We start from the raw sequence: 57671 nt of genomic DNA on the forward strand, positions 1-57671 counted from the left end.
TGAATGCGGCCATTGAAGCGGAAAAGGCCGGGGAATACGGCCGGGGGTTCACGGTGGTGGCACGGGAGATCCGCAGACTCGCGGACCAGACAGCGGTCGCGACGTTGGATATTGATCAGATGGTCCAGGAAATGCAGTCTGCCGTGTCCGCAGGAGTCATGGAAATGGACGCGTTCATAACAGAAGTTCAGCGCAGCGCTGAAAACGTTGGTAAAATCAGTATGCAATTATCCCGAATTATAGAACAGGTTCAGGGCCTGTCTCCCAGTTTTGAAGGTGTGAACGAGTCCATGCAGTTCCAATCTGAAAAAGCCCAGCAGATTAACAATTCCATGATGAATCTGAGCGAAGAGATGCAACAGACCGTGGATTCCCTTCGTGAATCCTTTCTTGCCATTGAACAGCTGAATGACGCTGCAAAAGGGCTGCAGGACGAAGTGTCACGATTCAGGGTAATGTGAAATGAAAAGCTGACAACTGGTAACAAAATATGCGAATAGCGATAGTAAATGACCTGGCCACGGTGAGAGAAGGTCTGCGGCAAATCATACTCAGTGTTCCGGGCCATGAAATCGCCTGGGTGGCCTGTGACGGTGAGGAAGCTGTGAACAAAAACACCGCGGATACACCGGATCTGATTCTGATGGATCTGATGATGCCGGTCATGGACGGGGTGGAGGCCACCCGCCGGATCATGAGCGAATCTCCGTGTCCGATCCTGGTGGTAACGGCCACTGTGGGAAACAACGCCGCAAGGGTCTTTGAGGCGATGGGTCACGGTGCCCTGGATGCGGTCACGATTCCGATGATGGGAAACGGTGCCGAAGCAGAGCGCAGCAGATATGTGTTGTTGAGAAAAATTCATATCATAGCAAAACTGGGCAGAGGATCTTCTGATGCCGTGAGGCATGTCTGTCCGGTCGTGCCGGAATCTGTTCCTTCCTTAATTGTCATGGGCGCTTCCACAGGCGGGCCAAAGGCTCTGGCAGAAGTGATTTCCAGGCTTCCGGAGAATTTTGAGGCAGCAGTTGTCATTGTCCAGCATGTGGATGAAAAATTTTCCGCAGGATTTGCAAACTGGCTGGATGCTCAGACCCCCTTGCAGGTAAAACTTGCACCTGAGGGGGGACGGCCAAAATCAAATACAATCTATGTGGCAGGAACCAATGACCATTTGATTATCACCGCCAGTCTGACATTTTCTTATACCTCGGAAGCTGGCGACACGCCTTTCCGGCCCTCGGTAAACGTTTTTTTCAAAAGCGTGGCCAGACACTGGCCGGATTATTATATTAAAACAGGATGTGTCGCTGTGCTGCTTACCGGGATGGGCCGGGACGGAGCCGAGGGACTGGCGGCTTTGCGCGGGGCAGGCTGGCATACGATTGCTCAGGACGAAGCGAGCAGTATTGTCTATGGGATGCCCAAGGCAGCCAAGGAACTGGACGCTGCGGTTGAAATCCTCCCTGTCAAGGAAATTGCCCCGGCCATCCTTTCCCGTTTTCAGTCTCTGGCCTCTCGTGTCCGGGCTGCTGATCAGGAACAAGAAAAAAATGCGGAATTTGGAACACGGAATGGAGAATAAAAGCTTCAAAACCTCTCCCCGACCTGAATCGGGGATTACTCTGACCCACCACCGGATCACAGTTCTGCTGGTTGATGATCAGGCAATGATTGGCGAGGCAGTACGCCGCATGTTGGTGACTGAGGAAGATATTGATTTTTATTACTGCCGGGATGCAGGAAAAGCGATCAAAATGGCCAATGAAATTTCACCGACTGTGATCCTTCAGGATCTGGTCATGCCTGAAATTGACGGCCTGACTCTGGTCCGGTATTTTCGCGCCAATGAAGGCACCCGGGATGTGCCGCTGATTGTTTTGTCAAGCAAGGAAGAACCCCGCACCAAGGCCGAGGCTTTTGCCCTGGGGGCCAATGATTATATGGTGAAACTGCCGGACAGACTCGAAGTCATTGCCCGGATCCGCTATCATTCCAAAGGGTATATTAACCTGCTGGAAAGGAATGAGGCATACAATGCGCTGCTGGAAAGCCAGAAAAAACTCGAGGTTCGGAACCAGTTTATCCGGGATACCTTCGGACGCTATCTTTCTGATGATATTGTTGACAGCATCCTCGAAAGCCCCGAGGGAATGAAACTGGGAGGCGAGAAACGAAGAATCACAATTATGATGACTGATCTCCGGGGATTTACCGCCATAAGTGAGCGTCTTCCCCCTGAAAACGTTGTAAGCATTATCAATAATTATCTTGAAGTTATGACGGAGATCATCCTGAAGTACCAGGGCACCATTGACGAGTTTATCGGTGATTCCATTCTGGTCATTTTCGGAGCGCCTATTCTCCGCGAGGATGATGCCATACGGGCAGTGGCCTGTGCGGTGGAAATGCAGATGAGGATGGACGAGGTCAATCAGCGGAACCGGGAAGCGAAATTTCCGGACGTGTCCCAGGGAATCGGGATAAATACAGGGGGGCTGGTGGTGGGCAATATTGGTTCGGAAAAACGGTCCAAATACGGCGTGGTCGGACGCAATGTGAACCTTGCTGCCCGTATTGAGTCTTTCACGGTGGGGGGGCAGATATTAATTTCAGAAAGCACTCTGAAAGACTGCGGTCAGATTGTGAGAATAGATGATCAGATGGAAGTCATGCCCAAAGGATTCAAAGACCCGGTCAAGATTTATGAAATCGGGGGCATAGCAGGGGATTACGATCTTTTTCTTCCCGAAAAACAGGAAATAAAATTACTGGATCTGCGGCAGCCCCTGCCTATTCTTTTTATGAAACTTACTGAAAAATACGCGAATAAGAATGTGTTTCAGGGCACGGTGTTCCGACTGGGGAACGAAGCAGCAGAAATCCGGACCGATGAGCCGATAAAACGGCTGACCAATCTTAAAATCTCGTTGTTTGATGATGAGGGATATGAGATTACAACCGAATTATACGCCAAAGTTACCAGAAATCTTTCCGATTCTCCCCCTGTGTCGAGGATTTGTTTCACTTCTGTTCCGCCGGAAGCCAGGGCTTTTTTCAAATACAGGTATAATTTTTAAGATGTGTGGTGTGCGGTGTGCGGTGTGCGGTGTTCGGGAGGGCTAAAAACACTGATCGCCAAACACAGAGCACTAAGGGGCGTATTTACGATTTTGGGAAATGAGCCGCCGAGGAGTGCTGAAATGAAGTTTTCGCATGGCCTCACGCCCGCGGCCCTCTGAAAAAAATGTGCTAAAATTTCATTTCAGCACCCCTCCCTTAACTCATGAATACGTCCGGCACTAAGGATATTCAATATGAAGATCAAGTTCATAGGAGTCGGTTCAGCTTTTACCACTTCGGACTATTATCAGTCCAATATGCTGATCACTGCGGGAAATGGCAAAAAACTGCTTCTTGATTGCGGAACTGATGTAAGATTCGCTCTGGGTGAATGTAAATGGCCAGACAACAGACAGTTCTCCAATACATCTTCACAGGAAGAGGCTCCGGATGAAAATATTGACGCAATCTATATCTCTCATCTGCATTCTGACCATATCGGCGGCATGGAATGGATGGCGTTTAAGACCTATTTTTGTCTGAATCCGAAAAGAAAAAAGCTTTTCATGGAAGAAAATCTCATGCATGATTTGTGGGATTTTTCCTTAAAAGGCGGTCTCGGATGTATCGAAGGAAAATGTATGCATCTGACCGATTATTTCGACTGCCGCCCCCTCGCGGGTAATGGCTTTTTTCACTGGGAAGGCATTCATTTTTCGCTCATAAAAATGCCGCATGTGATCACTGGCTACAAGGATATCCATAGTTACGGTCTTCTGATGGAGGAGGATGGAAACGTGGTGTTTATTACCACGGATACCCAGTTTGAGCCGGCGATTGTCAGCAGGGTCGGACAAAAGGCCGATATTATTTTTCACGACTGTGAAACCACTCCTTTTAAAACCATTGTGCATACCCACTACGATGACTTATGCACCCTGCCCCTTGAACTGAGGCAGAAAATATGGCTTTATCATTACCAACCCTGTCCTAACCGTCAGGCAAAGGCTGACGGATTCAGGGGGTTTGTGACAAAAGGACAGGAATTTGATTTTGTATGAAAAAGGTGTCAGGTGTCATGAAAAATTACAAATTTTTCATGCTTCGTTTTGATTTGTGATTTTTGATTTGCGATAATTCCAAAAGAATGGCCGCCGCGGCTCCGGTTTATCTGACTGACCGTTTTACATGGCTTCCGGAAGATATTATCGGGGAACTGTCCGGCATAAAAAACGAAACGGAAAGAAAACGTCCGAAGCCTTTTGGAAAAAGAGTTTTGAAACAATTGTAAGTGAAATGTCTGACGAGGCGGAGAAGAAGGCCCCTTAGAGGAAAAAGGAATGGGCGGGACCTGCTGACGGAGACAGAAAGCAGATAAGATATCCGGGTAGTAACGACCACATTTCATCACGCTGAATCGTCATCGCCCCTTTTTCTTTTTCGTCAGCATCCACATTTTTTCCAAAGACTTATATTTTTCATTGACATAGCTCTGAAGCCATCTCTGAGACACGCCGACAACGCGGCTAGATGCCGGCAAGCGAAAGTCTTTCCAAAAGAAGTTTGTCTATAAGCTCCTTTTTTTCAACGGAAATTTTTTCTTTGGCCGGATTCTCGACAAAATGCCTTCGGCAATCTTTGCACATATATCTCGGTTTGCCATAGGAGGTGTTTCCGTTTCTCACGATGTTTTCGGAGTTGCATCGAAAACAGATTATTTCATTCATAATTATTTCTCCATTTTTTATTTTTTTATACCATAACTCTCTTATTTTAAAAGTCAATCATCACTACTATATTTACCAGATTTTCTTTCAAGTTCCGGGTTTCAAGTTTCATTCCTTTTCCTGAATCAGCCTGATTAACGTCTGCACATCAGCAGTGGGTCTGCTGCATGAAAAATTTGTGCATACATAAGCTGTGGCTTTTCCATCCGGAGATTGCAAATCAGATGTAAAACCGGCAAGTTCTGCTAATTTTTCAGCGGTTTTTTCTGATTTGAGCAAGACCACCTGATCTGGTGCAAAATTATGATTTAAAGCGGACAGCATTTCCTTTGTGTCCGGCGCATCTGATTCGCCCACGATCACCACCTCTTTGGCCCGGCTCAGAGTGAAATTCACTCCCATAAGAAAATGGGTATATGCGGAAGGATAAGCTGAAATTGTTCCTGAAAAGGCCCGGGCAAGCTCAGACGCCTTGTTTTCCCATTTTGTGTCTCCGGTCAGCCTGGCCAGACGGAGCAGATTAAAAAAAGAAACAGAGTTTGCCGATGGAATTGCCCCGTCATACAGTTCTTTAGGACGGACAGGCAAGTCTCTGTCTCCCTCTGCTGTGAGGAAAAAACCGCCCTTATCCCTGTCCCAGTAATCACTGAGCATTTGTTCCTGCAAAAGAGCAGCCTGTCTGAGATCATCCGGATCAAAAACAGCCTCGTAGAGTTCCAAAAGTCCTGTGATCAGAAATGCGTAATCATTGGCATGAGCGTCAATCCCGGCCTCACCGTTCCGAAAACGGTGCAACAGATTCCCCTGCTCATCTTTCATTTTTGTAAATATAAACCGGGCTGCCTTTTGTGCGGCCCGGGCATATTCGGGCTTGTCCAGAATCTTCGCCCCCGTTGCCATGGCTGCAATCATCAGGCCGTTCCAGTCTGTGAGAACCTTGTCGTCCCTGAGCGGATGAATCCGATTTTCTCTGTAATCAAAAAGTTTCGTTCTGGCTTTTTCCCAGCGTGCTTTCAGATCATTTTCATCCATGCCCAGGTTTTCAGCCCACTCAGACAAAGAGCGGTTCCGATGAGGGATATTTGTTCCGGTTTTACGCGCCGAAGCTTCTTCGAAAAAATTTCCTTCTTTGTTCAGTCTGAAAATTTTTCCCCACAAATCCCCTTCTTCCTTGCCCAGTATTTGCTGAAATTCTTCGACGGTCCAGACATAAAACTTACCTTCCTCTCCCTCGCTGTCAGCATCTTCGGCCGCAAAAAAAGCACCCTCGTCAGACGTCATGTCCCTAAGCACATAAGCGAAAATATCCTCTGCTGTTTTTGCGTAAAAAGGTTCTTTGGTAATCTGGAAGGTTTCCAAATAGGCCATGGCAAGCAATGCCTGATCATACAGCATTTTCTCAAAATGCGGCACCAACCATTGGTTATCCGTGGAATAGCGGTGAAAACCGAATCCCACATGATCCCAGATTCCGCCCATGCGCATGGCTGTCAGTGTTTTTCTTACCATATATAACGGCTTGGAATCACCTGTCCTATGGTAATAGCGCAACAAAAAGAGCAGTCTGTGGGGGGTGGGGAATTTCGGGGCAGGTTCAAACCCGCCGAACCGGGGATCAAAGCTTTGTTTAATCTCAGTATAAGCACGGTTAATGGCTGATGCGTTCAGATCTCCGGAAGAAGAAAATGCAAAAGATTTATCCAGATGTTCAGTAATACTCACCGCGGATTCCAGAATTTTGCCCTGCTGGTCTGTCCACAGGCTTCTGACCTGTTGGCAGATATCAATCAGACCTGCCCGCCCAAAGCGGCTGCGTTTGGGAAGATAGGTGGCTGCAAAAAAGGGTTTTTTATCCGGGGTCATAAAAATAGTCAGGGGCCATCCTCCGCTTTTGTTGAGCATCTGACACACTGCCATATAGACGGCATCAATATCAGGCCGTTCCTCCCGGTCCACCTTGATACAAATAAAGGTGTCATTGAGATATTCGGCTGCTTCCTTATCTTCAAAAGATTCCTTTTCCATGACATGGCACCAGTGGCAGGTGGCATAGCCAATGGAAAGGAATACAGGCTTGTTTTCTTTTTCAGCTCGGGCAAATGCCTCTTCAGACCACGGATACCAGTTCACCGGATTGTGCGCATGCTGAAGAAGATAGGGACTTTTTTCATTGATAAGATGATTGGGAGTCATGGTGTCCTCCTTTCCCTTTGCAGGGCAACAGATGAAAAGAAGAATAATAATGATTATAAAGGTGAGACCGGACGCTTCGCGTCCGGGACCACAGCCGGAATCAGAATGCGAAGCGTCCGGCGCGCCGCATTCCCCACTCGAAGCGTGGAAACGATTTTTTCCAGATACGGGCTATGGAACGTATATGAAATTAAAATAGGTACGAAGCGAGACTTTGCAAGAATAAAAAGGACAGGGAACTCAGATAAAAGAGGGAATTTAAGTCTCAGCAGATCGAAAATTTTCAGGAAAAGCCCTGAAAGGGCAATTTATTACAGTCCGGGGTGAAGCCCATAAGCATAAAGCTAAGTTTTGCCGGACGGGGTTTGCAACTCCGTCCGGCATATATTTTCCCGATCACTGCTGGTGAATGTTTCAGACAGGGTTGCAAACCCTGTCCGGCATTCTTAGTCTGATGCGTATGGGGTGAAACTCCGGTCGAAATATAACATAACCGCACACAGTCCCGAAGAGATACATTCTGACACACACCTTCAGGGTCGGACGATTTTTTCCACACGCGGATCCGGGAGGTTGTCCCGGACTTTATAAACACGCCTTTTCAGGACTTTTACAAAATGTTTTCGATCTGCTGAGTCAGCACTGATAAAATTAAAGGCTGATTATGTTTCTTCAACAGTAATAGCGTCTTCTTCACAAACTTCAACACAACTTTCGCAGCCAAGGCATTCTTCGGCATTCGCAGGAAAGGATTTTTCATTCCTCATTTCAAATACCTCAACAGGACAGACATCCACACATTCTTCACAGCCTTTACATTTAGATTCGTCAACACTAGGGACAAAAGCCATTAAAATAATCTCCTTTCTTGATAATATTATTATAATTATGGTTAATATGATAAATTATTACAGTATTAAAAAAAATCCTTATACCAATTGATAATGTGAGTCAAGCCTTCTTTACCGTGAAAATACATTTTGAAAAGCCGGGTTTTTTATCTGAAAACATTTTCATGACCGGGGGCGAAAAACCCGGCTTTTTTATGAGCGTTTATTTAATTTAAAGGGTGTGATTAAAAGTATTCGTGAAGACCCATTTTTAAAGATAGTGATTTGATATGATAACAGGTTATTATTAACCAAGAACCACCTGATTTTTCTGCTGTCCGGCATAAAATTTTGTCCGAACTAAATCAAAAGACCTGATCATCGGCTATATAGACGCTCATGAAAAAGCCGGGTTTTTCATCCTCCGCTTATGAAAAAATTTTCAGTGAAAACAGATAAAAAAACCCGGCTTTTCAGACTTTATTCTCATGGTAAGACCTGATCATCGGGTATATAAACGCTCATCAAAAACCCGGGGTTTTCTTCCATCACTTCCATATAAACGGCCATGAGCTGCCGGTCACAACGAACGATGAAAGTTTTGCAGTTTTTCCTAACACTTAACACTTAACACCTAACACCTGACACTTAACACTTTCATATAAAATTTCCCTGGCCTCACTTAATTAAATTCCAAAACTTATAAAACAGTGATCTTTTAATAAGCCGGAGTTTCTTAAAATTCCCAAACTCGAATTCTCTTGTTTTCCGGAGAGGTCCGGTTTTGACTCTGTTTCGCCCTTCCTTCTTTGCCTGATAAAGATATTTGTCCGAATGCCTGATTATATTTTCCACTGAAATTATTTCGTGGGGGGTGTCAGAATTAAAACCAGTCACACCAAAGCTGGAAGTAATTCTGATTTCATTTTTTTGCACTTGGATCAGAGACTTGGAAATATAAATACGAATTCTTTCGGCCAGACAATGGGCACCGCGGATGTCTGTTTCAGGAAGTACAATTAAAAATTCTTCTCCTCCGTATCTGGCCACCCAGTCAATTTTTTGTCTGATCATTCCCTGGATGTATTGGACAAATTTTTTCAGGGTCTGGTCCCCGGCCTGATGTCCGTAGGTATCATTAACTTTTTTGAAATAATCAATATCACACAGAATAAGAGAAAGCGAGCGATTATATCGCCTCGCCCTTTGAATTTCCCGGGGTAAACGTTCGCTGATGGAGGAGCGATTGTAACATCCGGTGAGTGAATCTGTTATAGAAAGGAGTTTGATCTCTTCATATGCATGTCTGAGTTGCAAATGGGTTTTAACCCTTGCCAGTAATTCAGGGGGATTAAACGGTTTGCCAATATAATCCACTCCGCCAGTTTCAAATCCTTTTACAATACTTTCCGTATCGGTTTTTGCTGTTAAAAAGATGACCGGAACATCTTTTGTTTTGGTATTCTGTTTTAATATCTCACAGACCTTATATCCGTCCATTTCAGGCATGACTATGTCAAGGAGAATTAAATCAAAATCCACAGATTTCGTAAGTCCCAGAGCAGTTTCACCATTTCTGGCAAAAAACATCTGATATCCTTCTTTTCTCAGGATATTCGCAACCATCTCTATATTTAGGGAAGCATCGTCAACAATCAGAATATTGTCCTTTTTTGTATCATTGCTCATTTATTGTTCTTTTTCGTTTTTTTTTGAGTATGTAAGTAAGTATCTGCACATAAATTTTTCAGGATTTTCTTTTATCCGGAGTGCTGAAATTTCATTTCAGCACTCCGGATAAAAATACCGAAAAACTTTTGTCCACTCGATGTTTAAGTTTTTTTTGCCATTTTTTTGAAAGCAGGAATCCACAGATCTCGGAAGGGCCGCACTGCCTAAAACGGATTCCTGCTTTTGCAGGAATGGCAGGCTTTTTGTTCAAATCAGGCCAAAAAATCTGCTCATCGAGTGTAGAGGTACTTATCTGAATTCATTTGATTTTGATATGTTTTCAAATTCAATTAAAAGTCAGATTATTATCATCTGAGTTGATCTTGAATAAATTTTTTGCATTTTAGCTATCTGTTTTTATGAATTCATAACTTAATTAAGGAACAACGCTGTTAATTATACTTGTTGTAATTCACATGCCCGAACAGTAGTCATTATAATAATGATTATGAAATATATCAAAGGGGTTATACTCGGAAATGAAACACTTTCCAAAAAATGAATCCAATATCTTGACAATGAATATAAACTGATACATCTATCAGATAAAAAGTCAAACTTTTTCTGTTTTCATACCGCATTATAAAAGATATAAGAATACTTATTTTAATTTTAGTTTCAAATACAAAGAGTTACAATATTATCCTGCAATAATCATGGTATATTGCATAGCATTTTAATATAATATATCATAATCTTTTATTTTCAATATCCTTTCAGCCTGCTAAATGATTTGACAAATTGTCTTACATGACACATCTGTTAAACTTTATTTGGCAAATGAATATTCTGTTTCGGACATTATTTGTGAAACAGAATACTAAATTTTTGAAATGTATTGTTCTGCAATAACGTATCTTTTTATTTAACAATGATTCGGACAGACTTTGAAAACTAAGATGGTACAGAAATGTAACCCTCTGAAAACAAAGGTTTTATTTTTTTGATCTGAAAAAAACGTCAAGCCATATAAAATCAAGTATTTATAAAAAAATATCCGAATCATTGATTTAAAGCTTCTGAGGTTAAAAATGGATGAAAAGTCATTAAAAAACAAAGAGACAAATCCCCCTCCTGTAAAGGGAGTCATCACCGCCCGTAAATGCGAGTGCTGCGGACACCATGAAATAGGCATTATCACAGACACAGAAGAATATATTCCGCTGAAGCCGGGAATGACTGTTCAGATAGTTGGGAATAATGATGAGTGATATCAGATCAGAGGTATTTCCGATCTGCTGATGTTATATTTCCCCGTACAACACCCTGTCTGCCTGCATCAGCGCAATTTATCGCAACCCGTTTGATTATTTGATTATTGACTAAGTGATCATTAGTAGGATATGGATATACAGATGGGTTCAGCCGCGTTTCGGTTTCAGTCCTGACAGTGATGCCAGGGCTTTTCAGAGTTGACCAATAGTTTCAGGGACAACTCACTAATATGTCCCTGCTGTTTAAAAAACATATACAATTTTTAACGAAATTTTAAATCATATTTGAAAAAATAATTTTGAAAGGAGTCAGTTCATTGTCAGATATACTTGGAGAAATGAGGCGCACTCACCATTGTTGCGAGCTTGGAGCCGATGATATTGGTAAGGAAGTAACGCTCATGGGATGGGTACAGCGTCGGAGGGACCACGGCGGGGTCATATTTGTGGATTTGCGGGATCGGGAAGGTCTCACCCAGGTGGTTTTTGATCCCAAAGTACATGAAAAAGTACATGAAAAAGCGCATGTTATACGAAGCGAGTATGTGCTTGGTATCCGAGGAAAAGTGGAAAAAAGGCTGGAAGGGATGGCCAATCCCAAATTAAAGACCGGCGAAATAGAGGTGTTCGCGACAGAACTTAAAATTTTAAACACCGCGGTAACCCCTCCTTTTTTAATCGAAGACGGCGCGGAGATATCGGAAAATATCCGCCTGAAACACCGGCATCTTGACCTGCGCCGTCCCGGTCTTCAGAAGAATATGATTTTACGGCATAAAATCGGCGCTGCTGTTCGTCAGCACCTCAATGAAAAAGGATTTTTGGACATTGAAACACCAGTCCTGACCCGCAGCACTCCCGAAGGTGCCAGGGATTACCTTGTCCCCAGCCGGGTAAATCCGGGACAGTTTTATGCCCTGCCCCAGTCTCCCCAGATATTTAAGCAGCTTTTTATGATGTCCGGGTTTGACCGCTATTATCAGATTGTCCGGTGTTTCAGGGATGAAGACCTCCGGGCGGACCGCCAGCCGGAATTCACACAGATTGATATGGAAATGTCCTTTGTGGGGGAAGAAGACCTGATGAGTGTTTCCGAAGGCATGATGAAACATGTCTTCAAAGAGACGATGGGAAACGACATTCAGATTCCTTTTTTGCGCCTGCCTTATGATGAAGCCATTGACCGGTACGGTCTTGACAAACCTGACATTCGCTTTGGCCTGGAATTAAAGGATGTTTCTGATATTGTGAAAGGTTCGGGCTTCAAAGTCTTTTCCAGTGTTGTAAAAAAAGGAGGAATTGTCAAAGCCCTGAATGCAAAAGGATGTATCAGTCTTTCACGAAAAGAAATTGATGATCTGACAGCATTTGTGGCAATATATAAAGCCAAGGGTCTGGCATGGATAAAGGTCAAAGAAGATGCCTGGCAGTCTCCCATTGCAAAATTTTTCAGTGACGAGGAAAAACAGGCCCTGGCCGAGCGTATTGACATGGAACCCGGGGATCTTGTGTTTTTTGTTGCAGATTCCCCCAAAGTGACCAATGAAAGCCTCGGACATCTTCGGAACCATTTGGGAAAAAAGTTGGGGATGATAGATGAAAATGAATTCAAATTTGTGTGGATAACGCGTTTTCCAATGTTTGAATATGATGAAAATGAAAAACGATATGAGGCATTGCATCATCCTTTTACATCACCTTTGGAAGAACACTATGAATTGCTGAAAAAAGATCCGCTGTCAGTCAAATCCCGGGCCTATGATCTTGTCCTGAACGGCTATGAAATCGGAGGCGGCAGTATCCGTATCCATCAGAAAGAATTGCAGGAAAAGATTTTTGAGACAATGAACATGGATCGGTCAGAGTATGAAGAAAAGTTCGGGTTCCTGCTTTCGGCGCTTGATTCGGGCGCGCCGCCTCACGGGGGAATTGCCTTTGGTTTTGACAGACTGGTCATGCTTCTTTGCGGGGAGCCGTCCATCCGTGATGTGATTGCGTTTCCAAAAACCCAGAAGGCAACCTGTCTGATGACCAATGCGCCGTCTGAAGCTGGCAAGGCCCAGTTGGATGAGCTTGCATTGAAAATCAGAAAGGTCAGGCTCGAGAGTTGAAAGCGCAATCCTGAAGAAAACTACTCCCAGAAACTGTGAAAGACCTCCGAGGTCTTAAAAACCTCGGAGGTCTCACATTATTATCATGTAGAACAATTTTTCAATTTGTCCGAAAAACAATTTGGAAAATTGTTTTATATCCGAAGAACCCATTGTAGTTATTGTTTATTTTATAAAATAAAAAAAAGAATTTCTGAATGGGTGAAAAAAAAATAAAACCAGATGTTTTTTTTCTTGACATTTGGTTTTCTCTTCTTTATATAAGTAGCTTCTTTTGCTGATTGATCCCCAGTAGCTCAGTCGGTAGAGCAGGTGGCTGTTAACCACCGTGTCCGTGGTTCGAGTCCGCGCTGGGGAGCCAAAAATAATCGCCCGGGTCGTTAAGTGACCGGGATTTTTTTATTGTATGAGAATTGCTTTTCTTTATATAAATAGTTTCTGTTGTTGATTGATCCCCAGTAGCTCAGTCGGTAGAGCAGGTGGCTGTTAACCACCGTGTCCGTGGTTCGAGTCCGCGCTGGGGAGCCAAAAAATAATAGCCCGGTCCGTTATTGGCCGGGCTTTTTTTATTGCATGATGACTTATAAAAAATATTCAATAAATACAAGGAACTCAGATAAGAAAAGGAAAAGGTTTCCGTTTTATCTGACTCTCCTTTGGTTGTTGTTCTTATGCGGAAAATTCTAAAATTATAACAATGTGTTAATAAAATTTTCAATTTTTAATTTTCAATTCCTCAATTCCCGACATAAGCCTTCTTTATATTTTTTTCAGTTGACCGAATCAGTCAAAAACAGCTAAAAAGTACTTTATGTGGAAATATCATATAAACGGCTATGATCTGCCGGTCACAACGAAACATGAAAGTGAAACCGGAATTTATCAGACATCAGATATCAAATATCACTTTCATATAAACGGCCATGATCTGCCGGTCACAACGAACAATGAAAGTTTTGTAGTTTTTCCTAACACTTAACACTTAACACCTGACACTTTCATATAAACGGCCATGATCTGCCGGTCACAACGAACAATGAAAGTTTTGTAGTTTTTCCTAGCACTTAGCTGGGCTGATGAAAATGTCACAAACCGGGCTGCCAATTGTGATCCCGTTTTTATTCCGCACATTTTTTATTACTTAAAAATCAGCCGCTTAAAAAAAACAGGGAACAGAAACGGGATCAGCTTTTTAAGAGCATCTGCAACATTTTCATCACCCCAGCACTTAGCACTTAACACTTAACACCTGACACTTTCATATAAATTCATAAGCAACCTGAAAAGTCATCAGCATAAAAATTCACTGGATTGCATCTTTGTTATCAGCTTCAATGCAGCGTGTTGCAAAAATTCCGATTCCGGAATTTAAAAAAGCTGCTTCCGTTTAACACAGGAGAATTTTTCATGTCAGTCCTCAAAAAGACCTTCCATATCAATAAAAAAGATTTCATTCATGCAGGGGAAGCCTCCATAAAAATAAAAAACCTGCTGAAGTCATTAAACACTGATCCGAAACTGATCCGTCGCGTTGCTGTGTGCGGTTACGAAGGGGAAATGAACGTGGTGATGCACGGAGGGGAAGGATTTCTGAACATCCAAATCAACACAGGCAAGATACTCCTTAACATTTCCGACGACGGCCCGGGAATTGAGGATATTGAACGGGCCATGGAAAAAGGGTTTTCCACTGCCTTGGACAAATACCGGGAGATGGGTTTTGGCGCGGGAATGGGCCTTCCAAACATGAAAGAAAATTCGGATCATTTTACCATTGAGTCAGAAAAAAACAGAGGGACACGGGTCGGGATGGTTTTTTTCAGATAAAATTGGAAACTTGAAACTGGAGATTTGAAACTCGGAACAGTCACATATGCATATATGGAAATCCGTAAGCCCTCCGGATTTCCAGTTTCCAGTTACAGAGGAGAATAAGATGAAACAGCATTCTTCTTATGTTTATTTTGATGAAGCAGTCTGCACAGGCTGTGCCTTCAGTGTCAAGGCATGTCCCACGCGGGCCATTCGGGTAAGGAATGGCAGACCCTTAATCATGGACGGCAAATGTATCGGATGTGGAGAATGTATCCGTGTCTGTCCCACCGGAGCGATGAAAGCAGTGACCTCAGGTTCTGAGCCTCTTCAGAAAGATCGGATTTCTGTTGCGCTTGTGTCGCCTGTTCTCTACTCACAATTTTTCGGAGTTCCTCCGGGAGATGTGCTTCAGGCACTCAGGCAAATGGGATTCTGTCATGCTGTTGATATGTCATATTTCCTTGAAATGTTTCAGTGCGCGGCAGAGGAATTTATCGTAAGAAACAGGAAAGACGAAAAATTCCCCTGGCCCCTTATCTCCCCTGTCTGCCCTGTGGTGGTCAGACTTATCGCGCTTCAGTTTCCAAGCCTTCTGTCCCATATCCTGCCTATCATGAGACCCGTCGCGCTCATGGCTCGGGAAGTCAATCGGCAGCTTATCCGGAAATATGGAAAAGAAGAATCTGTCACACTGTACTATATCAATCCCTGCCCCACCCGGATGGATGCTGATCGCATTGCTTTTCATCATGAACGGCCCTATATTGATAAGACACTGGGAATTAACGAAGTTTACGCTGATCTGACACGGGAGTTGAAAAAAATCAGAAAACCGGCCAAGCCTGATATGTTAGATTACGGTCCCACTGAGAATAGTCTGATATGGGGACTGTCCGGTGGGGAGATTTTAGACATGCACTTAGATCGAACCCTGGCCGTATCAGGATTGAAAGAAACAATTGCCTATCTTGAAAAGATTGAAATGGGTTTATTTCAGGATATTGAATATATCGAGTTCAGAACCTGTCCTGAAGGATGCGTGGGGGGAACACTCATTGCCATAGACAAGTATCTGGCTAAAAATACCATTAAAAAGGCATCCCGAAAATGTGGTTTTAAACGGCGTGTGTCCGCTGACAATATCCATCGGCTTTATGAGAAAGGATGGTTTTCTGCAAAATCGAGCCTCGCCAAAACAGCCTGTCTGTTCAGCATTCAGGAAGAACCGCTGTCCATTGAGGAACTGATGGAAATAGATAATATTTTGGAACGTATTCACGGAATGGACTGCTCCGCGTGCGGTGCCCCGGATTGCAGAACATTTGCAGAAGATGTGGTCAGGGGGGAAGCTTCGCTGGATGATTGTGTTGTACTTCGTGCCCGTGGAAAATCAGCAGAAAAAATATGAAATACACAAAAAATGGGAAAGGAATTTCAGGTTATGATCGTAAAAGAACTGACAGATCAGTTGGAATTACAGATAGCTGCCGGTGAAAAAGGCCTTAGCCGCGAAGTTCTGGACGGCTATTGCGGGGACCTGCTGAGTGATGTCATGGGCAGAGCGCCGGAGGGATGTATCTGGCTGACAGTACAGGGACATCAGAACATTCTGGCCATCGCGGTGTTACGGGAAATGGCAGCCATAATCATCGTGGGAGGACATACTCCGGACGAAGACACACGACAAAAAGCAGATGAGGAAGGCATCCCCATTCTCCTGTGGCCCAAGTCGGCATTTGAGCTGGCCGGGCGTTTGTGGGCTATTATCGGTAAGAAATAATTAATGGATAATGGATAATGGATAATGGATAATTCTCAATTATGAATTATGAATTATGAATTATTATAAAGCAGATATGCACATTCATACTTGTCTTTCTCCCTGTGCTGAGTGGGAGATGAGTCCCAGAGGAGTGGTTGAAAGGAGCCGTAAAAAACAGCTTGATATCATTGCTATCTGTGATCACAATTCAATGGAAAATGCCGAGGCCGCGATGCGGGTGGGAAAAGACATCGGTGTAAACGTCCTGCCGGGAATGGAAATATGCTCTAAAGAAGAGGTCCATATTCTGGCGATTTTTGAAAATTCGAACCTGGCGCGAGACATGCAGGAATATGTATATGCTCATCTTCCGGGGGAAAATCAGCCCGAATTTTTCGGCTCACAGGTGGTCGCCAATGAAAATGATGAGGTTTTAGCTGAAAATCAGAGACTTCTGATCGGGGCGACCACGCTGGGGGTCCGTGAGATTGTGGAACACACGCATTTGCTGGGGGGGTTGAGCATTGCTTCCCATGTGGACCGGCCAGCTTTTGGGATGATCAGCCAGCTCGGGTTTATTCCGCCGGATCTGCCGCTTGACGGCGTTGAGGTTTCATATCGCATGTCTCCCAAAGAAGCCCGGAAAAAGATACCTGGTATAAGAGACCTCCCTTGTGTGACCTCTTCTGATGCCCATTACCCGGATGACATCGGAAAGGCAATGACTGTTTTTATGATGAATGCCGCCAGTTTTAAGGAAATTCGTCTTGCTTTAAAGGGGGATGGCGGAAGGGGGATATTGTCTGCTGGATAAGCAGCAGACAAAAAATTTACACACATCCTCGTTCCCACGCTTCGCGTCACTGGCATTAAGTTAAGCTTCCGGAGTGCGAAAATTATTTTTCGCATCCCCGCCAAAAACTGTTTTTGCCACTTGGGATAATCCTTAACTTAATGACAGTGACGCTTCGCGTCCAGAATTTTTTGGAACGTTTTGCGAGTAGGCGTGAAACATTTCGGACGGGCTTGCAAATCTCGTCCGGCAAATCATAGGGGGCAAGTTGGGTTCATAACCAAAAATTTTTTAAATCTCAGGAGGGAAAAAGCATGAAATTAAAACAAAGGTGTTTTATGCTGTTTTGCTTGTTCGCAGGGATGATTTTTCAGCCCCGTTTCTCACACGGAGAAGAAATCGTTTACGCGATCAGCCATTGGCCTCCGTGGACGATTTGCAGTGAATCAGGGTATAGCGGGATTGGTGTTGATATCCTAAATATTTTGAAGGATGGGATGAAAGTCCTTGAAAATATCGTTAATCACTGCTATCTTAATCAATTTTGAATAATGGTTCAAAAAGGTTTTATAACCTGTTGTTTTTACAATTTTTGATAATACTGAACCCCAAAATTCACAGGTGAAAAAATTGAATCCCTTTATTCCGGCATATTATTTTTTTTCAGCGCTAATTTTGAAAAACTGTCCAAACCATTGTATAATAAAAAATGATATGTTAAAAGAAAATCAGAGACTGAAATGAATTTAAAACAAAAATCAGTTCACCTGTTTATATTTTTTGTTCTGATCACCGCTGGATGCGCCCTGGCAACCATTGAAAAGGACATGATCGGAACCCGTCCCGAATCCTGGGCCAAACCGATGAATATCCCGGGATTGCCAAATCTTCATCAGGTGAGTGACAGCGTGTACAGAGGTGCCCGGCCAACAGCAGAAGGAATCAGCCATCTCAAAAAAATGGGAATTAAAACAGTAATTAACCTTCGTTCTCTTCATTCGGATCAGGATGAAATCGGTGATACCGGTCTGGCATATGTGCATATTCCCATGAAAGCCTGGCACGTTAAAGAAAAAGATGTTGTAAAATTTTTACAAATCACCACAAATAAAGACTGCACACCGGTTTTTGTTCACTGTAAGCATGGGGCGGACCGCACAGGCGTGATGATTGCGGCATACCGGCTCGCAGTTTGCGGCTGGAATAAGCAGGAAGCAATTTCAGAAATGACCCGGGGCGGATTTGGTTATCACAAAATCTGGAAAAATCTTATCACATTCATTGAAAAACTTGATATCGAAAAAATAAAGAAAAAAACTTTCAGTAACCAATTATCAGTTATCAGTTATCAAAAATATGCGTGAAATTGCACTTCATATAATGGATATTGCGGAAAATGGCATTACTGCCGGAGCGGCCTGCGTTCATATCCTTGTGCATGAAGCTCGCAGTGAGAATTGGTTAAAAATAGAGATCAGGGACGATGGCGAGGGGATTCCCTCTGATATGCTCAATAAAGTGACGGATCCTTTTGTCACAGCCAGAACAACCCGGCGTGTGGGGCTGGGACTCTCTCTTCTCAAAACTGCGGCCGAACGGTGCGAAGGAGACTTTGCCATCTTATCCGAGCCTGGAAAGGGAACACGGATAACAGCCACATTTCGGTATGACCATATTGACCGGGCACCTATCGGAGATATGGCAGGTTCTGTTTCCATGCTCATCATGGGAAACCCGGATGTGGATTTTGTTTATACACATACGGTGGATGCGAGTATTTTTACAATGGACACCCGGGAGATCAGGAGGGAGTTGGGGGAGGATACCCTGGCAGATCCTTCGGTAATCATTCAACTGACACAATCCATTCGGAAAAAGGTTTTCGAATTGAGAAGTGAGAAGTGAAATATTGTATATTTTCCAGTTCTCACTCCTCATTTCTCACTTTAAAAAAGGAGATATTTATGATCAGTCTCGATTTTTTGAAAAAGGTAGAAGTTTTAAAAAGCCTGAATGATGAACAACTAACTGCTGTACAGGGCTGCTGTGAGGAAAAGGTGTTTCAGAGCGGTGCCAGACTTTTTAGTGAAGGAGAAGAGGCCACGCATCTCTGCGTGATGATGGAAGGGCAGGTGGACCTTCGGTTTGATCTGCACGGGCAATCTACGTCCGATGCAAATAATATATCTTCTCTGACCGAAAGCGCGACTTTCGGATGGTCAGCGTTTGTGCCGCCGAACAAGTACAAGCTTTCAGCATATTGCGCCACCAGAAACTGCAAAGTACTGAGAATGGAGCGGGACTGTCTTCTGAGACTTTTCGAACAAGATACTGAAATTGGTTATCGGATAATGACGAATGTGAATGTTGTCATTGCCAAGCGGTTCCAACAGTTACGAAATACAGCTTCGGATTCTCCCGCGGCCAAGGTGGAAATTACGGTTCATATGGCAACCTGCGGAATAGCCGCGGGCGCTCGTGAAGTAATGGGCGCGCTGATGGAAGAAGTCGCCCAATCCGGACGGAAAGACATCCGGGTCAAAACATCCGGGTGCCTGGGAAAATGCGCCACAGAACCGAATGTGACGGTGAACATCGGATGGGAGGAACCCGTTATTTATCAATATATGAACTCGGATAAGATGCGACAGGTCTTCCGGAAACACATCTTATCAGGCCAAGTACAGAGCGATTTTGTTCTGGCTGAAAAGTAATAAGAAGTGGAAAGTGAGAAGTGAGAAGTGAGGAGTGAGAAGTGAGAAATATACAATGTTTATTTCTCACTTCTCACTCCTCATTTCTCACTGACAAATGACAAATGACGAAATGGAGAAAAATACCAGATGGATGCACAAAACATAATTATCATCAATGGAAATGAATTTTCTTTTGAGCCTGGGGAAACAATTCTTCAGGTGGCGCGTCGAAATGATATTGACATTCCGACGCTCTGCCATCTGAAAGGGGCGACCCCCACAGGAGAATGCAGAATATGCGTGGTTGAAGTGGAGGGGGCGCGTACCCTGATGGCCTCATGTGTCACGCCCGCTTCAAACGGCATGGTTGTCCGGACCGAATCGCAAAAGGTGATTGAGGCCAGACGCCTGATCATCCAACTGATGCTGGCTTCAGGGAACCATAACTGCGCGGTTCGCGGTTCTGATGACAAAGACTGGACACAGTTTCAGCTCTCTGTTCAGCAGGAGGATAACAGTTCAGAACTGTGTCCGGTGTGGGGAGATTGCAGGCTTCAGGACCTTGCTTACCGATATCAGGTGTCCGGAGAGCGATTCCCAAAAACAGAAACCCTCTTTCCCATGGAAACTGTGAACCCTTTTATTGTCAGGGATTTTTCCAGATGTATCCGATGCGGCAGATGTGTCCAGGCATGTAATGAGGTTCAGGTGAACAAAGCCATTAATTTCGGATACAGGGGCGCATCAACAAAAATTGTCGCGGCCGGGGACCGGCCCCTCAAAGATTCGGACTGCGTGTTCTGCGGAGAATGTGTGCAGGTCTGTCCCGTGGGCGCGTTGGTGGAAAAAAATGCGCGTTATGAAGTCAGGCCCTGGGAAACCAAAAAAGTCCGCACCACTTGCAGTTATTGCGGGGTGGGATGTCAGCTTCATCTCCATGTGAAAGATGACAAAGTGGTGAAAGTCACCGGTGTGGAGGATGTGGCCCCCAATTACGGCAGTCTCTGTGTGAAGGGGCGGTTCGGTTTTGACTTTGTCAATTCCTCTGAACGGCTCACAACCCCGCTGATCAAAGAAAACGGCGAATTTCGGAAAGCCTCATGGGATGAGGCCCTTGATCTTGTGGCAAAGCGATTTGGCGAGATTAAGAAGGCACATGGCGGCGATGCCATGGGCGTGCTGACCTCTGCCAGAGTCACCAATGAGGAAAACTATATTGCCAACAAATTCACACGTGCGGTCCTGAAAACAAACAATATTGATCATTGCGCCCGTCTCTGACATTCCTCCACAGTGGCCGGTCTGGCCGCGACTTTGGGAAGCGGAGCAATGACAAATACCATCGGGTGTATTGAAAAAGCAGATGTTATTCTGGTTACGGGTTCAAATACCACGGAAAATCATCCGGTACTGTCCGCTTTTGTGAAACGGGCAGTGGAGTTTAAGGGCGCAAGGCTTATCGTGGTGGATCCGAGACGCATCAAGCTGGCAGGTTTTGCACATCAGTGGCTGAGGCCCAATCTGGGAACAGATGTTGCCTGGATCAATGGCATGATGCACGTTATCATTAAGGAAAATCTTTATGACAAAACCTTTGTGGAAAACCGGACCACGGGATTTCAGGAATTAAAAGCGGTTGTTGAGAAATACACGCCTGAATATGTGGCAGAAATCACAGGGATTCCCGCACAGAGTATTATTGACGCGGCCAGGATGTATGCCGGCGCAAAAGCAGGCAGCATTCTTTACTGCATGGGCATCACCCAGCACACTACCGGAACCGACAATGTGAAATCCCTGGCACATCTTTCCATGCTCTGCGGGAACATGGGCATTGAGGGAGGCGGTGTGAATCCCCTGAGAGGGCAGAACAATGTGCAGGGTGCGTGTGACATGGGCGGTCTTCCCAATGTGTTTACAGGGTATCAGCCCGTGAACAATGCCGATGCTGTGAAGAAGATGGAAGACGCATGGGGCGTTTCAGGACTTTCGGACAAGATCGGGCTTAAAGTGACAGAGATGCTGCCCAAGGCCCATGACGGCGAATTAAAATCTTTGTATATCATCGGTGAGAATCCCCTGGTTTCCGATCCGGATCTGAACCATGCGGAAAAATGTATTTCCAACCTGGATTTTCTGGTGGTGCAGGATATCTTTATGACAGAGACGACACGGCTTGCGGATGTGGTGCTGCCGTCAGCCTGTTTTGCGGAAAAAGAAGGGACTTTTTCAAATACAGAACGGCGGGTGCAACGGGTCAGAAAAGCAGTGAATCCTCCGGGGGAGGCATGGGATGACTGGAAAATCACCTGTGAAATCGCAACCCGTATGGGATATCCCATGTCGTATGAGAGCAGCGAGGCCATTTTTGAAGAGCTTTCAAAGCTCACACCGTCTTACGGCGGTATCACTTATGACCGTATTGAGGAGGAAGGAATTCACTGGCCCTGTCCGACTGCGGACCATCCGGGTACACCGATTCTCCATTCAGGCCAGTTTCCCATTGGAAGGGGGATATTCTTCGCGATTGATTATATTCCGCCGGCTGAAAAAGCAGATGATGAATATCCCGTGTATCTGACAACGGGCCGTGTGATTTATCAGTACCACACCGGAACCATGACCCGGAAAACAGACGGCCTGAATGACCGTGCCCCGGGGAGTTTTGTTGAGATTTCACCTCAGGATGCGGAAAAATATGGTCTGGCGGATGGTGACTTGGTGAATGTTGAATCCCGGAGAGGAAACATCACTGCCCGGGTGAACTTTTCGGACAAAGCTGTTGAGGGAACTGTGTTTATCCCCTTCCATTTCGCGGAAGCAGCCGCCAACAAGCTCACCAATGCGGCCCTTGATCCGGTTTCAGGCATACCCGAGTATAAGGTTTGTGCAGTGAAATTGTCCAAGGCAGCATAAAAACAGGCAACCTTGTCGGGGCGACATCTTTGTAGCCCCGTCGGGGTGGCATCTTTGCAGCCTGTTTATTATTCAATCTGTTCAAACAAATATTCCGCTCTTACGGGGCTTGGGCTGTTTATCTGCTATTATTCTACAAATAAGTAACTGAGCAAAAGTTTTTTATATACTTTTTTTCCACAAGCGGCGGAGAAATCCGGCTTTTTCCTTTGTTGGAGACGCATCACTCCGGAAAAAAAAGCCGGGTTTCTTCCCCGGGCAGATATTAAAAAATTATGGTTAGGTACTTATGTCGCCCTTACGGGGCTTAAAATACACGCTGTCCGAAATGCTCTGTGGCTTTTCCGAACTGTGACTGTCAGTCTATAGATGTTCAGAAAAATAATTTCATTTGAAATAAAATTTTACCGGGAAGCAATATTTTTATTAAAAATTTTTTTTATCTGAGGTATGAAAATATGAAATTAAAAGTCAGCAGGGAAACTGTGGAACGGCTGAAAAAAGAACTCGGCATTGCCCAACGTCTTAATAATCTCAGACTTTATAAAATAGTGAAGGCTCTGCTGCTGATTTACGAAGAGGAACCTGCTGAGAACATAGCGAGGCTCATCGGTGTCACCGTCAGAACGGTTTTCAACTGGTTAAAACGATTTATGTGGGAAAGATTTTCATGGCCGGGACGGATGCATTCTAAAGGAAAAGGACGTAAGCCGAAGCTGAACGGAGAACAGAAAAGAAAGTTGTACAGGATTGTCGAAGGCGGACCTGGGAAATACGGATCTGACTGCGGAATTTGGAATTCGGCGATGATTCTCATAGTCATAAGGAAAGAATTCAATGTCACATGTAATCCGAGATATGTCAGTACGTTGCTGAAAAGTATCGGACTGACGTGTCAGAAGGCAAAATTTGTCTCAGACAGGTCGGATGATGAGAAACATCGCAGGAAGAGGAAACAGCGGGATGAGGAAACATGGCCGGAAATTCTGGAAAAAGCGGATGAGATGAAGGGGGGGATACTTTTTACCGACGAGGTGTCATTCGCCCGGTGGGGATCATTGGCAAGGACATGGGCTCCGAAAGGAAAGCAGCCGGTGGTAAAAACGTTCGGAAAACGGAAAGGACTGAAAATGTTCGGATCTGTCGAATTCAGAGGAGGAGGCTTTGTATATGAGGAATGTGACGGAAAATTCAACGGGGACTCTTATATGAAGTTTTTAAAACAGGTTCTGAGCGGCTGTTGCTGTCCGGTTTTTCTTATCGAAGACGGCGCTCCGTATCACAGAAGAAAAGATGTGAACGAGTTCAGAAAAGAGATGGAAATAAGGAAACGGATGCTTGTTTACATACTGCCGTCTTACTCTCCCGACAAAAATCCGATTGAAAAACTGTGGAAAAATACCAAAAGAGATGCCACGCATCTGAAATACTTCCCGACTTTCGACGATCTGCGTTCCGCAGTAGTCGGAGCATTTGAAAAATATCTCACAGATGCGACAAAAGTGATCTGTGTCATGAAAAAATTACGAAAAAAAGCAGGTATTGCCTGATAAATAAATACCTCACCAAAAGTTTTTTATATTTTTTTATAAATCTCATTGCCTGTTGTCTGCTTATTCTCAGATCGGAAAATATTAAAAACTTTTGCACAGGTACTTATGTTGTGAAATTATTTTTCTGAAAAACTATATATTCATGGAGGCGGCAACCAGATTCGAACTGGTGAATAGCGGTTTTGCAGACCGCTGCCTTACCACTTGGCTATGCCGCCAAAAAAAATGGAGCGGGAAACGAGATTTGAACTCGCGACTTCGACCTTGGCAAGGTCGCACTCTACCACTGAGTTATTCCCGCTCAATAGAAAACACTTTTGAAAACGGCATCGAAAAAGGGGGTAGTCAGTTTGACTATCCCCCTTTTATGTTCATGGAGGCGGCAACCAGATTCGAACTGGTGAATAGCGGTTTTGCAGACCGCTGCCTTACCACTTGGCTATGCCGCCAAAAAAAAATGGAGCGGGAAACGAGATTTGAACTCGCGACTTCGACCTTGGCAAGGTCGCACTCTACCACTGAGTTATTCCCGCTCAATGAAAAAATACTTCTAACAGCTTCTTTCTTTTCTGTCAACTAAAAAATGAGCTATGTGTAAAAAAATTTTCTGAACCTTATGAAATAGTCCGCACCTGACCATATTGTTAATATCAGCGCACCCCATAAAAAAAAGCAGCCAATGGCATGAAGATTGATTCCAAAGTATTGAAAATGTAATAATAAAGGGATGATAGCAGCAATCTGAAATCCTGTTTTGTATTTTCCCAAGGAAGATGCCGAAACATCCTCTCCCCCTTCGACAATAATACCTCGCAAACCAGTTACGGCAAGTTCCCGACCGATGATGATGCACACTATCCAGGCGGGTATCCAGTTAAGGGAAACCAGCATAATCAGAGAACAGGAAACCAGAAGTTTGTCCGCAAGCGGATCCATAGCCTTTCCGAAATTAGAAATAAGCCCCCGGGTTCTTGCAAAATAGCCGTCCAAATAGTCAGTAATTGCCGCTGCACTGAACAAAAGCGCAGCAAAAAATGTGGAAAGCCTGGTGATCGGAAATAAAAGCAGAATCACAATTCCCGGAGCTGCCGCGATACGGAACATTGTCAGGAAATTGGGATGGCTCAGTTGTTTTTTTAGATTCCGCCCTGTAAGCATAGGTCATTTATATAAATGTGTTAGGTGTTAGGTGTCAGGTGTCAGGAAAAAGCCTGAAACTTTTATAATTCGTTGCGAGCCTTGTCCATGACTGTTTTTATATACAGCATTGCAGGGCGGGAAGGACCCGCCCGCTTAATTATTTTTTTGATTTATTCCAGTCATCCAGAAAAGCTTTGATGCCTTTGTCTGTCAGCGGATGGGCTGCCAGTTTTGCAAGCACATTAAAGGGAATGGTGGCAATGTGAGCCCCGAGTATGGCTGATTCCAGAACATGGAGGGGATTGCGAACACTTGCGACAATGATTTCAGTATCAAATCCGTAGTTTTCATAAATATTGACAATCTGTTCTGTCAGGACAAGGCCGTCATGGGAGATATCATCCAGTCGTCCCACAAAAGGGCTTACATATGTTGCACCTGCTTTTGCCGCCATAAGGGCCTGAAGCGGTGAAAAAACAAGGGTCACATTTGTCTTAATTCCCTCTTCAAAAAGCTGACGAGTGGCTTTGAGACCATCTACAGTCATGGGAATTTTTATGACAATATTATCATGAATCTTTGCCAGATGACGGGCTTCCGTTACCATGCCTTCGGTCTCAAGACTGATTACTTCGGCGCTGATGGGGCCGTCAACGATTTCACAAATTTCTTTTATAATATCTTCAAAATCCCTGCCTTCTTTTGCAATAAGAGAGGGATTGGTTGTCACACCGTCAACCATCCCCATGGCATGAGCTTCTTTTATTTCATCTATGTTTGCTGTGTCTATGAAAAACTTCATTAAATAAAACCTCCTGCTTTCAAATAAACATCATCTTTATAAAAAAGACGGTATTGTTTTGTTGTATAAAAAAATTATAAAATTTGACAAAAATACAAGAAAATCAGATCAGAAAATTTCCCTGTTATCTGACTTCCCTGTAGTTTTTGTTCTTTTTTTAATTAAAAATATCAAATTGTTTCCCTGATATTACCGTGATAATTTCAATTCTGAAATCAACTGTTATCACGAAAAGCAGTTCTTTTGCAAAAAAAAACGTGAACGCTTGTTTCAGTTTTGTCTGCTGATTGTTAGGATATGTTACCTGAATGATCCATATATTTTTTAATAAACAATAGGTTATTACATAATATCTTTCAAAATACATTGCTGGCATGACGACTGGAGAAAATAAATATCCGGATGGTAAAAAAAGAACCCTGAACAGGCTTTTGCACAGGGTTCTTTAATAGCATAGAACTAATTTTTTTATGCTTTTTTTAAATTCTCAATCTCTTTTTTCAGATTGCTAATCTGAGATTTGTATTTTTCAACATCATCAACATCATCTGCTACCGCAGGCGCGTCAGCTTTTGCATCCTCTTTTTTCCACGTATCCTTGAGTTCATCAAACCCCAGATAAAGTGCCAGACAGCCGCCAAGCAGAAGTATTATCGGGATAGCACCAGCTAAGAGTTGGAGGAAAGGTTTAAACCAAACCGCCAGACCAATGATACCCAGTACAGCTGCTACTGCCCCTCCAATCAACGTTTTCATAAAAAATCATCCTCCTTCAAAAAAATAGTCAAATATATAAAATAGCCAAGATTAGTATAAATCCTTATGGCCTCCAAAGCAATGTTTTTTTTACAAGCTTATTTCTTACCCGACTTAATACCGATTAATTTAAGTCCAAATTCTATAAAAAATACCACAACAAATTTTGTAACGCAAGCTTAATTTTATTTACATGAAATTTTTTCCTGATCATAAAATTAGCCAGTTACTCCCATCCACCCCTTGCTATATTATAACCAACTGTTTTATCAATAAATTAATAATTCTTATAATTCATTCACACAGTTTTTACAAAATATTATAAACGGCCATGATTTGCCAGTCATAACGAAGCATAAAAAATTTGTAATTTTTCCTAACACCTGACACTTAACACCTAACATCTTTTTCATATAAACGGTCATGACCTGCCGGTCACAACGAAAAATGAAAGTTTTATAATTTTTCCTAACACTTAACACTTAACACCTGACACTTTCATATAAACGGTCATGACCTGCCGGTCACAACGAAAAATGAAAGTTTTATAATTTTTTCCTAACACTTAACACTTAACACCTGACACTTTCATATAAACGGGCATGAACTGCCGGTCACAACGAATGATGAAAGTTTTGCAGTTTTTCGTAACACTTAACACCTGACACTTAACACTTTCATATAAAGAACAAAAATTTGACCGAGAAAAACCAATGCTGTTTGGCATGATTTTTGTTTTTATCTATAACCAATTGAATTTAAAGATTTTATATTCAAAAAACCCTGAGCCGGACTGCGAAAAATAATTTTCGCAGTCCGGATATAACGATAATGAGTCCGGGGTCGGCCGGACAGTTTTTCATAGTGTTATATAAGGTTTGATATCCAGAATAGGGGTTTTTTCCAGCATATCCATCCCTCTGACATGAATGGTTGTCCCCTTGATATCAATGACTTCTAAAACAGACATACCAACAGGGTTCGGTCTTCTTGGTGAACAAGTACTGAAGACCCCCAATTCTTCTCCGCGGTGAGGCGGTGTCTGACGAAGCAGCTTAGATGTAAAGGGAGGGCTTTTATGGAAATGAAAAATTACGACAATGTGTTGCCCCGCACTGATATCTCTGAGCCCGTCCAGATATTTTTCATCAATAACCAATGTCCCTTCCACATCGGAAACACTCCAATGCCGGGGAACATTTTCAGCATCCGTATAAGCAAAACCTATGGGTTCCATATAAACAATCAACTCCGCCTTGATTTCAGCCATGTAGTTACCTTTTTGAATATTTTTTTTCGAAGTGTCATCGTTTTCTCTCCGTAAACGTGTCTTTCCGGCGTTGCGGACCGGGAGAGTAAGCCGTTACCAATATGCTGGCCGCTTATGCCCTTTTGGTATTCCCCAGACCGATATGTGAACTCCTCAAATCAATCTGACAAAGCACCAATACAATCACGTCACAAGTTCGCACACAGTTTCAAGCCCCGTCAAAACCCTTTGAATCAGGAGAAGTGTCAGTTGATCATAATGCTGTTTTTCGTAATTTCCGGGTGTCATGTATGTCAGCTTCAACCCGGCCTTCTCTGCGAGGTCCTTTATAAAAGTATCTGAGATTTGCATCGCTGCGCAGTTTTTCGATAAAATGAAGCGACTCATCAGTGACTCCGGTAACGAATTTTTCCTTCACATAGTATCCCTCATGAACCAGATAGCGAACATCTTTGGGCAACGAGTGACGAATCATGCGAAGCTGAGAGAGTAAAAGTCGATATGTGTCTCCTCTCCGTGCCTGCGGAGGAGCATAACATTTTTATAGTTCAATTTGCCGTGATCACGGGAGTTTCTCATATAATTCGGAATTTTTTCCGAATGGCGGATCGGAAGTCTGCATCAAAGGTGCAATCCGCGGCTATGAATTTTCTCGTCGCTGTATTTATAACTTCCTCAGTCACCAGACGAGTAAACAGGAGGAAGTCAGAATCCTTCCGGAAATTCCGGGAAAAAGTTTTCTCCGAAAGATCACTGTCATAAACTTAAACTGAGATTTTGATATGTCTGGCATTTTTTCAATATTTTTTTTGCTAATTTCATGGCAACATTCTCCTCTGATTTTTTCAGAGATGTTTACCATTTGAAAAGTTTTATGTAAATAAAAATTATTCGAACAAAAACGAGATATTTCTTTTAATTATAAAACCTGTCCGAAGTATTGATAATATGAACAGAATAAAAAATTATGAACAATCCCCGCCGTCCGTTGGCCACACGCCCAGTTTTACCCAGCTTGGAGAGTCACGGGAGGCGCATCTTAATTAATATTTTAAGATGCGACCTTCCTGTCTTTTACAACAAACAGTTCATTTGTTCCTCTCTTCCATCGCAGCACGCTCTTTTTTCAACTCTTTCAACAGGCTTGAAAGCGTCCAATTTTCTGAAAACGGTGTCAATGTGGCCCACAAAGGGCGAGGCAATCCAGTGTCTTTGTAAGTGGAAAGAATTTTCTGAAGCTCTCTTTCAGTAATTCCGGACATTATAATTGCCCGTGCAATGTCACAGTCCGTGTCTCGTCCCGATCGACTGGGCAAGGTCAGCAACTTGCCGAGGCGAATCTCGGTGTCCGTATCCGTAGCAAAAATTATCGGAACATCTGCAAGATGGATGGTGTCCAATAATTCTATGACAGTTTTCTGTTCTGACGGCGTAAAGCCGCAAACCAGTATGGCTCTTGGTCCGTACATCGCTTCAGTCGAGTCTCCGACTTTCTTAAATGTTCCTTTTCTCATGATGGGTTCCCTCTTTATGTGAAAAGTTATGACTCACAAAATTATTTAGTTATGCGGCAAACGTGCGGAGATTGAAGGACTCTTTCGTGGCGCACAGACTCCGCACGTTTGCCGCATCTGGGTAAAGGCATCGGTTACCCGGTGCCCTCCCCGCAGACCCGGACGTGAGGATTTCCTTCATCCGCTTTCTCTGTTCCGGGAATTCGGCTCCCGGAAACCGGGCAGGCACGACCCATAGGTGTAAAGTTAAGGAACTGCTGAATTGTAAAAATATCCTTTTATAACATATGGTTGTTGTTTAAATAAAATGCAAGAAATGCCGTGTCGCAAATTACTTTTTCATTGCATCTCTCAGCACATGCTGATATTCCGGACTGTGTGAAAAAAACAAAATATCCGACAATCTCATAAGATCATATTTGGGAGGACTGTGCAATGATAAATAAACAGATTAAAATTGATGTCAGAACAGTTAAAAAGTTTTTCAAAAAAGGAAAGATCAGAAAAATAGCTGAAAAAACCGGTTTCATAAAGAGAAAACGGAAATTGGACGCATTCGAATTTTTCATATCGCTGACTTTCGGTTCGCTGACAACGACCACAATAACTCTGGGTGCCATAGCGGAAAATCTGTCCGAATGTATTTCAAGGGCGGGAATAAATGACCGTTTTAATCAGTATGCCATTGATTTTCTGACAGAAGTTTTTTCATTTTTTTTCAGAACGGCGACTGAAAACGGACATAATATCAATATTGACGTATTAAATCAGTTCGGCAGAGTGAATATTATTGACAGTTCGTCATGGGAGCTGCCCCCGGGCCTGAAATCCGCATTTCCGGGATATAACATTGCGGGTTGCAAAGTTCAGTTAATGTATGATTACAAAACCGGAGTGATTCAGCTGTTTGATATAAAAAAACAAACGTGTAACGATCAGAGTTATTCGAAGACACTGGGCGATCAGATCAGCGCGGATGATCTGCTTATTTTCGATCTGGGATATTCAATTGCGGACATGCTGAAAATAACTGATGACAAAGAAGCCTTTTTCATATCCCGTTTTAATTATTCCGGAATCGGTCTGTATATAAAGAAAGGGGAAGAATATGAGAGAATCGGAATCTCGGAGATATTGAAAAAGCTGAACGGCAATGAGACAATATTTGAATTCGAATGTTATACGGGAAACAAAGAGAAAAAGATAAAGATACGCTTTTTCGCAGTCAGAGTTCCGGAAGAAGTTGCAAACAAAAAACGGAGAAAAATGTGTCAGAATGCCAAAAAGAAAGGAAGAACCCCCAAGAAAGAATCACTGCGACTGTGTGAGTGGAACTTTATGATGACAAATATTCCTGCTGAGAAAACGGAGGATGTGAGAACCATCCTTGCATTTTATCCGATCAGATGGTCTGTGGAATTATTTTTCAAACAGTTTAAATCGGTATTGAACATTCATAAAACAGAAGTAAGAAACAATGAGGACAGGCTCAGGTGCGAAGTATTGGGAAAAGCGATAGTTGTGATGTTCATATCCTACTGTTATTCGAATGCCAGATCAGAGGCATGGCGGATACTCGGCGAAGAGGTAAGTATTGACAAGACAGTGAAATATTTCAGAAGAAACATAGCCGGTCTGACAGTGCTGCTTTCGGATTCTGCTGACAAAGCGGCAAAACATGTCAGGAAAATGATAGCAAAAATAACTGACACATGCCGGAAAGAGAGGCAGAAAAGCAGAAAAAACTCCCTTGATGTACTTATCGACGGAGCAGTTCTTGAAAACTATAAATATGTAAAGGTAAACCTCTCGGAACTCGGGCAGCCGGGTAAAGGCATGCCTCTGTCTTTCCGTCTTTTCAATCTGATAAATGTGAATTTATTTTTTGAAATCATACCGTTAGCAGGTTAGTTAAGTATCCTTAACTTTACACCTATGAGGCACGACCCCGCCCGGCGCATGTCTGTGTCGCCCTTCGGCTCATCTTCCGATGAGTCATAAACACTCCGACGGATTTCCGCTGACACGGTTTGTGACATCCGCGTATCTCCCGTGTTTCTTTCCCTCTGACCGACATGCCCGGCATCACCTTCCCTTCGGCGGGTCGTCCGGGCAGGACTTCCCCGCCTTCCCGACCGGTGCTTTCCGCTCCGGTCATCGGTACTATTATGTTCCGCTAAGACCGCCGACCGCCCATCTCAGGTTCGTCCGATTTTCTCTGTCCTTACCTGATGATACCTTGTCTGCCTCTTCGCTTTCGCTCATCGGTCGGGTCAGGGCTGCCCCTTCCGATGCCAGGACTCCGCGTCACTGGCTGACCGGCACCCCTGACCGGATTTATTTTACAAGGAAACGGCCGGCTCTCCCAAGTTCCCGGGGCAGCCCTGTAAATACATGCCCCGGTCTCAGACCCCGGCGGTACCCGACATACTCGCCACGGCCGGGCATTTTTGCCTCCTTATCGCATACCGGATTGCCGCCTTCCGTTCGTTGAATAACATATATGTTGAATAGTTTTTTCCCTCAGCTTCCTGAGTATTCGGCCAGCCAGAAGTTTTCCGACAATACTCCGGCCGCCTTCAGTCTCTGATGACGGGACATCCCGATAATGTGATGACATGCATCATCCGCTGAGATGTCTATGTTCTCCGTGGGACGGTTTGCCAAAGCACGCCTTTTGACACTTTTCCACAGATGACCCATGGCGTTCATTTTCGGCGTTGCCGTGGGCAGAAGTCTGATCTCAATTTTTAATTCGTCAGCCAGCATGAGAGTGTCTTCCTCGGTATGCGGTGTCCCGTGATCTTCGAACAGAATTATATGCCAGCCTCGCCAGTGCGAACGGAGCATCTTCATGAAATACCGGTGTGTATGCTCATCCCATATGTCCGTGATCAGAAGCAGAACATCGCCGCTGCGGATGTTGATGGCTCCGTGAAGAACGCGCCTGGCATGACTGCCCGATATCGGCACTCTGACCTGCTCTCCCCCGGTGTCCGCGGCATCCTCGAAGAGGAGGATTCTCCGTAATGCCAGGTCGGCGAACGACGAATCAGATCATAACGCAGACTCTTCCATATGACGCCAAGTCTTTCCATTGCGTAGCTTATGCTAAGTACCTAACCATAAGTTTGGTTCTCTGGTAATTCGTTTTAAAAACAAATTGTTTATAAATCAGCAGATTATCATAAATATCCGAGTGAGGAATGTCAGTTTTATGTTTTCTCTTTCCTGTCTGACAAGGTTTTCGGATGACTTAACGACAAACCTGTATTATATTGTATGATATTTTGTCAACTTATATTAATAAAAAAACAGGAGGCCGGAATATGACATTTACATCCGAGGCAGAGATCATCGGCAGACAGCAGAAAAAACCGGCTCTCTGGTAATTCGTGTTAAAGCTTTTTATCATATAAAATAACAAGTTATCATATTCAGCAGCTCTTTGACAATTCAATTTCATTGTTCTCATTATTATGAGGCAAACAAAGAATATCCTTTCAGATCGAGAAATATTCTTCGAAAGAGATTTTCAATATTCGTAATACCGTAACACCGCCGTTTTATCACTTTTATCTTGTTATTCAGTCCTTCCGCGAAGCCGCTTGTCTGTCGGCCGGCAAAATAATTTATTATCTCACTATTACGTTTTTTTAATGTTTTAAGAAAGTTATCGAAGCAGTCCAACCCGTTCGCTCCGACCCGTATTTTCCATATCCTGATTTTTCGCTTTGCTTCGCTCTTTGAAATATCCTCTTCGAAAATATCCGTGAGTTCTTTGCAGAAATCGTAAGCGAGTTCCAAAACGGGAGAATGTCCGAACAGACGTTTCAGAACCTCCTTTTCCTCATCGCTCAGTTTCTCCTCTTTTTTCCGCAATGCCCGCATTGCTCCTTTCAGTTTTCCGTATTCCTCTTCCGACAATTCCTTTTTCAGACGCCTCATCTCCTTTTTGCGAAGTCCGTCAAAGTCTTTTCTGTACAACTTCGCGACATGAAAACGGTCTGCTATGATTTTCATTCTTTTTCCGAAAACCTCCTTCGCCGCATTGATAAACCCCTCGTACATGTCCGAACATACTCCCCTGATTGTCTTTCTCAGCCTTTTCGGAATCGTTTTCAGAAATTTCTTCACGGTTTCCTTTTTACGGTCTCCGGGAACTGCCAATATTACTGTCTCTCCTTCTGTAAGCGATGTCACAATCGTCACAAAATCCTTATGCCCCTTTTTCAGAGAAATCTCATCAGTTCCTATGATATCGATTCTCTTTATTTCGTCCCACTTTACCTCGGCATCAGTCCGACGGCTGATAATTCCCGTCACCGCATCATATCCGAGGTTTTCCTTAATGCTCACATCTTCTGTGGTACTGTTAACCATCTGAAATAATATATATTCCTCATATTCATTCGTATGCGGACTTCTCTGTTCGTACCACGATGCCTTCTGCGTCGTCACCGGGCTGCCTTCGCAATCCGTACACTGATATCTCGGCGGACAGATACGGATGTAAGTCTTTCTGCCGAAAACAGAAAGATGACGGAGCAGGATTTCCCTTGACCGTAAGGTTTGTCAATTTCCGCTCCGCATCGGTCACAGCAGCTTCCTTCGCGGGTGCTCCTTACCGTTATGATGACATCTCCTGTTTTATTTATCTCGGTTTTTTCCACAGCCACGTCCGGAATATTCAGCAGTTTTTCCATGTCCGGAAACGTATTCTGAGAAGTATTCCGGCACGGAAACGTGAGGGGAGTCCGGGGATACGGATACTGCGCTCTGCCTCTGTCATCTGTAATGTTTCCGAACGGAGAATACGGATTCTCTCCGGGGAAATAAAAAGGTTTTTTCTGCTGTCTGCCGATGATCTCTGCCTCGGATGTAAATGTCATATTCCGGCCTCCTGTTTTTTTATTAATATAAGTTGACAAAATATCATACAATATAATACAGGTTTGTCGTTAAGTCATCCGAAAACCTTGTCAGACAGGAAAGAGAAAACATAAAACTGACATTCCTCACTCGGATATTTATGATAATCTGCTGATTTATAAACAATTTGTTTTTAAAACGAATTACCAGAGAACCACAATTTTTCCGAAAAATCCGGTCATCAGTTTTTTCTTCGCAGCCTCTTATAAATTATGCAGATAAATTTTCAGCCGGATTTCACATCCCACCCCTCAGAACTTATTTGGTCGGACAATAATATCCGACCAAATAAGTTCTGAGAGGTGAAATGTGGAATCCGGTCAGAAATTTTTCCACAGAATTTCTGAAGTCTCATTTTTCAAAGCGGGGAATTTATGAGAATTCGCCATTTTCATAGGAATGAGTAATTCAGTTCTGCTAAAAATTACCGTTTCTTATTCATTTCAGATGAGAATGAGATGAATTATATGAGTAAAAAAATTCGCATTAAAATATCAGCAAAATGAGACAATTTTTCCGAAAAATCCGGTCATCAGTTTTTTCTTCGCAGCCTCTTATAAATTATGCAGATAAATTTTCAGCCGGATTTCACATCCCACCCCTCAAAACTTATTTGGTCGGACAGTAGATGCACCTCCCGGAACCCTCTGATTACATGCAAAGGGTCAACTCTGAAAAGCTGAGAGTAATCCCTGCCTAACCACAATCCGCAAGGATTACTCCATGAGATGCCAAATAATCCCTGATTATCGCCAATCCATATAGTTTGTCCACAGGATTCATTTGCCCTTTTCAGATTTTCGGATGGGAAATATCAGAGAAGCAAATGGAGGGAATGTCACTCTCTTTTTCTGCTTTCTATTGACGGATTGGTTTATTGCGGGTTATAATAAAAAAAATTATGATAAGATCATTTGCTCACAAAGGTTTGAAAAAATTTCATTATGACGGGATCAGAAAAGGTGTCCAGTCCAAACACGCTGCCAAGCTGGCGGACATTTTGGATGTACTCGAGTTTGCAACCACCATTGACGATATGAATCAGCCCGGTTATGATTTGCATTTGTTGGAACCCAAAAATGAAAACCGATGGGCTGTCAAAGTATCTAAAAACTGGAGAGTCACCTTTAATTTTGAGAATGGAAACGCCTGTAAGGTTGACTATGAAGATTACCATTAATATTGCATCCATACAGCTTTTGAATCAAGGAGATTCTTATGAAACTACGAAAAAGACCGCCGACCCACCCGGGAGGCATATTGAAAAGAAATTATATGGATCAGTCTGTTGCGACACTCAGCCAACTGGCCGATATCCTGAGGTTGCCAGAAGAAGCCGTGTCAGAAGTTGTAAACGAACGTGCCCCTGTTACTGCGGACATGGCCCTGCGCATTTCACGGGCATTCGGCACCAGTCCTGATCTCTGGCTGAACATGCAGCAATATTATGATCTGTGGCATGCGGCGAATGATTCAAAGGAGTGGGAAAAAGTCCGGCCGGTGATGTTGTCAGAGTTGCCCGTTGTTCAGATGTAATTCTTTCAGATGCCCGCGGGTCAATATGTTTGTAGATATGAAAACATCCAAGCTACAAACATGTCGGCCCCTGCGGGCCTCTGCCTCAGTCATATCCGAAGGCCCGGTTGCGGAAAGGTTTGGAGTAATCCCTGCTTAACCATAATCCATGTAGATGGCATACGGATTGCCTTCATCTACACGGATTTACTTAAATGTTGCCCGAAATTTTGTTCCTAATCTGTAAATCCTTGCCAGGAAGGGATTCAGCGTTTCTTGTTCATATAAGAGCCGTTATTTATTACTTAAAACTTTCCCGAAAATTTAATTCTGACTCTCAGAGCCTTATTTGGTGAGGATTTACAAATTCGTCATGCGGCAAGAACCGATTTTAACTCATTTTTATATCTGTCGGGACCTCCTATTTTGGTTAACTCATGAATAATATTTGCTGTTTTTTTATTTTCCGGAATTTTTACAACTCTCCGCTGCTTTTCCGGAATCGTGCCGTCTGTTCCGATTCCCGGAAGACCGGCATTCAGCAGAATATAGGCACAGTAAATGAGACTGACATGCGATTCGACGGAGGAGAAATGCTTTGCGGAAATATCTCCGAATCCGAGATGCATTTTGACATGTTTGTGAAAAATTTCGATTTTCCACCTGAGCCGGTATGCGGTGAGAATCTGACAGAGGGTTGCCTTCAGGTCGCCGCATGCGAGATATTTGCGACGTCCGTCGCGTTTTCTTTTAAATTCGGAACATACCGCTCTTATTTTTCCCACACCTTTGAGAAAAACCTCGGCATGTCGCACGCGGAACTCCTTCCGCCTTCTTTTCGGGCCGTCCGTGAGAATACGCACGGTCTGCCATGCAAGCTTCCGATATTTTTTAAAAAACAATCCGACCCCGTCCCATCCGGAGGACTTCGGAGTTTTCGCATACCTCGCCTCCGACTTCACGCCCCGGCAAATTTTCAGGGCGGTGACAAAATGCCATCCTCTGTTCAGAACCGTGTTTTGTATCTTTTTATTGTCATAGCCGCTGTCGGTCAGAACGACAACCTCATTATCTTTGTGAAAACCGACATATTCATACAAATTCAGATCATTAAGATATCCGACAACTCTGTCATGTTCTGTCATGTACGTCAGCCCGTTTTCCCGGCAGTATTTTTTCGTATAAAAAGGGATCGGAGGAAGAGGAATTATTATTCCGTTAAAAAACAAAAGGATATTTGTCCACCGGTGTCCGATGACAAAACCTTTCCCATGATTGAATTTCTGCACATTTTCGGATTTCAGGCTGCTGCGATTCCGCATCGTGCTGTCGATGAGAATAAAAACACGCCACGGAAGAGACTTCGTTTTTTCAAGGACTTTCGAATATATTTTGGCCTGTTTTTTCGAAAGACTTTCCAAAGAATATTTTGCAACATCCTTATTATTATTATTTAAAAATTTACTGAAAGCGGACTTCTCCGTCCCCGACAGTTCGGATGCGAAAGTCAGAGAATGTTTCCGGGTTTCAGCCATGAGTGATATCAGATACCACAGACAGACAATCCGCAATCTGAATTTCATACTGATTTTATTCAGTACGGCGTCTCTGAATTTATGAAATCTCATAACCTGACCTCCCGAATTTTTAAATTTGAAGGATTTGTATGACAACTGTCAGAAAATGTAAACAAAAAAGCGGATTGCGATAAAAAGCGGTTTAAAATTCGGTACTTATATAAAGGAGATATTGTGATCTCTTATTTTAAAACAGATTACAGCGCAGAAATAAAATTTCGGGAAACCTTTAAGGATTTATGGTTAGGCAAGGATTGCAGCCCACCTTTCGGAGTGATACCGTTTGAGTTTTGAAATCATACTATACAAAAGCTTTATTTTGTTCTGTTGTAGATAATTGTACTTTTTCAATACTTGATTTCAATAGTGAATTGGTATGATTCGGTCATATACAAAGAACCGGGTATGAGGAGGCTGAGAGTAATCCCTGCTTAACCATAATCCGTGTAGATGCTCACTCGGAGTGATTCAGTCATATACAAAGAACCGGGTATGAGAAGGCTGAGAATCATCCCTGCTTAACCATAATCCGTGTAGATGACCACCACCCCCATCTACACGGATTATGGTTAAGAAAGGATTACCGCTCACCTTTCGGAAGGCTCAGATTACAATGCAAAGAACCGGGCATGAGAAGGCTGAGAGTGATCCCTGCTTAACCATAATCCATGTAGATGACCACCACCCCCCATCTACACGGATTGCGGTTAAGAAAGGGATTCCATTCAGCCGGAAACCCGTAATCCCTTCTTAACCATAATCCATGTAGATGAACACAATCCGTGTAGATGACCACCCCCCATCTACACGGATTATGGTTAAGAAAGGATTACCGCTCACCTTTCGGAAGGCTCAGATTACAATGCAAAGAACCGGATATGAGAAGGCTGAGAGTGATCCCTGCTTAACCATAATCCATGTAGATGAACACAATCCGTGTAGATGACCACCCCCCATCTACACGGATTATGGTTAAGAAGGGATTACCGCTCACCTTTCGGAAGGCTCAGATTACAATGCAAAGAACCGGGCATGAGAAGGCTGAGAGTGATCCCTGCTTAACCATAATCCATGTAGATGACCACCACCCCCCATCTACACGGATTGCGGTTAAGAAAGGGATTCCATTCAGCCGGAAACCCGTAATCCCTTCTTAACCATAATCCATGTAGATGAACACAATCCGTGTAGATGACCACCCCCCATCTACACGGATTATGGTTAAGAAAGGATTACCGCTCACCTTTCGGAAGGCTCAGATTACAATGCAAAGAACCGGATATGAGAAGGCTGAGAGTGATCCCTGCTTAACCATAATCCATGTAGATGAACACAATCCGTGTAGATGACCACCCCCCATCTACACGGATTATGGTTAAGAAGGGATTACCGCTCACCTTTCGGAAGGCTCAGATTACAATGCAAAGAACCGGGCATGAGAAGGCTGAGACTAATCCCTGCTTAACCATAATCCGTGTAGATGAATCCGCAGATGATAGCGTTGGGTTTCGTTCCTCAACCCAACCTACATGAACATCGCAGTTCTGGCCGAAGTTTCATAAATTTTTAATGGCACAATAGTCAAAGATAACAGCAATCAGTTATGCCGCATCAGCTTCCAGATCGGGCGTTTCATTGTCAGGCCCGGTCCCAAGCAGTTTGTTTTTGGCCTCCCGAATGGCATTTGCGGCATCCTCGGCACTAAAAACCCAGAAGGTGTGATTCGGATTCGGGTATAATGCCAGTCTGAGTTCATTTTGTTCCTGAAAAATTTCCCCCCACTGCTCATTGTCATACCAGAGTTCGGCAACAAGCCCCTCTCTGTCAGGAACGCTTGCGAGGGTTATTGTCATTTTTTCGTTCATGGTTCGAGAAATCCTATGAAATTGCCGTCAGCATCATAACGAATGCCCCGACCGTCCGGTGTTCTGATATCTGTGATCTCACCGAACCGGGCATGGCGACGGCATGTATGACTACAGTTCGGAGTGTTCAGGATGGCTTTCACAACACCCTGAGCCACTCTGTCAATCTCCTCCGGATTTCCCGACACTTTGGGAAATGCGGAGGATGTGCGATTGCCATGTTTTTGCAGCGCCCTGCCCGCCTTGGTGAGTTCGCTTCGGTTGGGAAGTCCGGCGGACATTAGCAGATCATCTTTTGAAAATCGTTCCAATTTTTTCAATCCGTCTCATTCCTGCCTATCAGGTAAGGAATATGTATTTCCCTTTAAACATAAATGGTCTTCCACGAAATGTCAGACAATCCGCACGGACTGAGGTCTTCTGCACGGATTATGGTTAGGCATGGATTTCCGCCAACCTTTCGGAGTGGCTCGGTTACATGATCTACACGGATTATGGTTAGGCATGGATTTCCGCCAACCTTTCGGAGTGGCTCGGTTACATGATCTACACGGATTATGGTTAAGCATGGATTTCCGCCCACCTTTCGGAGTGATTCGGTCACATGCAAAGAACCGGGTATGAGAAGGCTGAGAGTAATCCCTGCTTAACCATAATCCGTGTAGATGACCACCACCATCTACACGGATTGCGGTTAAGAAAGGGATTACATTCAGCCGGAAACCCGTAATCCCTTCTTAACCACAATCCGTGTAGATGAACACAACCCGTGTAGATGAATCCCCAGATGACAGCGTTGGGTTTCGTTCCTCAACCCAACCTACATGAACTGTGCAAATGGCGTTCGGTTACATGCAAAGAGTCAAGCGTGAGAAGGCGATCAATATAATCCCCATAAATAAAATCATGGACTTTTGCAAGAATCGGTTGATTTTTCCCAATTCGGATTTAATGAAAAAAGGAAATAACACATCAAATCTGTTAGTTTTTCATCATAAGGTCTGTCCTTAATCTTATGATAGTATCCTTCAATCAAGCCATAGCCATCATCCTTATAAGGGGTTTCAAGGTCTTGCTCTTTCACGACTTCATATTTTCCCTTATATCCACTTTTTGAGAATACATATCTATCCCCTTCTTTGCTTTCTATCAAAAAAGTTGCGTAATGAGTCAGATAGTCACTTTTAGAAGTATTATGTATGCCTTTGCTATCATCAGCATACCTTACAATATCGCCGAACTGTGGTATATCTACTTTTTTAAAGTAGCTTAACAATTTGTCGGGGCTCTCATATCTTGACAGACCACCTGATCCTGCATATATATCCAGCGTACCTAATGCTATAGATAGAGATGTACCCCAACAGTTATTTGGTTGCCGATTATGTTTCCCCCCACATACTGCTTCCTTACATTCGTCAACATCGCCGAATCCATATCTGGAAAAGTCTTTGGAACACAGCGTCCCTACTTGTTTGTCAGTGGCTTTACAAGCGTGGATAAGCGGATTATATGTGTTGTTCTGCTCTGCGAGCCAATGATTCATAAAAATCAACTCGGGGGTTATATCGGGAATTGCAAAATGTTGACCGGTTTCGATAGCACTTGGATGAGTCAAGCCCAACCTGTCTTTATTCGCATCAAATATCGCCGTATAATTGTTACCACTACCTGTTAGCTTATAGGCGAGGTCTGATAAATAATCTCCCTTTTCAGCAATTGCTACCAAATGACCATCTTTCGCAGCCATCTTCCAAAAACCCCATGGATCAAGGTAGCTTAGTGGATTATCATCCACATACATATACCGATGCAAACTAGCCGGGTTGTCAAGAACTCCCCGATACAAATCCTGCGTCAACCAAACCCCAGCATCCTTATCATAATGCCGCGCCCCAAACCAAACCAGCCCCATATTCTCATCATACTCTTTCCCTGTCAGCGTATAATGATTATGCGGATCCGTAAAGTTCCCATTCTCCGGCAGCACACCGCCATAAGGATCATACCGATAATTATGATGCGAATTCCCATTATGCTTAGTCAGCCCCGCGACATCACCTTTAAAGTTGTAATGATACCAGTACATCTGCCCATGGGTCCCGGCCTTGTAGTGGTGCATGGTGATAATGCGTCCGCCTGCGCCCCGGTAGAAGTCAGTCCGCTGACCGTTCAGCATGTAATATTCCGCAACCGGATCCAGCCCGTCAAACACATATTCGGCCCGCTTTTTCACCCCCTGAGCATCATTGGATTTCGGATCATACGTTTTCACCATCCGCCGCCCGCCGCCGTCATAAGCCAGCGTGGTAACAGCCCGGTCAATGCGGTTGAAATGATCATACCCCACCAGTTGATAATCCAGCGCCTCAACCAGCCGGTTTTCAGGATCAAACGTATAATCCACCCCATACAAAGGACCGTTCTCATCGCTCTCCAGCTTGTTGATGCGGGAGCCGTTTGCGTCATAAGTGAAATCCGTCCGGAGATCACCGTTGGGCATATCCGAGTCCTTCACCATGGTGAGAAGCTGATTCGCAGCATTATAGGTATAAGACTTGGTGAAACCGTCGGCCGACATGATATTGGTGGTCAGGTCTTTGGTGGTGGTCCACTCCAGACGGTTGCCCACCGGATCATAAGCGTAGGACATAAACGCCTTTTCACCGTTATTCTTGATGGGATCAATCTCCACGCCCGCGAGGCGGTGCAGCCCGTCATACGCGTAAGATTCTGTCACCACCGAAGGCTGTCGCCAGCCGTATTCCTTGACCGTCTGCGTGACATGCCCCACCGCATTGTAGGTATAATCAAACCCGGAGATGGTCTTGATCTTATCCAAAATCTGACGGGTTTCGAGACTCAGCACCCGATACACCTTGTCATAACTCAGATCCGTCTCCGTGAAATTCGGATTGGCAATGTGGGTGATGTTGCCCACCTTGTCCCGCTGATAATGGGTGCTCAGGTCTTCGGGAGTGGTCACGGTCTTGAGCCAGTTGTTGGGACTGTACGCATACGCCACCTGATTCCCGTCCGGATACACCATGCCGGTTCGGTTGCCTGCCGCGTCATAACTGTAATCAATCCCCCGGTCAAAGGGATCATCCGCACGAATCACCCGGTTCAGGGGATCATAGTCCCACGCGGTGGTTCCCAGACTGTCCTGCATCTCGGTCCTGTTGTTGTTGTGATCATAGGCATAGTTCACCGAAGCCCCGTCCGCATAAGTGATCTCCCGGAGCAGATTATCCGGATAGTACGCGTAGTCGGTCCGTGCGCGGTTCGCATCGGTCCGGGCAATCCGGTTGCCCACCCCGTCATACGCATAATCCCAGACATCCCCCAGGGGATTGGTCTCCCGGATCATCCGGCCCACCGCATTGTAATCAAAGGTCGTGAGGGACCCGTTCGCGTCAGTGATCCGGGTGAGAAGCCCTCTCGGATTATAAGCGTACTGAGTAAGCACATTGGTATCATTACTGGGCAGCACGCCTTCCTGATAGTTCTGCGTGACCCTGTTCAGGCGATACACCGCATCATAGCCATAGATCGTCACAGTATCATCCGCCTCAGTGAGCCGTATCCGGTTCCCCATGGGATCATAGCCAAATCCGGTGGTCTCATTTTCCGCATTTGTAGCGGCAATCAGCCGGTTCAGATCATCATAAGTATAAGCGGTTGCGTTCCCCTCCGCGTCCGTGACAGCCAGGAGATTGTTCACCCGGTCATAGGCAAAAACGGTGGCACCTGCCTCAAAATCAGTGATCCGGGTGCGCCGGTGCGCGGCATCATACACCAGTTCCGCGTGATGCGCCAGGGGATTGGTGAGGGAACGCAGGTTCCCCGCGGGATCATAGCTGTATTCACTGGTCACATTGGTCTCCGCGTCTCCGGGAACATCCAGTTTATAATTCCGAATCCTGCGGATCATCCGGTCCAGTTCGTTATAGTCATAATGCGTGACCACGCCTTTGGGATCCGTCTTATCCGTGAGCCTGCCGTTGTCATTGTACCGATAGACAGCGGCATGTTCCTCAGGACTGATCACCCGGGACAGCCGATATCCGGGCGTGTATTCAAAGGTGGTGGAAAATCCCCGGGGATTCAGCACCGAAGTCAGATTTCCCATGGGATCATACGCATATTCCCATTCATGGCCCTCCGCGTCCCGCCGGAGAATCCGCCGGCCCCGGAGGTCGTATTCGTAACTCGTGTCATAGTTCTCAGGATCCGTTAGACCCAGGAGATTCCCCGCGAGATTGTACGAGTATGTCACCGTGACATTGGTATCTGAATCCGGAGACTCCCCGGGGCGGTAATTCCGAATCACCGACGCGGGACGATACAGCGCGTCATAATCCGTATGGGTGATCATGCCGTTAGCGTCGGTGAAATCCGTGATTCTGCCCACCGCGTTGTACGCGTAGGAGAATGTCGTATCCAGGGGACCCCGAATCTGAATCACCCGGAGCAGATTGTCATACGCATAAGTCCATGAACGGCCCTCCGCATCGGTGAAACCGGTCAGCTCGTTCATCAGGCCGTAGGCATAATCGGCCGCGTCAAAGTTCAGTTGGTTTTTCACGCTGACCAGCCGGTCAGATGCGTCATGGCTGTAGCGGATATTACCGCCGTTCGGGTCCGTCCTGAGATTCAGGTTGTCATTGTCGTCAAAACCGAAGCTGAGTTCAAATCCCAGGGGACCGTTCACCGCGGTGAGATTGCTGTTGGGGTCATAAGTGTATTCATAGACATTGCCCAGGGGCTTCGTCATTCGGGTCACCCGGCCCAGCCCGTCATGATCAAACCGGGTGGTCGCGTCCTCTGCATCCTTCACAGCAATCAGGTCGCCCTCTGCATCATAGGTGTGGGTATTGTGATTCCCGGCCAGATCATAAACTTCCGTGGGCAGTCCCCTGGTGTCATATGTGACCGTGCCGCAGTCCCCCATGGGCACACACACCTTGGTCATATTGCCCCGGTCATCATATTCAAAGGTGGTTTCCCGGAGCGTGTCCGCATCCACATTTTCCGCCATGCGGGTGACACGGTTCAGGTCATTGTATTGCCATTCCCGGTGCCAGCCAAGAGGCCCGTCCGCAGTGAGGCGGTTGCCCCGGTCATCATACGTCCAGTGCCATTCCGCACCTTCCTGATCTTTGTAGTATGTGCGGTTGTAATCATCATCATAGTCATACAGTTCTGTTGAGCCGTCGGGATAGTCCAATTGAACCAGACGGCCCTTGTCATCGTAATGATGAACCGTCTTATTGTTGTATGCGTCCGTGATGGTGACAAGACTGATATCCTCATTGTATTCCAGGGTGCGTTTTTCGGTCTCGCCCTCTGTCTGCTCCACAGCATACCAGTTTTCCGAATCATAAGTCAGCCGCAGGGCATGATGTCCTTTCGGAGTGATCAGTTCGGTCATCTCATCGTTTTTATCATAGCGGTATTCCGTGCGTTTTTCCCGGCCGTTGATGAATGCGGTGAGCAGATCATCTGTGTATTCGTATTTGGTGGTGACACCTTCCGGCATACTCACCTGTGCAATATGACCGTCGCTGTCATAGATGAATTCCATCCCGCGGCCGCTTGCGTTTTCCACCCGCGTCAGTTGATCGCCGTTGTATGTAAAAGTGATGGTGTTGCCGTTCCGGTCAGATACTGCGGTCAGTTGCCCGGCTGTATTGTAACGCTTCTCCTCAGATGTGCAACAAGTCCGGCGCAACACATATTCCTCGCCTTCACGGGTGAGGATATCCGTGTTTAACGGAGATTCCGAAGAGTAAGTATCGTCTCCGTTATCCCTGAACAAAATGGTCCGCCCGTCACTCAGCATGATATGAACGCCTTCAAAATAAGGCGGCTTATCCACTTCCAGCAGGAATTCACCATAGGGGAATGCCCATGCGGTTCCGAAGTGTTCATAGGGACCCGCAATTTTCTCCTCGCTGACCTCGCCGCTGTCCTCATCCTGGGTGTAACGCATGATTGACGCAGGTGTCCACAGAGCAGCCAAAGAATTGTATGTGCGGTTCAATGCCAAAGTGGTTCCGCCGACTCCTGCAACAACACCGTCTATGTTACCATTTATAAAATTACCGTTGGTAGTGTTGATGGGATCGCCTTCGGTACCAGAGGGGTTTCTCTTGCCGCAGACATTTCCGCCCTTAAAAACGTCATCTCCGTATATGCCGGACCAACTGGCAGGAACTTCAATGGGGCCTATGCTGGCAGAAGCACCGCAGTCATCTTTGACAATCGCTTTATAAGTGGATTTTCCAATGGGTTTGAATTTCTCTGCCTTAGCCCTAAAAAGCGTCTCGTCATTATCATCCGGCTTCATGGGTTTGGATTCGCCGTTAAATATCAGTTCGACATTCAGGTCTTTAGGATTGCTGGCTGAAATTCTGACATCAACAACGGTTTTACCATGCCCGTCCTGCCAGACATCCATATATTCAATTTTGATCTTCGGCAGATAGCGGATTGAGTCGCTCAGTCTTGAGGATTCCCCGCCCTCACTTTTTACTTTGAAATAAACCGTTTTATTAGGTTCTTCCTCATTGGGCGGACTCAGCCGGAAAGTGGGAGCCTCTGAGTAGGATATCCAGTCCGCATCGTCAAAATCCTCATCACTTTCACTTGCCTTGTAGTGAGTCGGATTACCTCCGGCAATGTTGTTCAGCGTGACCTCACAGGTATCTGTTGAAGGCGCGTCATCATTAATTTTGTAATAGGTCAGGGATGCCGGTGGTATGGTTGTTGTTGTTGTCGTGGTCGGTGCCACAGTTGTTGTCGTTGTCTGCCCCGTCACAGTCGTGCTCGTTTGTCCCGTTATTGTGGTCGTAGTCGTGGCTGTTTGAGCAGGGTCTTTAATCGTAAAACTCCAGATTTCCGAATTCGGGCTGCCGCCTTCAGCATTTCCGGCCCGTACCATCCAATAATAGGTTCCGTCTTCCAAATCAACGCCATAAGAATCAGATGACGTTGTTGTATTAACAATGCAGCCGGCACATTCTTTGTCTTTGTTGCTCAGACTGCTCAGAACATCATCATTGTATGCGACAAAGAGCCTGTAAACTGTCGCTCCCTCAACGGGTTTCCAGTCAAGTGTCAGACTGTTTGGTTGTCCGGAGGAACCGTTGCCCGGACTTTCAAGAATCGGTTTGGAAGGTGGCTGGGCCTGACATTCTTCAACTGTGAATTCGATCCAAAGCGTTCCAAGATCAAGATAAGGCAATGTGTCGCCGTTGGTATCCAGAATATTGAAATAGATTTTATGGTATCCTGGTTCTTGTGGAACTGGAAAGTTTTCAACCGCAGCCTGACCCGTCTCCCAAGAGTTGATCGTAAATTTCGGATAATTGGTCTGTCCGTCGCTGTAACTGCTGTTTCCGGATTCCACCAATCTGAAATCAACGGCATTGGCACCGCTCTGATTTTGCAGATTCCATATCACTGTCAGCCGCTCTCCGCACGCGACAGTTTTGGGAGCGTCCTGTACCATTCCTTGATAAACCAGCTTTGTCCCCAGTCCGCCCACAACATCGGAAAAATGTGCAATCTCTCCCTCCAGGGTCTTTTCATCCGTATCAACCACCGTGGGAATAGGCACCCCGTCATGCAGAATGACCAGCTTGTCTTCAGGATAATTTTCAGGCACGGTTTCAGGATTGTATGTCAGCTTCACCTTTATCGGCCCGGAAAACTCGCTCCCATCAGGCCCAAGCTTAAAAACAGAGGTGATCGGAGCCTTTTCACTCTCATTGCTCCACAATATGGCAGATTCCCCCACAGCCCCCGGGGAACAACCAGGGCAAGGTCATCTTCGATATTCAGGCTTCCGCCTCTTTCAGCATCCACCACCGACGTGGATGCCGTCACCGGTGCGGTGATGGCCGAGGCCAGCTTAATGGTCGGCTTCAGGGTGTATTCCCCATTTTTAAAGGTCAGGGATGTGTCAGGATCAAAATCAATCAGCACCTGATCCAGCTCACCGGACCGGGTGTCTTTGTTCAATATCAGCTTCAGCCCGGAATGGTCCCCGCCCGGGACGTTCAGCGGATATTCCTGACCATTCGCAACCACCTTGCTGCCGGTGCCCAGCACAAACCGCAACTGGCCGATGTTCTTGCCTTCCGGCAAAAATGTGTCCGCCACAAGCAGGCCCGCATTGTCCGGGTCCAGCAGATTCACCAACTGGCTTCCCCCGACAACCTGACATCCGCCGCCACCGCCGCAGGCAGTCACTTCCTGGATATCAAGCCAGATTTGTGATTTGTCAGTTGTCAGTTGTGATTTGTCAGTTGTGGTTGGTGATTGGTCATCTGTTGCGCTTTCATGTTTTGTGTGCGTCCTGACGCTCACTTTCAGCCGGGCGGTCAGTTCATCAGATGATTTCAGGGAGCCGTCCTCCTGCCGGACCATGACAAAGGAAGATTGGATTGTTCCGTCATTGACAAAGCTGCCTGTGACTTTCAGCACCCGACGGTAAATATTTTTCAATGCAGCACCCTTGCGGACAACAAGAGAACCCACTGTCATGTTTCTGTCCAGCACCACATCCCCGACAATCTCCACGCTCATCAGCTCGCCATTGGGAACAACACCGCCTTCCCAAGTATCCGGGTCATTCCAACGGCCTCCGTCGGCTTTGGAACGAATGGTCACACGAACCGCTGATTTTTCTGTCATTTCAGACGGGTCATGAATGGGAAATTCCCCGGTTTCATATATTTTTATCCCACGGGAACGGACAACAAAACGGAATCCCTCTCCTGTGGCATCTTCGGGAATTTTGATATGTTTTCCCGTGTCTCCCTGGTAATTCAGGGCATCTGTCCGGGCCAGAAGCTTGCCCTCCTTTCCCACAAGCCCGAAGGCCAGTCTTGCGCTCCTTCTCTGGGAGTCGAACTGCCATTGAAGATTGTAAATATCGCCTGATTTCATATCAGTCAGTGGTGATGTGATCCGGTCACCAGCCTCCCCGACTCTGATTGAAATGGCAGAAGCCGGCGCTGCTGAAAATACAATAGCCATAATCATTAAAAATACTGCCAAAAAACCAATCCGCTTCATACTGACCTCCTTTTTATTTATTTGTTAAAGGTTGCTTTTTTAGTTACCATCTACACGGATTGCGGCCATCTACACGGATTATGGTTAAGCAAGGATTACGGGCCGCCTTTCAGAATGTGCCGATTTAAGATTAAGCAAAAAACATGCCTAAAAAAAGTAATTATAAAATAAATCATTAACAATATTTCGGACAGTTTTTGAAGATCAAGAGCGTCTGAAATTTTAACTTATTGAAATCATAGAATTTTAATTTCTGACAGCAAAATATATAAATCCTATGAAAACAATATGTTATAAAAACTGTCCGAAGTATTGATTAAGAATAAAGAAAATAATTTTATGAATCAGACATAAGAAAGCAGCGAACCCATATAATCAAAATCTCCCCGAATGGGCTTTTATTGAATTTAAACATATAAAAACAAAATATTATCTCTGATATAATTAATTTTATAAAAATAATTATATTCATAGGGCTTTACCTCATATTTTTTACTCCTGTCCTTACCCGTCAGCATTCTCTTCCCTGATATATATACGGCCATCAGACGCTCAGTAACTCAGGCTCTGTCCGGTATTGTCTTTCATAAAAATCATAACCGGAAAAAACTAAAATAGGAATAATCGCATACCTGTCTGAAAGTGATCCGTATTTTAACGTGAAAATACATTTTGAAAAGCCGGGTTTTTTATCTGAAAATATTTTCATAACCGGGGACGAAAAACCCGGCTTTTTCATGGGCGTTTATTTTATTTTCTACTGTCCAGATATTAAAAACTTATGATTAGGTACTTATCATCTTATTTCTATTTTCGGCATGGATAAAACTTTGGATTCATCTTTGATTGCGAGTTCTCGGACAGCCTGAATCATCGGCTGAAGCTCATGTAGCACACGAATCGCTGCCGAGGCCGAGGCTTTTTCCTCAGCACCGAACGGGCCTTTTTCCAGCAACACTTCCAGCAGGGGCTTTTTCTTGGGAAAGACTTTCAGGCAGATTTCCGCATCTTCCGGAATTTCCGCGGCCTCTTTGGCAAGACGTATGGCAAGAGGAAAACCTCCCAATTCATCCACCAGCCCCAGTTCTTTGGCGTCTTCACCTGTCCAGATTCGTCCTTTGGCAATCTCCGACACATATTCTATTGGCAGACCCCGCCCCTGTGCGACTTTGCTGGTGAAATCCGCATAAATCCGATCCAGAGCGCCCTCTAAAAGATTCCATTCCTCTGACGTGTAATCATGGGTTCCTGTCCATATGGCGGCGTTAGAACTGGTAGAAACATCGTCCCACGAAATGCCCAGTTTGTCCCAAAAACCGGATGTCACCATTTTTCCGGCCAAAACCCCGATGGAGCCAGTAATCGTGGCCGGATGGGCAACGATCTTATCCGCATTCATCGCGACAAAATAACCGCCGGACCCCGCCACATCTCCCATTGAGACAATCACGGGTTTGCCGGCCGCTTTTGCGCGGACAGTTTCCCGCCAAATGCTGTCAGATGCCACATAAGACCCTCCGGGACTGCTGACTCGGAAAACAATCGCTCTGACAGCATCATCCTCTGTCGCTGCCTGAAAAGCGTCAGTAACCGTTTTGGCTCCCATGGCGACATCCCCATATAAGGGATTGTAGTCACTTTCGCCTCGCTGCACTCCGCCCACGCCGTAAATCAGGGCAATGGTTTCTCCTTCTGTGTGGACACGGCCCGCCAGGTTCAGATAATCTGACAAAGAAAGAAAGTGAGTGTTCCGACCGGTATTCTTCTTTACGTCTTCATAGACCTCATCCTGATACGCGAGCTTGTCCGCGAGTTTTGCGTTTACGGCTTCCTGACCGAGAAACAGTCCGTGATCCGCGAGGGACCGAACATCTTCCTCGGAAAGCTCACGGGTTCTGGCAATCTCCTTTACAATTTGTCCGAACAGAGACTCCATTACCTTGCAGACCGCTTCTTTGTGAGGTGCGGTATATTCTTTCTCCGTAAAAATGTTCATGGCATTTTTATATTCATGACGATGATCCATACGGGGAATCACCCCGAGTTTATCAAGCGTTCCCTTCATAAACCGTGTTTCCAGAATCAGGCCGGTCAGTCCGATATCCCCTGAAGGCTGTAAACAGATTTCTTCAAAAGCAGTTGCCAGATAATAGGCCCTGTTTCCGGGACCAAATTCACCAAACGTATCTGTGTATGCAATCGCGGTTTTTCCTTTTTGGCGAAAATTCAAAATTGCGTCACGGATTTCCTGAATCCGGGCGAATCCCATTGGGACGCTGCCAATTCGGGCAATAACGCCCTTTATCTGGTCATCTCCCGAAGCCCGCTCCAGTGCTTCGACCACGTCGCGTATTGTCACCACCTTTCCGGATATCATCCTTGCCGTGGGATCATCCGGAACATACTCTGTAAATCCTTTTTCAAAATCCAGTTCAATAAACGTTTTATCAGGAACCTCTTCCTTATATATCAAGAAAAAATAAACACCGACACCTATTGCCACGATGATCTCCAAGAGAGTGATCGCACCGATAATAATAAGTATCTTCTTTAAAAAATTCTTCACAGGAGCCATCCTTTCTGTTTTGATGTTTCGGAGATTTCAGACAGATACCTAAGCCGGGTAAACCGGAAATAACAAATCCCAAATAACAAATCCCAAATAACAAATCCCAAATCCCGAATAACAAATCCCAAATCCCAAATAAATTTCAAATTCCAGGATTAAGATACGAACTCTGAAAACAAATATGCTTTGCCATAAAAAGCCCGCTGATACTCTTGCTGTCCTGAATTTTTCCCTTATAAACCATTTCCATTGCCTCGTCAAATTTGATTTCATGGACATTCAGTATTTCATCTTCATCAAGGTTCTGCTCGGCCGGTGACAGATCCGTTGCCAGAAAAAGATGAATCCGTTCATCCGAGTACGCGGGGATAGGGGTAATTTCTCCCAATTTCTGCCAGTTGTTTGCTGAAAAACCTGTTTCTTCAGTCAGCTCCCTTTTTGCACATGCAAGCGGAGCTTCCTCTGGTCCGAGGGTTCCCGCGGGAATTTCCCATATGTAATCCCCGATGGCATGACGATATTGCCGGACCATTATCACGGTTCCCCGGTCAGACAAAGGCACTATCGCGGACGCGCCCGGATGATGCACGATCTCCATGTCAATGGTCACACCGTTGGACAGGGTGATGTTTTCTGTCACTATTTTGAATACCCTGCCCTGATGCAATGTGGTACGTTTGTTTACTTTTGCTGACATATCTCCTCCTCTGTGAAAGACCGCCGAGGTTTTAAAAACCTCGGCGGTCTGATATCCTGGTATGCTTAAAAAAAAAGCCGGGAGATCAATCTCCCGGCTGAAAGCTCAGGTGCGTTCAGGCACACTGTATGGCAGGCTGAAGCCTGTTACCGGACTGATTCCTGATTTGAGTCTTCATCTGTTTTCTTTTTTCCAAAAATCCTGGCTCCGAGGATACTGATTTCATACAAAAGCATCAGGGGGATCGCCATTAATATCTGAGTCACCACATCCGGCGGCGTTAAAAGGGCCGCACCGATAAAAAATAATAACAAAGCATATTTTCTGTTTTTCTTCAAAAAACCAACAGAAACAATGCCGAGTCTCGCCAGAAACGTAAGAACAAGCGGAAGTTCAAAAACCAGTCCGAAGGCAAGTAATAATTTTGCGGAAAAACCGAGATATTCCCTCATGGACGGAAGCGCCTGGATATTTTCAGAGGCAAAACCGAGAAGAAATTTGAAACCCATTGGAAAAACAATGAAATATCCGAACAGCGCCCCCCCGATGAAAAAAAATGAGGAAAGAAAAACAATGGGAAAAAGAATACGTTTTTCTGTGGAATATAGTCCCGGTGCGACAAATACCCAAAACTGATACAAAATTACCGGGGCTGCCAGCATGAGTCCTGCCAGAAAAGCAACTTTCAAATATGTAAAAAAAGCTTCAGGCAGACCTGTGAAGATAAGTTTGTCGCCTGTTCCCATGACTGATATTAAGGGCTGAATCAGGATTTCAAACAACTGTTCCTTGAATCCATATGAAATTCCGAACCCGACGAACACGGCGACAAAACAGACAATCAGACGTTCCCGCAGTTCTTCAAGATGGGCTGTAAGTGGGAGTTTGTCATTTTCATTCATCTTTTAAAACTTCCTCCGGTTTTTCCATGATTTCTTCTTTTTTACGCTCTTTTTCATCTTTGCTCTTTATTTCAGACCTTTTTCTAATATTATCAGAAGGGTTGTCCTTTTTTTCATCTTTGCGCCTTATGTCAGACGATTTCCCGATTTCATCATCTGTCTTATCAGAAGCTTTGTCATCTTTTTCAAACGCCTTTTTTTCCACGGGCTTTATGTCAGATGATTTTCCGATTTCCTCATCTGTCTTATCAGAACCTTTGTCATCTTCTTTTTTATTACGATGGGTTCCATCACCAGGAAGGTCTGAATCAATGGGCGCTTTGTTTTCAGGTCCGACGTTTATATCAATCGGCTTCCTGATGTCGGTGTTCATATCATTAAAAGCTTTTTTAACATCTTTTAATTCTGTGTCAATTTCCATTGTCTCTTTAAATTCTGTTGTTGCTTTTTTAAATTCACTGAGAGCACGCCCTATGGATTTTGCAAGATCGGGAAGTTTTTTGGGGCCGATAAAGATCAGCGCCAATGCCAGAATCAAAAGCATTTCAGGCATACCAATGCCAAACATAATGAAACTCCTCTGTTTATGATTTGTAATTTATCTGATTAATGATCAATCTGCTTACTACGGGTTTTATAAAAAACTGTCAAGCATAACTGAAACGCCCGATGTCAGCAGATGGAAAATTCCTGATGATAACGACTTTTTCCTTTCCCATGCCTTGCTTGAAAATACCTTTTCTTTGTTCCCATGCGTTGCGTGGGAACGAGAATACCTTTTCCTCGTTCCCATGGTTTGCGTCACTGCCATTAAGTTGAGACTCATCCGGGGTCGCAAAAAGAGTTTCCGGCAGGGATGCGAAAAATAATTTTCGCACTCCGGAAGCTTAACTTAATGGCAGTGACGCTTTGCGTGGGAACGAGTTTGCTGAAGGTTTTTTTCTCCTGGTTCCAATGCGTTGCGTGGAAATACCTTTTCCTCGTTCCCATGGTTTGCGTCACTGCCATTAAGTTGAGACTCATCCGGGGTCGCAAAAAGAGTTTTTCCTCGTTCCCATGCTTTGCGTGGGAATGCCTTTCGGACGCTTTGCGTCCCGTGCGACAGGCGGATTCGGGACGCGAAGCGTCCCCACTGCATTCCCACGCAAAGCGTGGGAACGAGTTTGCTGAAGATTTTTTTTCATCTGCTGATTGTCAGCAGATTAAAAATATGTGAAAAATCCCTTTGGAAGAGGATTATGAGGACGTTATTTCAGGTTTTAAAATAAGAAGATACAGATTTCCCCTATGCTGCATATATCCTGCCGCAATTTCAGCATATGCCCCGTTTCCCCAAAAGATATCCGCACGTCCCGGCCCCCGAATTGCTCCCCCTGTATCCTGACTCAGAACAAAACGGGGAAAATTTATCCATCTGGAAATTTTTCCGGAGCCATCAGTGAGCGGTTTTTGCGTTTCAATAAACGCCAGCCCGGACAGAGGGAACACCCGTCTGTCCACGGCAATGGATCGCCCCGGGGTCAGTGTGACATTCAATGCACCAAAAGGGCCCTCTTCTTCCAGGCTGAAAAATACATAGCTGGCATTATGATTTAAAATGGGTTCAGCTTCTTCGGGATGTTCCCGCAAATACTCACGAAGTCTTTGCATGGACATTTCTTCTTTTGGAATCTTTCCTTTTTCAATCAGCAGCTTTCCGATACTTCGGTAAGGCTGTCCGTTTTGGCTGTTATAGTGGACATTAATGATTTTTCCGTTATCAAGGCTGATTTTTCCGGAACCCTGTATTTGAAGAAAAAACAGCGATATCCGATCCCTGACCCATGCAATGACTTCGGCTTTGTTTTCAAGAACGCCCTGTTCTTCAATCTCCTTACGTTCATAATAGGGGACGAATGTCTGATCAGCCAGCCTGCCGGTGATCTTCTTTCCTTTAAATTCCGGAGAAAAAGAAGACAGCTCAATGGTCATAAGATCATCAGGACGGGCATACACCGGAAATTTGTATTCATTATTTTTATAAAGACTTCCATGCAAAAGCGGCTCATAATATCCGGTAAAAAGAACATTTCCTTCCTCACCGGCTCCCACGGACTTGTAAACCAGATAATTTGACGCAATAAATTTTTTCAGTTCCCTGGCAGACGGTCTTTTATCTGTAACATCAAGAAAATGTTCCAAAGATCGGATCATATGGGCGGCATCAAACATATCTTCTCCGAATTGAAATTTTTTGTCAGCCGGCACCTGCTTCAGATATGAAATGCTTTGAGAAATGCCATGTCGCAACCCATCATAGGCCATATCGTCGCCAAACTCCGGATAGTCAGAAACCGATAATCTCATCAGCGGAAACAACGGTGCCTGCTTTTTTGCAGCACACCCTGAAATCATCAGCGATAATACAAAACCAATAAGCATAACACTAAAATATTTCTTCATCATATCCCCCTTGGAAAATGAGAAGTGAGAAATGAGAAAATCCATATTCCTCACCCTCACTCCTCACGCCTTATTCCTCACGCCTCACAAATCTCCCGCTTTTTCCGCCTGATTTTTCAATAAGGCGGATATCAGAGATGGTCATTTCCCTGTCATATGATTTGCACATATCATAGATCGTCAGGGCAGCCACCGACACTGCTGTCAGGGCTTCCATTTCAACTCCTGTCTGACCGATAATTCGGGATGTCGCTTCTATTCTGACTGAGTTTGTCTCTTTATCCGGTGAAAAGTCAACCTGAATATGAGTGATATTCAGAGGATGACACATGGGAATCAGTTCCGAAGTCTTCTTTGCGGCCATGACACCGGCAATCCGGGCCGCTTCAAGGACATTTCCCTTTTTGACTGTCTGGTTATGAATTTTTTCAAATGTTGCCGAGTTCATGGAAATCATTCCCCCTGCAATTGCAACACGCAGAGTTGGTTCTTTATCGGACACATCCACCATCCGCACACGGCCTTCTTTATCAAGATGCGTAAATTCGGGCATAAAAATAATCCTCAGTTAATAATTTTGGTTTATCTGTTTTCGCAGGATTGACAAGTCCCGCGGCAGGGGTTCGGATTTAGCAGTCCGAACCGGGCAAATCGGGCTTTGCTTCCCCTGGAACAAGACTGAAAAATTCTCGAAATAAAAAAAGAATGCGAAAATGAAGCGAAGCGAAATTTTTGCACTCCGGATAAATATGTTGAAATTTTTTTGACCTGGTGATTGTAATCAAGTCGGAAGTTTCCTAAGTTAATCATGACCTCATCTGAAATTAGCATAACATCTTCTAAGACGAATTTCAAGGAGAGAAATAGAAAATGATATAATGTTTCCTTAACTTTTATAAGCAAATATAAGTTATAAGCAAATTTTGTGCCATCTGTATCAGTTTGCCTTTTTTTAACCGTTTTTTCCTTAAATTTTCCAGCAAAAATTTTGACAAAAACCAATTTCAATTAAAAGATGCAACTTATAAACTTCTTTACGAATCTTTTAAGCTAACAATGTAAGAAAACCTTTTTTTTTGTGTATTTTATTTAAAATCAGGCTATAATCACTCGATGATCAAATTTTCTGACCCGATTCGGACAAAACGTCTGTCATTCCTGATGAACGTAGGGTGGGTTGCGCTTCGCTCCACCCACCCTACGTTTTTTGTATCGGGTATGTTATTTATTTCGAATTCTGTTATTCCGTTCGACGACCCGACTGAGTTCGCCGAACGCTTTGGCTCCCGTTTTTTTTGTTGATTCATGGCAGCATATCAGGTAAATTTTTTTAATATGTCAGGTGAGTTGTTTGTTAGCTGCTGGCTAAGGATACGGTGTTTTTGTATTTTAATTTTTTTAATAACGGAGGTAAAAAAATGTTGGAAAGCTTATTCACCAAAGGACTGACATGCTTCTCTGATTTTGCCCGAATCTGGCTTTTGCTTATTCTGCTGGCCGTGCTTCCAGGGGCCGCAGACAGCGATGTGGTTTATGCGGGGAATACCGGAGAGGATTGTTTATTTGATCTGGACAATACCAGCGTGGATGAAAATCATCCCGCGGGTACCGCGGTTGGGATTTTTAGCTATATGGGGATCGCCATGCCCACCTATTCCCTGTCCCCCGATGCGGAAAATACTGACAACGGGGCATTCACCATTGACGGCAATATGCTCGGAACTGCTGAGACATTTGACTTTGAGAGCCGCAGTAAATACACAATTCAGGTGCTTGCTGATGGCTGCGAAAAAGAATTTGCCATTACCGTCACCGATGTCAATGAATCGCCTGAAATTACCCAGGGAGAGTCTGTCACAGTTGAAATGGACGAAGACAGTTCTCCCACAGGTTTTGACCTGACGCTGAACGCAAGTGATCCTGATGAGAATGATGTCTTAACCTGGACCATTGCCGCAGACGCTGAAAACGGCACGGCAGAGGTCAGCGGCACTGGCGATTCCCAAGAGGTCATTTACATTCCTGATTCCGGTTACAACGGCACTGACAGTTTCGTGGTTCAGATTTCTGATGGCGAACTCACAGACTTGATTACTGTAAATGTCATCATTGGCGCACAAAATGACCCGCCTGAAATTGCTCAAGGGGATTCCGTTACTGTAACCATGGATGAAAACAGTTCCCCCACAGCCCTCAGTC

General features: G+C 44.6%; 48 protein-coding genes and 6 tRNA genes (2 of these 54 only partly in view). 23 read left to right on the forward strand and 31 right to left on the reverse strand.

The window, feature by feature from the left end:
- The 4 genes from dnm_RS10425 to dnm_RS10440 form a co-directional block, all read left to right on the forward strand.
- Positions 1-461 carry the final stretch of a methyl-accepting chemotaxis protein gene (locus tag dnm_RS10425; protein WP_207682592.1) on the forward strand. The gene continues 1654 nt to the left of window position 1, outside the view, so the window shows 461 of its 2115 coding nt (coding positions 1655-2115); its start codon lies beyond the left edge, outside the window; its stop codon occupies positions 459-461.
- A 29-nt stretch (positions 462-490) separates the two neighbouring features.
- Complete coding sequence (locus dnm_RS10430) at positions 491-1585, forward strand: chemotaxis response regulator protein-glutamate methylesterase (protein WP_207682593.1); 1095 nt, start codon at positions 491-493, stop codon at positions 1583-1585.
- Positions 1554-3080: an adenylate/guanylate cyclase domain-containing protein gene (locus dnm_RS31240; protein WP_207682594.1), complete on the forward strand. Its 1527-nt coding sequence runs from the start codon at positions 1554-1556 to the stop codon at positions 3078-3080. Before dnm_RS10430 ends, dnm_RS31240 begins: the two co-directional genes overlap by 32 nt.
- A gap of 237 nt (positions 3081-3317) precedes the next feature.
- The gene (locus dnm_RS10440) at positions 3318-4124 is read left to right on the forward strand and encodes an MBL fold metallo-hydrolase (protein ID WP_207682595.1); all 807 of its coding nucleotides are present in this window, start codon (positions 3318-3320) and stop codon (positions 4122-4124) included.
- A 465-nt stretch (positions 4125-4589) separates the two neighbouring features.
- On the opposite strand, the gene dnm_RS10445 is transcribed toward dnm_RS10440, so the two are convergent.
- Positions 4590-4790, reverse strand: coding sequence for an IS1/IS1595 family N-terminal zinc-binding domain-containing protein (locus tag dnm_RS10445; protein WP_207682596.1), 201 nt, complete (start codon positions 4788-4790; stop codon positions 4590-4592).
- A 108-nt stretch (positions 4791-4898) separates the two neighbouring features.
- A complete protein-coding gene (locus tag dnm_RS10450; protein WP_207682597.1) occupies positions 4899-6983 on the reverse strand; it encodes a thioredoxin domain-containing protein in 2085 nt (694 codons plus the stop codon).
- A gap of 31 nt (positions 6984-7014) precedes the next feature.
- Between dnm_RS10450 and dnm_RS10455 the strand changes: the two genes are divergently transcribed.
- Entirely contained in the window at positions 7015-7182 is a 168-nt protein-coding gene (locus dnm_RS10455) for a hypothetical protein (RefSeq protein ID WP_207682598.1), read from the forward strand.
- A gap of 463 nt (positions 7183-7645) precedes the next feature.
- Here dnm_RS10455 and dnm_RS10460 read toward each other — a convergent pair whose 3' ends face one another.
- Both dnm_RS10460 and dnm_RS10465 read right to left on the reverse strand, forming a co-directional pair.
- Positions 7646-7834 (reverse strand): ATP-binding protein, encoded by a 189-nt coding sequence (locus tag dnm_RS10460; protein WP_207682599.1) that lies wholly within the window; start codon positions 7832-7834, stop codon positions 7646-7648.
- A 657-nt stretch (positions 7835-8491) separates the two neighbouring features.
- A complete protein-coding gene (locus dnm_RS10465; protein ID WP_207682600.1) occupies positions 8492-9502 on the reverse strand; it encodes a diguanylate cyclase in 1011 nt (336 codons plus the stop codon).
- Positions 9503-10575: 1073 nt separating this feature from the next.
- Here dnm_RS10465 and dnm_RS10470 point away from each other — a divergent pair.
- The 14 genes from dnm_RS10470 to dnm_RS10535 all read left to right on the forward strand — a co-directional run bounded on the left by dnm_RS10470 (position 10576) and on the right by dnm_RS10535 (position 24401).
- Positions 10576-10755, forward strand: coding sequence for a hypothetical protein (locus dnm_RS10470; protein WP_207682601.1), 180 nt, complete (start codon positions 10576-10578; stop codon positions 10753-10755).
- 320 nt (positions 10756-11075) lie between these two features.
- Positions 11076-12869, forward strand: a complete 1794-nt coding sequence (aspS, locus tag dnm_RS10475) for an aspartate--tRNA ligase (protein WP_207682602.1) — start codon at positions 11076-11078, stop codon at positions 12867-12869.
- 285 nt (positions 12870-13154) lie between these two features.
- Positions 13155-13230 (forward strand) — tRNA-Asn (locus tag dnm_RS10480).
- 91 nt (positions 13231-13321) lie between these two features.
- Positions 13322-13397: transfer RNA gene (locus dnm_RS10485), tRNA-Asn, on the forward strand.
- An 879-nt stretch (positions 13398-14276) separates the two neighbouring features.
- Positions 14277-14696 (forward strand): ATP-binding protein, encoded by a 420-nt coding sequence (locus dnm_RS10490; protein ID WP_207682603.1) that lies wholly within the window; start codon positions 14277-14279, stop codon positions 14694-14696.
- A 109-nt stretch (positions 14697-14805) separates the two neighbouring features.
- Positions 14806-16092, forward strand: coding sequence for a [Fe-Fe] hydrogenase large subunit C-terminal domain-containing protein (locus dnm_RS10495; protein WP_207682604.1), 1287 nt, complete (start codon positions 14806-14808; stop codon positions 16090-16092).
- A 12-nt stretch (positions 16093-16104) separates the two neighbouring features.
- The gene (locus dnm_RS10500) at positions 16105-16464 is read left to right on the forward strand and encodes a DRTGG domain-containing protein (RefSeq protein WP_207682605.1); all 360 of its coding nucleotides are present in this window, start codon (positions 16105-16107) and stop codon (positions 16462-16464) included.
- Between the two features lie 55 nt (positions 16465-16519).
- Entirely contained in the window at positions 16520-17260 is a 741-nt protein-coding gene (locus tag dnm_RS10505) for a PHP domain-containing protein (RefSeq protein WP_207682606.1), read from the forward strand.
- A gap of 293 nt (positions 17261-17553) precedes the next feature.
- Positions 17554-17787, forward strand: coding sequence for a hypothetical protein (locus tag dnm_RS10510; protein WP_207682607.1), 234 nt, complete (start codon positions 17554-17556; stop codon positions 17785-17787).
- A gap of 192 nt (positions 17788-17979) precedes the next feature.
- Positions 17980-18603, forward strand: coding sequence for a fused DSP-PTPase phosphatase/NAD kinase-like protein (locus tag dnm_RS10515; protein ID WP_207682608.1), 624 nt, complete (start codon positions 17980-17982; stop codon positions 18601-18603).
- The gene (locus dnm_RS10520; RefSeq protein WP_207682609.1) at positions 18596-19144 is read left to right on the forward strand and encodes an ATP-binding protein; all 549 of its coding nucleotides are present in this window, start codon (positions 18596-18598) and stop codon (positions 19142-19144) included. The genes dnm_RS10515 and dnm_RS10520 overlap by 8 nt, the downstream gene beginning before the upstream one ends.
- A 59-nt stretch (positions 19145-19203) precedes the next feature.
- The gene (locus dnm_RS10525) at positions 19204-19953 is read left to right on the forward strand and encodes a cyclic nucleotide-binding domain-containing protein (protein ID WP_207682610.1); all 750 of its coding nucleotides are present in this window, start codon (positions 19204-19206) and stop codon (positions 19951-19953) included.
- A gap of 129 nt (positions 19954-20082) precedes the next feature.
- Positions 20083-22851 (forward strand): formate dehydrogenase subunit alpha, encoded by a 2769-nt coding sequence (gene fdhF, locus dnm_RS10530; RefSeq protein WP_207682611.1) that lies wholly within the window; start codon positions 20083-20085, stop codon positions 22849-22851.
- A gap of 458 nt (positions 22852-23309) precedes the next feature.
- Positions 23310-24401 (forward strand): IS630 family transposase, encoded by a 1092-nt coding sequence (locus dnm_RS10535; protein WP_207682612.1) that lies wholly within the window; start codon positions 23310-23312, stop codon positions 24399-24401.
- Positions 24402-24547: 146 nt separating this feature from the next.
- Here the strand turns inward: dnm_RS10535 and dnm_RS10540 are convergent.
- The 10 genes from dnm_RS10540 to dnm_RS10585 form a co-directional block, all read right to left on the reverse strand.
- Positions 24548-24622, reverse strand: a tRNA-Cys gene (locus tag dnm_RS10540).
- 8 nt (positions 24623-24630) lie between these two features.
- Positions 24631-24705, reverse strand: a tRNA-Gly gene (locus dnm_RS10545).
- A 73-nt stretch (positions 24706-24778) separates the two neighbouring features.
- Positions 24779-24853: transfer RNA gene (locus tag dnm_RS10550), tRNA-Cys, on the reverse strand.
- Between the two features lie 9 nt (positions 24854-24862).
- Positions 24863-24937 (reverse strand) — tRNA-Gly (locus dnm_RS10555).
- A gap of 55 nt (positions 24938-24992) precedes the next feature.
- Complete coding sequence (gene pgsA / locus dnm_RS10560; RefSeq protein WP_207682613.1) at positions 24993-25562, reverse strand: CDP-diacylglycerol--glycerol-3-phosphate 3-phosphatidyltransferase; 570 nt, start codon at positions 25560-25562, stop codon at positions 24993-24995.
- A gap of 139 nt (positions 25563-25701) precedes the next feature.
- Complete coding sequence (gene fsa, locus dnm_RS10565; RefSeq protein ID WP_207682614.1) at positions 25702-26346, reverse strand: fructose-6-phosphate aldolase; 645 nt, start codon at positions 26344-26346, stop codon at positions 25702-25704.
- Positions 26347-26814: 468 nt separating this feature from the next.
- Positions 26815-27102 carry a protease-associated domain-containing protein gene (locus dnm_RS10570; RefSeq protein ID WP_207682615.1) on the reverse strand — a complete coding sequence of 96 codons (288 nt, stop codon included), beginning with the start codon at positions 27100-27102 and terminating at the stop codon, positions 26815-26817.
- An 859-nt stretch (positions 27103-27961) separates the two neighbouring features.
- Positions 27962-28372 (reverse strand): tRNA (N6-threonylcarbamoyladenosine(37)-N6)-methyltransferase TrmO, encoded by a 411-nt coding sequence (tsaA, locus tag dnm_RS10575; RefSeq protein ID WP_207682616.1) that lies wholly within the window; start codon positions 28370-28372, stop codon positions 27962-27964.
- 253 nt (positions 28373-28625) lie between these two features.
- Positions 28626-28847: a hypothetical protein gene (locus dnm_RS10580; protein ID WP_207682617.1), complete on the reverse strand. Its 222-nt coding sequence runs from the start codon at positions 28845-28847 to the stop codon at positions 28626-28628.
- A gap of 613 nt (positions 28848-29460) precedes the next feature.
- The gene (locus dnm_RS10585; RefSeq protein WP_207682618.1) at positions 29461-29886 is read right to left on the reverse strand and encodes a DUF3783 domain-containing protein; all 426 of its coding nucleotides are present in this window, start codon (positions 29884-29886) and stop codon (positions 29461-29463) included.
- A 435-nt stretch (positions 29887-30321) separates the two neighbouring features.
- Between dnm_RS10585 and dnm_RS10590 the strand changes: the two genes are divergently transcribed.
- Positions 30322-31797 (forward strand): IS4 family transposase, encoded by a 1476-nt coding sequence (locus dnm_RS10590; protein WP_207679109.1) that lies wholly within the window; start codon positions 30322-30324, stop codon positions 31795-31797.
- 612 nt (positions 31798-32409) lie between these two features.
- Here the strand turns inward: dnm_RS10590 and dnm_RS10595 are convergent.
- From dnm_RS10595 to dnm_RS10605, 3 genes are all read right to left on the reverse strand, one after another.
- Positions 32410-32922: a transposase gene (locus tag dnm_RS10595; protein ID WP_337833612.1), complete on the reverse strand. Its 513-nt coding sequence runs from the start codon at positions 32920-32922 to the stop codon at positions 32410-32412.
- 441 nt (positions 32923-33363) lie between these two features.
- Positions 33364-34440 carry an ISL3 family transposase gene (locus dnm_RS10600; protein ID WP_207683645.1) on the reverse strand — a complete coding sequence of 359 codons (1077 nt, stop codon included), beginning with the start codon at positions 34438-34440 and terminating at the stop codon, positions 33364-33366.
- Entirely contained in the window at positions 34344-34778 is a 435-nt protein-coding gene (locus dnm_RS10605) for a hypothetical protein (RefSeq protein WP_207682620.1), read from the reverse strand. The genes dnm_RS10600 and dnm_RS10605 overlap by 97 nt, the downstream gene beginning before the upstream one ends.
- Before the next feature lie 941 nt (positions 34779-35719).
- Between dnm_RS10605 and dnm_RS10610 the strand changes: the two genes are divergently transcribed.
- Together dnm_RS10610 and dnm_RS10615 are read left to right on the forward strand one after the other, a co-directional pair.
- Entirely contained in the window at positions 35720-35998 is a 279-nt protein-coding gene (locus dnm_RS10610; RefSeq protein ID WP_207682621.1) for a type II toxin-antitoxin system RelE/ParE family toxin, read from the forward strand.
- Between the two features lie 38 nt (positions 35999-36036).
- Entirely contained in the window at positions 36037-36354 is a 318-nt protein-coding gene (locus dnm_RS10615; RefSeq protein ID WP_207682622.1) for a HigA family addiction module antitoxin, read from the forward strand.
- Positions 36355-36704: 350 nt separating this feature from the next.
- Here the strand turns inward: dnm_RS10615 and dnm_RS10620 are convergent, their stop codons facing one another.
- From dnm_RS10620 to moaC, 14 genes are all read right to left on the reverse strand, one after another.
- Positions 36705-37961: a transposase gene (locus tag dnm_RS10620; RefSeq protein ID WP_207682623.1), complete on the reverse strand. Its 1257-nt coding sequence runs from the start codon at positions 37959-37961 to the stop codon at positions 36705-36707.
- A 1550-nt stretch (positions 37962-39511) separates the two neighbouring features.
- Positions 39512-39775, reverse strand: a complete 264-nt coding sequence (locus dnm_RS10625) for a hypothetical protein (protein ID WP_207682624.1) — start codon at positions 39773-39775, stop codon at positions 39512-39514.
- Complete coding sequence (locus tag dnm_RS10630; RefSeq protein ID WP_207682625.1) at positions 39772-40095, reverse strand: tRNase toxin domain-containing protein; 324 nt, start codon at positions 40093-40095, stop codon at positions 39772-39774. The genes dnm_RS10625 and dnm_RS10630 overlap by 4 nt, the downstream gene beginning before the upstream one ends.
- A gap of 584 nt (positions 40096-40679) precedes the next feature.
- Positions 40680-47579: an RHS repeat-associated core domain-containing protein gene (locus dnm_RS10635; protein ID WP_207682626.1), complete on the reverse strand. Its 6900-nt coding sequence runs from the start codon at positions 47577-47579 to the stop codon at positions 40680-40682.
- On the reverse strand, positions 47477-48862 hold the full coding sequence (locus tag dnm_RS10640) for a DUF4382 domain-containing protein (protein WP_207682627.1): 1386 nt from the start codon (positions 48860-48862) through the stop codon (positions 47477-47479). Before dnm_RS10640 ends, dnm_RS10635 begins: the two co-directional genes overlap by 103 nt.
- A gap of 796 nt (positions 48863-49658) precedes the next feature.
- On the reverse strand, positions 49659-51428 hold the full coding sequence (gene sppA / locus dnm_RS10645; RefSeq protein WP_207682628.1) for a signal peptide peptidase SppA: 1770 nt from the start codon (positions 51426-51428) through the stop codon (positions 49659-49661).
- A 145-nt stretch (positions 51429-51573) separates the two neighbouring features.
- Positions 51574-52128 (reverse strand): NUDIX domain-containing protein, encoded by a 555-nt coding sequence (locus dnm_RS10650; RefSeq protein ID WP_207682629.1) that lies wholly within the window; start codon positions 52126-52128, stop codon positions 51574-51576.
- A 146-nt stretch (positions 52129-52274) separates the two neighbouring features.
- Positions 52275-53030: a twin-arginine translocase subunit TatC gene (gene tatC / locus dnm_RS10655; protein ID WP_207682630.1), complete on the reverse strand. Its 756-nt coding sequence runs from the start codon at positions 53028-53030 to the stop codon at positions 52275-52277.
- Positions 53023-53598, reverse strand: a complete 576-nt coding sequence (locus dnm_RS31775; protein ID WP_207682631.1) for a twin-arginine translocase TatA/TatE family subunit — start codon at positions 53596-53598, stop codon at positions 53023-53025. The genes tatC and dnm_RS31775 overlap by 8 nt, the downstream gene beginning before the upstream one ends.
- A 66-nt stretch (positions 53599-53664) precedes the next feature.
- Positions 53665-53841, reverse strand: a complete 177-nt coding sequence (locus dnm_RS10665) for a hypothetical protein (RefSeq protein WP_207682632.1) — start codon at positions 53839-53841, stop codon at positions 53665-53667.
- Between the two features lie 11 nt (positions 53842-53852).
- Positions 53853-54038 carry a hypothetical protein gene (locus dnm_RS10670; protein ID WP_207682633.1) on the reverse strand — a complete coding sequence of 62 codons (186 nt, stop codon included), beginning with the start codon at positions 54036-54038 and terminating at the stop codon, positions 53853-53855.
- 11 nt (positions 54039-54049) lie between these two features.
- Positions 54050-54214, reverse strand: coding sequence for a hypothetical protein (locus dnm_RS10675; protein WP_207682634.1), 165 nt, complete (start codon positions 54212-54214; stop codon positions 54050-54052).
- 52 nt (positions 54215-54266) lie between these two features.
- Positions 54267-55475: a murein transglycosylase A gene (gene mltA / locus dnm_RS10680; protein WP_207682635.1), complete on the reverse strand. Its 1209-nt coding sequence runs from the start codon at positions 55473-55475 to the stop codon at positions 54267-54269.
- A 67-nt stretch (positions 55476-55542) separates the two neighbouring features.
- Positions 55543-56025 (reverse strand): cyclic pyranopterin monophosphate synthase MoaC, encoded by a 483-nt coding sequence (moaC, locus tag dnm_RS10685; RefSeq protein ID WP_207682636.1) that lies wholly within the window; start codon positions 56023-56025, stop codon positions 55543-55545.
- Between the two features lie 865 nt (positions 56026-56890).
- Here moaC and dnm_RS10690 point away from each other — a divergent pair.
- Positions 56891-57671: the 5' end (the start) of an Ig-like domain-containing protein gene (locus dnm_RS10690; protein ID WP_207682637.1), read on the forward strand. 3401 nt of this gene lie beyond the right edge of the window; only the first 781 of its 4182 coding nucleotides appear in the window; it begins with the start codon at positions 56891-56893; the stop codon falls past the right edge of the window.

The sequence above is a fragment of the Desulfonema magnum genome, from assembly GCF_017377395.1.
GTDB lineage: Bacteria > Desulfobacterota > Desulfobacteria > Desulfobacterales > 4be13 > Desulfonema_C > Desulfonema_C magnum.

Bases quoted from the DNA above. Each gene is read 5' to 3' on its own strand.
- dnm_RS10590 (WP_207679109.1), top strand. From the start codon at position 30,322: ATGATAAATAAACAGATTAAAATTGATGTCAGAACAGTTAAAAAGTTT.
- dnm_RS10605 (WP_207682620.1), bottom strand. From the start codon at position 34,778: ATGACATTTACATCCGAGGCAGAGATCATCGGCAGACAGCAGAAAAAA.
- dnm_RS10615 (WP_207682622.1), top strand. From the start codon at position 36,037: ATGAAACTACGAAAAAGACCGCCGACCCACCCGGGAGGCATATTGAAA.
- dnm_RS10505 (WP_207682606.1), top strand. From the start codon at position 16,520: ATGAATTATTATAAAGCAGATATGCACATTCATACTTGTCTTTCTCCC.
- dnm_RS10570 (WP_207682615.1), bottom strand. From the start codon at position 27,102: ATGAAAACGTTGATTGGAGGGGCAGTAGCAGCTGTACTGGGTATCATT.
- dnm_RS10670 (WP_207682633.1), bottom strand. From the start codon at position 54,038: ATGGCAGTGACGCAAACCATGGGAACGAGGAAAAGGTATTTCCACGCA.
- dnm_RS10450 (WP_207682597.1), bottom strand. From the start codon at position 6,983: ATGACTCCCAATCATCTTATCAATGAAAAAAGTCCCTATCTTCTTCAG.
- dnm_RS10585 (WP_207682618.1), bottom strand. From the start codon at position 29,886: ATGAGAAAAGGAACATTTAAGAAAGTCGGAGACTCGACTGAAGCGATG.
- dnm_RS10470 (WP_207682601.1), top strand. From the start codon at position 10,576: ATGGATGAAAAGTCATTAAAAAACAAAGAGACAAATCCCCCTCCTGTA.
- moaC (WP_207682636.1), bottom strand. From the start codon at position 56,025: ATGCCCGAATTTACGCATCTTGATAAAGAAGGCCGTGTGCGGATGGTG.
- dnm_RS10620 (WP_207682623.1), bottom strand. From the start codon at position 37,961: ATGAGATTTCATAAATTCAGAGACGCCGTACTGAATAAAATCAGTATG.
- fsa (WP_207682614.1), bottom strand. From the start codon at position 26,346: ATGAAGTTTTTCATAGACACAGCAAACATAGATGAAATAAAAGAAGCT.
- dnm_RS10510 (WP_207682607.1), top strand. From the start codon at position 17,554: ATGAAATTAAAACAAAGGTGTTTTATGCTGTTTTGCTTGTTCGCAGGG.
- dnm_RS10495 (WP_207682604.1), top strand. From the start codon at position 14,806: ATGAAACAGCATTCTTCTTATGTTTATTTTGATGAAGCAGTCTGCACA.
- dnm_RS10460 (WP_207682599.1), bottom strand. From the start codon at position 7,834: ATGGCTTTTGTCCCTAGTGTTGACGAATCTAAATGTAAAGGCTGTGAA.
- dnm_RS10625 (WP_207682624.1), bottom strand. From the start codon at position 39,775: ATGAACGAAAAAATGACAATAACCCTCGCAAGCGTTCCTGACAGAGAG.
- dnm_RS10520 (WP_207682609.1), top strand. From the start codon at position 18,596: ATGCGTGAAATTGCACTTCATATAATGGATATTGCGGAAAATGGCATT.
- dnm_RS10440 (WP_207682595.1), top strand. From the start codon at position 3,318: ATGAAGATCAAGTTCATAGGAGTCGGTTCAGCTTTTACCACTTCGGAC.
- dnm_RS31240 (WP_207682594.1), top strand. From the start codon at position 1,554: ATGCGGAATTTGGAACACGGAATGGAGAATAAAAGCTTCAAAACCTCT.
- dnm_RS10675 (WP_207682634.1), bottom strand. From the start codon at position 54,214: ATGAAAAAAAATCTTCAGCAAACTCGTTCCCACGCTTTGCGTGGGAAT.
- dnm_RS10465 (WP_207682600.1), bottom strand. From the start codon at position 9,502: ATGAGCAATGATACAAAAAAGGACAATATTCTGATTGTTGACGATGCT.
- dnm_RS10525 (WP_207682610.1), top strand. From the start codon at position 19,204: ATGATCAGTCTCGATTTTTTGAAAAAGGTAGAAGTTTTAAAAAGCCTG.
- dnm_RS10500 (WP_207682605.1), top strand. From the start codon at position 16,105: ATGGGAAAGGAATTTCAGGTTATGATCGTAAAAGAACTGACAGATCAG.
- tatC (WP_207682630.1), bottom strand. From the start codon at position 53,030: ATGAATGAAAATGACAAACTCCCACTTACAGCCCATCTTGAAGAACTG.
- mltA (WP_207682635.1), bottom strand. From the start codon at position 55,475: ATGATGAAGAAATATTTTAGTGTTATGCTTATTGGTTTTGTATTATCG.
- dnm_RS10650 (WP_207682629.1), bottom strand. From the start codon at position 52,128: ATGTCAGCAAAAGTAAACAAACGTACCACATTGCATCAGGGCAGGGTA.
- dnm_RS10515 (WP_207682608.1), top strand. From the start codon at position 17,980: ATGAATTTAAAACAAAAATCAGTTCACCTGTTTATATTTTTTGTTCTG.
- dnm_RS10490 (WP_207682603.1), top strand. From the start codon at position 14,277: ATGTCAGTCCTCAAAAAGACCTTCCATATCAATAAAAAAGATTTCATT.
- dnm_RS10535 (WP_207682612.1), top strand. From the start codon at position 23,310: ATGAAATTAAAAGTCAGCAGGGAAACTGTGGAACGGCTGAAAAAAGAA.
- dnm_RS31775 (WP_207682631.1), bottom strand. From the start codon at position 53,598: ATGTTTGGCATTGGTATGCCTGAAATGCTTTTGATTCTGGCATTGGCG.
- dnm_RS10445 (WP_207682596.1), bottom strand. From the start codon at position 4,790: ATGAATGAAATAATCTGTTTTCGATGCAACTCCGAAAACATCGTGAGA.
- dnm_RS10610 (WP_207682621.1), top strand. From the start codon at position 35,720: ATGATAAGATCATTTGCTCACAAAGGTTTGAAAAAATTTCATTATGAC.
- dnm_RS10455 (WP_207682598.1), top strand. From the start codon at position 7,015: ATGAAAAGAAGAATAATAATGATTATAAAGGTGAGACCGGACGCTTCG.
- dnm_RS10580 (WP_207682617.1), bottom strand. From the start codon at position 28,847: ATGATTCGTCACTCGTTGCCCAAAGATGTTCGCTATCTGGTTCATGAG.
- tsaA (WP_207682616.1), bottom strand. From the start codon at position 28,372: ATGGCTGAAATCAAGGCGGAGTTGATTGTTTATATGGAACCCATAGGT.
- dnm_RS10640 (WP_207682627.1), bottom strand. From the start codon at position 48,862: ATGAAGCGGATTGGTTTTTTGGCAGTATTTTTAATGATTATGGCTATT.
- pgsA (WP_207682613.1), bottom strand. From the start codon at position 25,562: ATGCTTACAGGGCGGAATCTAAAAAAACAACTGAGCCATCCCAATTTC.
- dnm_RS10430 (WP_207682593.1), top strand. From the start codon at position 491: ATGCGAATAGCGATAGTAAATGACCTGGCCACGGTGAGAGAAGGTCTG.
- dnm_RS10665 (WP_207682632.1), bottom strand. From the start codon at position 53,841: ATGGCAGTGACGCAAACCATGGGAACGAGGAAAAGGTATTCTCGTTCC.